The 57,671-nt window shown below is 38.9% G+C and carries 50 protein-coding genes (2 of these 50 only partly in view); 38 read left to right on the forward strand and 12 right to left on the reverse strand.

Features of this window, described 5'->3' with window-relative positions; translation table 11 throughout:
* Positions 1-954, reverse strand: the 5' portion of a protein-coding gene (locus R2Q84_RS13220) for an HAD-IB family phosphatase (protein ID WP_316817023.1). The gene continues 345 nt to the left of window position 1, outside the view; 954 of the gene's 1,299 nt are visible here — the first part of the coding sequence; it begins with the start codon at positions 952-954; its stop codon lies off the left edge, out of view.
* Positions 955-1,109: 155 nt separating this feature from the next.
* On the reverse strand, positions 1,110-2,072 hold the full coding sequence (locus tag R2Q84_RS13225; protein WP_316817024.1) for an NAD-dependent epimerase/dehydratase family protein: 963 nt from the start codon (positions 2,070-2,072) through the stop codon (positions 1,110-1,112).
* Positions 2,073-2,146: 74 nt separating this feature from the next.
* On the opposite strand from R2Q84_RS13225, the gene R2Q84_RS13230 reads away from it, so the two are divergent.
* From R2Q84_RS13230 to R2Q84_RS13240, 3 genes are all read left to right on the forward strand, one after another.
* Positions 2,147-3,328 (forward strand): formimidoylglutamase, encoded by a 1,182-nt coding sequence (locus tag R2Q84_RS13230; RefSeq protein ID WP_316817025.1) that lies wholly within the window; start codon positions 2,147-2,149, stop codon positions 3,326-3,328.
* A gap of 90 nt (positions 3,329-3,418) precedes the next feature.
* A complete protein-coding gene (locus tag R2Q84_RS13235; protein WP_316817026.1) occupies positions 3,419-4,561 on the forward strand; it encodes a TlpA disulfide reductase family protein in 1,143 nt (380 codons plus the stop codon).
* A gap of 257 nt (positions 4,562-4,818) precedes the next feature.
* Positions 4,819-5,265, forward strand: a complete 447-nt coding sequence (locus tag R2Q84_RS13240) for a hypothetical protein (RefSeq protein ID WP_316817027.1) — start codon at positions 4,819-4,821, stop codon at positions 5,263-5,265.
* 140 nt (positions 5,266-5,405) lie between these two features.
* Here R2Q84_RS13240 and R2Q84_RS13245 read toward each other — a convergent pair whose 3' ends face one another.
* The 5 genes from R2Q84_RS13245 to R2Q84_RS13265 form a co-directional block, all read right to left on the reverse strand.
* Positions 5,406-5,684, reverse strand: a complete 279-nt coding sequence (locus R2Q84_RS13245) for a hypothetical protein (protein ID WP_316817028.1) — start codon at positions 5,682-5,684, stop codon at positions 5,406-5,408.
* A 129-nt stretch (positions 5,685-5,813) separates the two neighbouring features.
* Positions 5,814-6,311, reverse strand: coding sequence for a hypothetical protein (locus R2Q84_RS13250; RefSeq protein WP_316817029.1), 498 nt, complete (start codon positions 6,309-6,311; stop codon positions 5,814-5,816).
* Between the two features lie 360 nt (positions 6,312-6,671).
* A complete protein-coding gene (gene purD / locus R2Q84_RS13255; protein WP_316817030.1) occupies positions 6,672-7,943 on the reverse strand; it encodes a phosphoribosylamine--glycine ligase in 1,272 nt (423 codons plus the stop codon).
* 488 nt (positions 7,944-8,431) lie between these two features.
* On the reverse strand, positions 8,432-9,376 hold the full coding sequence (locus tag R2Q84_RS13260; RefSeq protein ID WP_316817031.1) for a YeiH family protein: 945 nt from the start codon (positions 9,374-9,376) through the stop codon (positions 8,432-8,434).
* Positions 9,377-9,449: 73 nt separating this feature from the next.
* The gene (locus tag R2Q84_RS13265) at positions 9,450-10,346 is read right to left on the reverse strand and encodes a LysR family transcriptional regulator (RefSeq protein WP_316817032.1); all 897 of its coding nucleotides are present in this window, start codon (positions 10,344-10,346) and stop codon (positions 9,450-9,452) included.
* A gap of 165 nt (positions 10,347-10,511) precedes the next feature.
* Here R2Q84_RS13265 and R2Q84_RS13270 point away from each other — a divergent pair, with 165 nt between their 5' ends.
* From R2Q84_RS13270 to R2Q84_RS13305, 8 genes are all read left to right on the forward strand, one after another.
* The gene (locus R2Q84_RS13270) at positions 10,512-10,811 is read left to right on the forward strand and encodes a hypothetical protein (RefSeq protein WP_316817033.1); all 300 of its coding nucleotides are present in this window, start codon (positions 10,512-10,514) and stop codon (positions 10,809-10,811) included.
* Positions 10,812-10,969: 158 nt separating this feature from the next.
* Positions 10,970-14,278 carry a preprotein translocase subunit SecA gene (gene secA / locus R2Q84_RS13275; RefSeq protein WP_316817034.1) on the forward strand — a complete coding sequence of 1,103 codons (3,309 nt, stop codon included), beginning with the start codon at positions 10,970-10,972 and terminating at the stop codon, positions 14,276-14,278.
* Between the two features lie 153 nt (positions 14,279-14,431).
* Positions 14,432-14,884, forward strand: coding sequence for an SPOR domain-containing protein (locus R2Q84_RS13280; RefSeq protein ID WP_316817035.1), 453 nt, complete (start codon positions 14,432-14,434; stop codon positions 14,882-14,884).
* Positions 14,877-16,061 (forward strand): M20 family metallopeptidase, encoded by a 1,185-nt coding sequence (locus R2Q84_RS13285; protein ID WP_316817036.1) that lies wholly within the window; start codon positions 14,877-14,879, stop codon positions 16,059-16,061. Before R2Q84_RS13280 ends, R2Q84_RS13285 begins: the two co-directional genes overlap by 8 nt.
* Positions 16,062-16,090: 29 nt before the next feature.
* Positions 16,091-16,993 (forward strand): hypothetical protein, encoded by a 903-nt coding sequence (locus tag R2Q84_RS13290; protein ID WP_316817037.1) that lies wholly within the window; start codon positions 16,091-16,093, stop codon positions 16,991-16,993.
* Positions 16,994-17,049: 56 nt separating this feature from the next.
* Positions 17,050-19,035 (forward strand): DNA primase, encoded by a 1,986-nt coding sequence (gene dnaG / locus R2Q84_RS13295; protein ID WP_316817038.1) that lies wholly within the window; start codon positions 17,050-17,052, stop codon positions 19,033-19,035.
* Positions 19,036-19,038: 3 nt separating this feature from the next.
* The gene (locus R2Q84_RS13300) at positions 19,039-19,401 is read left to right on the forward strand and encodes a YraN family protein (protein ID WP_316817039.1); all 363 of its coding nucleotides are present in this window, start codon (positions 19,039-19,041) and stop codon (positions 19,399-19,401) included.
* Positions 19,382-20,473: a glutaminyl-peptide cyclotransferase gene (locus tag R2Q84_RS13305; RefSeq protein ID WP_316817040.1), complete on the forward strand. Its 1,092-nt coding sequence runs from the start codon at positions 19,382-19,384 to the stop codon at positions 20,471-20,473. Before R2Q84_RS13300 ends, R2Q84_RS13305 begins: the two co-directional genes overlap by 20 nt.
* A gap of 85 nt (positions 20,474-20,558) precedes the next feature.
* Here the strand turns inward: R2Q84_RS13305 and R2Q84_RS13310 are convergent, their stop codons facing one another.
* The 3 genes from R2Q84_RS13310 to pgi form a co-directional block, all read right to left on the reverse strand.
* Positions 20,559-21,095, reverse strand: a complete 537-nt coding sequence (locus R2Q84_RS13310) for a CHRD domain-containing protein (protein WP_316817041.1) — start codon at positions 21,093-21,095, stop codon at positions 20,559-20,561.
* A 235-nt stretch (positions 21,096-21,330) separates the two neighbouring features.
* Positions 21,331-21,864: a DUF4251 domain-containing protein gene (locus R2Q84_RS13315; RefSeq protein WP_316817042.1), complete on the reverse strand. Its 534-nt coding sequence runs from the start codon at positions 21,862-21,864 to the stop codon at positions 21,331-21,333.
* Positions 21,865-22,058: 194 nt separating this feature from the next.
* Positions 22,059-23,705, reverse strand: a complete 1,647-nt coding sequence (pgi, locus tag R2Q84_RS13320) for a glucose-6-phosphate isomerase (RefSeq protein WP_316817043.1) — start codon at positions 23,703-23,705, stop codon at positions 22,059-22,061.
* A 61-nt stretch (positions 23,706-23,766) separates the two neighbouring features.
* Here pgi and R2Q84_RS13325 point away from each other — a divergent pair, with 61 nt between their 5' ends.
* The 3 genes from R2Q84_RS13325 to R2Q84_RS13335 all read left to right on the forward strand — a co-directional run bounded on the left by R2Q84_RS13325 (position 23,767) and on the right by R2Q84_RS13335 (position 26,350).
* Positions 23,767-24,270, forward strand: coding sequence for a DUF937 domain-containing protein (locus tag R2Q84_RS13325; RefSeq protein ID WP_316817044.1), 504 nt, complete (start codon positions 23,767-23,769; stop codon positions 24,268-24,270).
* Between the two features lie 82 nt (positions 24,271-24,352).
* Positions 24,353-25,427 (forward strand): peptide chain release factor 2 gene (gene prfB, locus R2Q84_RS13330; protein WP_316817045.1). Its coding sequence is split into 2 segments (ribosomal slippage): positions 24,353-24,412 and positions 24,414-25,427, totalling 1,074 coding nucleotides; the frame shifts between segments, so codons are not numbered across the junction.
* A gap of 29 nt (positions 25,428-25,456) precedes the next feature.
* Complete coding sequence (locus tag R2Q84_RS13335; RefSeq protein WP_316817046.1) at positions 25,457-26,350, forward strand: alpha/beta hydrolase; 894 nt, start codon at positions 25,457-25,459, stop codon at positions 26,348-26,350.
* A gap of 1 nt (position 26,351) precedes the next feature.
* Here the strand turns inward: R2Q84_RS13335 and R2Q84_RS13340 are convergent, their stop codons facing one another.
* Positions 26,352-27,221 carry a transglutaminase-like domain-containing protein gene (locus R2Q84_RS13340; protein ID WP_316817047.1) on the reverse strand — a complete coding sequence of 290 codons (870 nt, stop codon included), beginning with the start codon at positions 27,219-27,221 and terminating at the stop codon, positions 26,352-26,354.
* Positions 27,222-27,238: 17 nt separating this feature from the next.
* Here R2Q84_RS13340 and R2Q84_RS13345 point away from each other — a divergent pair, with 17 nt between their 5' ends.
* From R2Q84_RS13345 to R2Q84_RS13360, 4 genes are all read left to right on the forward strand, one after another.
* Entirely contained in the window at positions 27,239-28,039 is an 801-nt protein-coding gene (locus R2Q84_RS13345) for an O-methyltransferase (RefSeq protein ID WP_316817048.1), read from the forward strand.
* Positions 28,040-28,146: 107 nt separating this feature from the next.
* Positions 28,147-28,512 (forward strand): BlaI/MecI/CopY family transcriptional regulator, encoded by a 366-nt coding sequence (locus R2Q84_RS13350; RefSeq protein WP_316817049.1) that lies wholly within the window; start codon positions 28,147-28,149, stop codon positions 28,510-28,512.
* Complete coding sequence (locus R2Q84_RS13355) at positions 28,512-30,965, forward strand: M56 family metallopeptidase (protein WP_316817050.1); 2,454 nt, start codon at positions 28,512-28,514, stop codon at positions 30,963-30,965. The genes R2Q84_RS13350 and R2Q84_RS13355 overlap by 1 nt, the downstream gene beginning before the upstream one ends.
* On the forward strand, positions 30,965-32,845 hold the full coding sequence (locus R2Q84_RS13360) for a M56 family metallopeptidase (RefSeq protein WP_316817051.1): 1,881 nt from the start codon (positions 30,965-30,967) through the stop codon (positions 32,843-32,845). The genes R2Q84_RS13355 and R2Q84_RS13360 overlap by 1 nt, the downstream gene beginning before the upstream one ends.
* Here the strand turns inward: R2Q84_RS13360 and R2Q84_RS13365 are convergent.
* Entirely contained in the window at positions 32,842-33,972 is a 1,131-nt protein-coding gene (locus tag R2Q84_RS13365; protein ID WP_316817052.1) for a BamA/TamA family outer membrane protein, read from the reverse strand. The two genes, R2Q84_RS13360 and R2Q84_RS13365, sit on opposite strands and share 4 nt — an antisense overlap.
* Positions 33,973-34,187: 215 nt before the next feature.
* On the opposite strand from R2Q84_RS13365, the gene R2Q84_RS13370 reads away from it, so the two are divergent.
* From R2Q84_RS13370 to R2Q84_RS13465, 20 genes are all read left to right on the forward strand, one after another.
* Positions 34,188-35,168, forward strand: coding sequence for a deoxyhypusine synthase family protein (locus tag R2Q84_RS13370; protein WP_316817053.1), 981 nt, complete (start codon positions 34,188-34,190; stop codon positions 35,166-35,168).
* A 253-nt stretch (positions 35,169-35,421) separates the two neighbouring features.
* Positions 35,422-36,720 (forward strand): c-type cytochrome, encoded by a 1,299-nt coding sequence (locus R2Q84_RS13375; RefSeq protein WP_316817054.1) that lies wholly within the window; start codon positions 35,422-35,424, stop codon positions 36,718-36,720.
* Positions 36,721-36,766: 46 nt separating this feature from the next.
* On the forward strand, positions 36,767-39,847 hold the full coding sequence (locus R2Q84_RS13380; RefSeq protein ID WP_316817055.1) for a TAT-variant-translocated molybdopterin oxidoreductase: 3,081 nt from the start codon (positions 36,767-36,769) through the stop codon (positions 39,845-39,847).
* A gap of 32 nt (positions 39,848-39,879) precedes the next feature.
* The gene (gene nrfD, locus R2Q84_RS13385) at positions 39,880-41,352 is read left to right on the forward strand and encodes an NrfD/PsrC family molybdoenzyme membrane anchor subunit (RefSeq protein ID WP_316817056.1); all 1,473 of its coding nucleotides are present in this window, start codon (positions 39,880-39,882) and stop codon (positions 41,350-41,352) included.
* 2 nt (positions 41,353-41,354) lie between these two features.
* Complete coding sequence (locus tag R2Q84_RS13390; protein WP_316817057.1) at positions 41,355-41,891, forward strand: DUF3341 domain-containing protein; 537 nt, start codon at positions 41,355-41,357, stop codon at positions 41,889-41,891.
* Positions 41,884-42,483, forward strand: a complete 600-nt coding sequence (locus tag R2Q84_RS13395; protein ID WP_316817058.1) for a cytochrome c — start codon at positions 41,884-41,886, stop codon at positions 42,481-42,483. The genes R2Q84_RS13390 and R2Q84_RS13395 overlap by 8 nt, the downstream gene beginning before the upstream one ends.
* A gap of 15 nt (positions 42,484-42,498) precedes the next feature.
* Positions 42,499-43,713, forward strand: coding sequence for a quinol:cytochrome C oxidoreductase (locus R2Q84_RS13400; protein WP_316817059.1), 1,215 nt, complete (start codon positions 42,499-42,501; stop codon positions 43,711-43,713).
* A 69-nt stretch (positions 43,714-43,782) separates the two neighbouring features.
* Positions 43,783-45,012 carry a cytochrome c oxidase subunit II gene (locus R2Q84_RS13405; protein ID WP_316817060.1) on the forward strand — a complete coding sequence of 410 codons (1,230 nt, stop codon included), beginning with the start codon at positions 43,783-43,785 and terminating at the stop codon, positions 45,010-45,012.
* A 20-nt stretch (positions 45,013-45,032) separates the two neighbouring features.
* Positions 45,033-46,922 (forward strand): cbb3-type cytochrome c oxidase subunit I, encoded by a 1,890-nt coding sequence (locus R2Q84_RS13410; protein WP_316817061.1) that lies wholly within the window; start codon positions 45,033-45,035, stop codon positions 46,920-46,922.
* Between the two features lie 85 nt (positions 46,923-47,007).
* Positions 47,008-48,072, forward strand: coding sequence for a COX15/CtaA family protein (locus R2Q84_RS13415; RefSeq protein WP_316817062.1), 1,065 nt, complete (start codon positions 47,008-47,010; stop codon positions 48,070-48,072).
* 11 nt (positions 48,073-48,083) lie between these two features.
* The gene (gene cyoE, locus R2Q84_RS13420) at positions 48,084-48,986 is read left to right on the forward strand and encodes a heme o synthase (RefSeq protein ID WP_316817063.1); all 903 of its coding nucleotides are present in this window, start codon (positions 48,084-48,086) and stop codon (positions 48,984-48,986) included.
* 7 nt (positions 48,987-48,993) lie between these two features.
* Entirely contained in the window at positions 48,994-49,584 is a 591-nt protein-coding gene (locus R2Q84_RS13425) for a cytochrome c oxidase subunit 3 (RefSeq protein WP_316817064.1), read from the forward strand.
* A gap of 30 nt (positions 49,585-49,614) precedes the next feature.
* The gene (locus R2Q84_RS13430; protein ID WP_316817065.1) at positions 49,615-50,322 is read left to right on the forward strand and encodes a cytochrome c oxidase subunit 3; all 708 of its coding nucleotides are present in this window, start codon (positions 49,615-49,617) and stop codon (positions 50,320-50,322) included.
* Between the two features lie 19 nt (positions 50,323-50,341).
* Positions 50,342-50,701 (forward strand): cytochrome C oxidase subunit IV family protein, encoded by a 360-nt coding sequence (locus tag R2Q84_RS13435; RefSeq protein ID WP_316817066.1) that lies wholly within the window; start codon positions 50,342-50,344, stop codon positions 50,699-50,701.
* A complete protein-coding gene (locus R2Q84_RS13440; RefSeq protein ID WP_316817067.1) occupies positions 50,701-51,408 on the forward strand; it encodes an SCO family protein in 708 nt (235 codons plus the stop codon). Before R2Q84_RS13435 ends, R2Q84_RS13440 begins: the two co-directional genes overlap by 1 nt.
* Before the next feature lie 12 nt (positions 51,409-51,420).
* Positions 51,421-51,957 (forward strand): DUF420 domain-containing protein, encoded by a 537-nt coding sequence (locus tag R2Q84_RS13445; protein ID WP_316817068.1) that lies wholly within the window; start codon positions 51,421-51,423, stop codon positions 51,955-51,957.
* Positions 51,958-52,093: 136 nt separating this feature from the next.
* On the forward strand, positions 52,094-52,729 hold the full coding sequence (locus R2Q84_RS13450; protein WP_316817069.1) for an RNA polymerase sigma-70 factor: 636 nt from the start codon (positions 52,094-52,096) through the stop codon (positions 52,727-52,729).
* Between the two features lie 103 nt (positions 52,730-52,832).
* Positions 52,833-53,798 (forward strand): FecR family protein, encoded by a 966-nt coding sequence (locus R2Q84_RS13455; protein WP_316817070.1) that lies wholly within the window; start codon positions 52,833-52,835, stop codon positions 53,796-53,798.
* A gap of 43 nt (positions 53,799-53,841) precedes the next feature.
* Positions 53,842-57,462: a SusC/RagA family TonB-linked outer membrane protein gene (locus R2Q84_RS13460; protein ID WP_316817071.1), complete on the forward strand. Its 3,621-nt coding sequence runs from the start codon at positions 53,842-53,844 to the stop codon at positions 57,460-57,462.
* A gap of 11 nt (positions 57,463-57,473) precedes the next feature.
* On the forward strand, positions 57,474-57,671 hold the 5' portion of the coding sequence (locus R2Q84_RS13465) for a RagB/SusD family nutrient uptake outer membrane protein (RefSeq protein WP_316817072.1). Its footprint extends 1,296 nt past the window's final position; 198 of the gene's 1,494 nt are visible here — the first part of the coding sequence; its start codon is at positions 57,474-57,476; the stop codon falls past the right edge of the window.

Below are 57,671 nucleotides of genomic sequence, written 5' to 3' on the forward strand. Positions count from 1 at the left end.
AAAAACTACAATTCCCTGTTCAGTACATTTCTGCAGATCGATCTTGTTTTTTGCGTTTCCAAGGTAGCCGATCGTCTTTAAGGTGATTGCCCTTTGTAACTGATTGTCTGTTATTTTCTCTCCATCGGCAAGCAGCATCATGTGTACATCTGCCACATATTTTTCCTCGAAACTGGTTTTATGGCGTATAGAAAAACCATCTTTCTTTAACATCTCTATACTTTTAGGGTCCACCTCACCAATAATAAGGCATAAGATCCTGTTTTTAGGATAAGATATTGCCCTTGGCAGATTGTTCACATAGAGGAACTCATCAAAACTAGGGGTGACGTGGTCTGCTTTTTTGACAATGCTTTCTCTGGAGATATTCTCGGTAAAAGCATAGAATTTTTTGATCAGGCCACTTTCGCGAAGCTGAAAGTCGGAATATCCATCACCAATGCCATATAAATCACCTTCCAGGTTCATTTGTTGCATCAGTTTCACTTTCCCGCCTTCTTCACTTAAAGGGTTGGAATGATCGTAATCTATAATCTTGCCATCACCGGTGGTTACAAAGGTGTTGGCATAAATATTTTCTTTCTTGATATGATATTGGCTCACTACAGGAGTGATGAACTCCTTAAAGCCACCGGAAACGATCAACACTTCATCAGCATGCTTTTTGAAAAATGCTGCATTTCGTGAAAAAGAAGCAGATACTTTTTTCTTCAATACTTTGATCAACTTCTTCAAATGGTCTTCAGTAGCTTCGAGTAGTCTTACTCTTTGGGCCAGACTCTCACTAAACGACAACTTTCCTTCCATGGCAAGGTTGGTATAGTCTTCAATTTTTTGGAAGATGGCTTCCTTTTCAGGATGCTTTTCAAGAGAAATCCGTGCCAGCTCATCTAGCGCTTCAACTTGCGTGAAGGTACTGTCAAAATCAATGATGTAAAAGTTCTTTTGCTTCATCCTTTCAGGAGTAATGATATTTAGGTGGTTACAAGGTTGTTAATAAACGATTCAAAGATAGGAAACGATTATGATTTTTTGCCAAAATTGAAAGAAAATGAATAAACTAATGATAGTTTCGTAAAGATAACTAAGAAATGTGATTCAGATGGCAATTAGGCCTGCGCCTTGCAAATCTCGTCAATACTTTGTTTTAAGGGTTTAAAAGTTATTCCAATGGTTCTTTTTATCTTTTCATTGCTGTATAAACTTTCATTTAAACTGCTCCTGGCTGCATCACTGGTTAGTGCGGCTGGTTTTCCGGTAAATAAGGAAGCTAGCTTAGCTGCTCTCCATGCAATACCCAGCATCCAGGGTTTGGCTTCTTTAGCTGGTGCTTTAATGCCATAACCAGCTGCAATTTCTCCAAAAAACTGTTTGTAATGGTAATTCTCTGAGGAGATGGTAAAGCGTTCAGCAGTTTCCTTGCTGTCCATTAGTGCAATCATGCATTTCGCAACATCGCTTACATCAACAATTCCAGTTGCTCCTTTTGTATAATAAGAAAGTCCATCTTTTACCAGTTTAAAGATAGCGCCACTACCTTCAAATCCGGCTCCTGCACCAATAATTACACTTGGGTTTACAATTACAGCATCCAGCCCCTCCGATATTCCCCTCCACACTTCCATTTCTCCTTCGTATTTAGAAATCGCGTATGCATGAGCCTTAATATCATATTCCCAAAAATCCTTCTCCGTAATCAATGCTCCTTTTTTAGCATTGCCTAATGCGGCAACAGAGCTCACATGTACCAATCTTGCGCCGAGTTCCTGGCATAAGTTTACGATGTTGCTGGTCCCTTCAATATTGATCCTTAAAAGTTTTGTTTTGTCTTTAGGGTCAAAAGATACCAGGGCAGCACAATGATATACTTTGTTTACGCCATCAAAAGCATCTTCCAGATCTGAAAGGTCGTTTATGTCCGCAATTACCCATTCAACCAGTTTGTTGTGCTTAATTAAATCGGGGATAATAGAGTGTGTACGCTTCAATGCCCTAAGCTTTATGCCCAGGCTGGTTAACTGATGGATGAGCTCAGCTCCTAAAAAACCAGTGGCACCGGTAACCAATATCATTTCATTTTTTTTAGGATGTTCATTAATATATGGGCTCAAAAATAGATATTTGATGCCATACATTATATTATAATATGTCTTTATCAGATTTTTTTTCTCCGGTAAACCCAGATAAATTTACGCCAAAACAGGGTTTTTATACTAGTCAGCTAGGTTTAAAGGCCGGGTTTTTTACCGATAAATTCCCGGCGCTGGATGAAAAACAGTATGATATAGCCATTTTTGGTGTGCTTGACGATCGTGCTGCGGTAAATAATGAAGGTTGTGCGCTGGGGCCTGACTATTTCAGGGCACAGTTTTATTGCTTAAATGAAGGTGCCTTTGCAACCAGGATTATTGATCTTGGTAATATTAAAGCGGGAGCATCAATTTCAGATACTTATGTTGCAGTAAAAACAGTAGTTTCTGAATTGGTTAAGCTGGATATTGTTCCTGTTATTATTGGCGGCGGGCAAGACCTTACCTATGCACAATACCTGGCTTATGAAAGTCTGGAGCAAAAGGTAGATCTTGTAGTGGTCGACAGTAAGTTTGACCTTGATGAAGAAGATCAGGAGGGACTTGCGGCAAAGTCTGATACTTATCTCAATAAAATACTTTTACATCAGCCAAATTACCTTTTTAACTTTAGTAATGTGGGCTACCAGACTTACTTTGTGAACCAGGATAGTTTGAAGGTGATGAGTAAACTTTATTTTGATGCACATCGTTTGGGTGAATTTATGGATGATATCACTTTAACGGAGCCTATTATCCGCAATGCGAGCATGATTAGTTTCGATATTGGTGCCATACGTTCATCAGATGCGGGAGCAAATGCCAATGCAAGTCCTAATGGTTTTTACGGAGAACATGCCTGTGCCATTACCCGGTATGCCGGAATGAGCGATAAGCTTACTTCCATTGGTTTTTATGAATTCAATCCTGCTTTTGATCAGAACGGACAGACAGCGATGCTACTTGCGCAAATGGTATGGTATTTCGTAGATGGTTATTATAACCGGAAAAAAGATTTTCCTTTGACACCAAAATCGCACTATATCATTTACAGGGCCAGTTTAAATGACGGGTCGGCAGAGATGCTTTTTGTAAAAAGTAAGAAGTCGGACCGCTGGTGGATGCAGGTGCCATACCCAACAGGGATTTCCAAAAATGAACGTTATCATCTGGTGCCTTGTCGTTACGATGATTATACGACGGCTGTAAACGGTGAAATGCCCGATTTGTGGTGGCGTACCTTCCAAAAGCTACTATAATATTACATTAAACCTTGCGTTATATTTTTGGTCTATTACTTACATTTGGATCTCGATAACCAAACTTATTATCAAAAAAAACAGAAAATTATGAAGAAGATCACATTGATCGCTGCTTGTTTGTTACCTGCTGCTGTTATGGCACAAGGACAAGGTAAATTTACCGTTAGCGGTAAAGTGGGCAATTTAGGTTCACCAGCAAAAGCTTATTTGTATTATGGCCCAAGGGCTAAACAAGTGGTAGACTCGGTAAATATTGTTGGCGGTAAATTCGCTTTCACAGGGCCGATAACAGAAATAACCCAGGCTTCTCTTAGAGTTAAACATGCGGAACCAACAAAACAAGGTACTGCTCCTGACGCAATTGTATTTTATCTTGAGCCTGCGGCTATACAAGTGGTATCAACAACTGATTCCTTAGCAAATGCAGCTATTAAAGGTTCTAAAGTGAATGATGACGATGCTAAATACAAAGCGGCAACTAAAGCAGTTAGTGCAAAAAATGCAGCTTTAATGGCTGAATACCGTAGCAAATCTCCTGAAGAACGCAAAGATGAGGCTTACATGAAAACGGTTTATGCACGTGATGAAGCCAACAGAAAAGAAATGGATGTAATAAACAAAGCGTTTTATGTAGCTAATCTTAATTCTTACGTAGGTTTAGTAGCGTTTAAAGAAACGATGGATGTTGATGCAGATCTTAAAGGTGCTGAATCTGAATTTAACAAGTTCTCAGCAGCTGTAAAAGGATCGAACCTTGGTAAAAGCATTACTCAGGAGATTGAATCAGCTAAGAAAACTGGTATAGGTCAAATCGCTATGGATTTCACTCAGAATGATGTGAACGATAAGCCGGTTAAATTATCTGACTTCCGTGGAAAATATGTATTGCTTGATTTCTGGGCTTCATGGTGTGGTCCTTGTCGTGCTGAAAACCCTAACGTGGTAAAAGCATACAATGCATTCAAAGACAAAAACTTTACTGTTCTTGGTGTTTCTTTGGATAACCCAGGTAAAAAAGATGCCTGGTTAGCAGCAATCGAAAAAGATGGTTTAACGTGGACTCAATTGTCAGATTTGAAAGGCTGGGAAAATGCAGCTTCAAAAATGTACGGTGTACGTGGTATTCCTGCTAACTTCCTGATTGATCCTTCTGGTAAAATCATCGCTAAAAATGTTAGAGGTGAGGAGTTGCAAACTAAACTTGCTGAAGTTTTAGGTAAAGGAAAATAAAAGGGAAAATAACCGTTCTCTTCTGCGACTGGCATCTTTTTCTGAAGGGAAAAAGCGCCTGAGGTCGCTTCAGAGAAGGTGATTTTCCTGGTCATAGAGGAATAAGGAAGAGAGTTTTCTTGCTCTTGATCGGAGTATTAAAAAGGGCAAATAGACAGGTTAAGCCGGTTTATTTGCCCTTTTTGCATTGGGGGTATTTAATGCGTTTGGGATTCAGTGGTATAATATCTAAATTGCAACCTCAGAATATTAATGTTATGAAACAGTATATTTTACTTGCTTTTTTATTATTGGGCTTAAGCTCAATGACAAACGCACAACAAAAAATGCCTACAGCGCAGGAGATGACAGTTAAAAACGTGGATGAACTGGAGAAAAGATTGAAGCTGACTCCAACGCAGAAAAGCGTGATCTATAACTACGTATTTGATATGTCAAAGCTACAGCTGGATTTGATTAAAAGACAGCAGGCAGGTACTACTAAAGAGGATGATGTAACTAAGTTCTATAAAGTTCAGAACGATACGAATGATAAGATCAGAACGATTTTAAAAGGCGATCAGTTACCGGAGTTCGAAAAGGTATTGGAAGACCGTTTGAACGGAAATACGAAGAAAAAGAAGAAAAATAAAAAGGGTAAAGATAAAGAAGAGGAAGAAATCGTTACAGGGATTTCAGGACTGAAATTACAACCTCAACCTTAGTAACAGAAGGGGAATTAAACGAACGGGCTGTATCATGGTTTAATGATACAGCCCGTTTTTGTATGATATAAATTGGATTTTAATTACACTCAACAGGAGCTTAAAGGTATCTGTTTCTACCTTGGTTATCTATTGATCGTTTAGTGGCTTATTTCTATTTCTTTAAGTATACCATATCCAATTATTTTACCAGGATGTCCAAATAGGAATTTTCTATTTAGATATTTTTTAGATAAAAAGTTATCTGGATCTAATGCTTCAACCTTTATGCTATAAAAATCACTTTCTTTCAAAACCTCTTCAAGTTGACACGGCATTAGGTATTTGTCATTTTCTTCTAACCAAGTTGAAACTCTAATATTTTTGTTTATATCGACCTGATCAAGTGTTTTAAAAAAGAGAAAATATAATATTACCATACTATAAAATTATTTGTATTGTATTCATTCTACCTTCATATTTTGATTAAAAATATATAGAGCCTTTTAGTTAATTTTTGAGCTTCTCAATAAAGTAAACAGATAAGCTTTCCTATAAACAATTTTATATTATCGTTTGCCTAATACTTGTTTTGCGTTATGTGCAATCAGATATTCTTTGTGATTTTTATATCCATTAATCACACTATTGATTCTGTCGTTTTGAAACTTAATTAGATGATAGAAAGCAGTTATAAGTTTATAAGTATAATAAGCATCCTCAAAATTGTCTATTTTTTTAACTGAATCAATAGCAATATCAATCATATTAATATCGCCATTAATTTCAAAAATTGAGGTCGCTATTATTAGTATTGCCATTTCATCAGTATTTTTTGATAGCAAATCGTAGAGTGAAGGAAGTGATTTCTCTGATTTAATATATGCCAGCGTTTCCACGACTAACATATCTTTCGTTTGACTTATTAGTTTATTTATTAATTCATCTTCCAGGAGTTTTTTTTCGTACTCATTAAGGTGGTCTATTATATGAGTATTACTGAATCCATTTCGGTGCTGATAATCAGTAGCAGGAATAATTTTATTTATGAGCTTTTCTATATCCATATCAAATTCATTTAAAAATTATATTAATCTCTATTAATACTACGTTAAAAAAACGATTGAACTTTTTCTTCGAAAAGAAAGCATTAAGAGATTTAGAGAACATCAAAGAGCTTATTTAATATTTGAAATTATAAAATGTTTTCGGTTCTCCAAGAAAAAAAACTTTTAAATGCTTTAGTTCTGCGACTTTTAGATTCTGGGAAAGTCATTTCAAATTTTCCAGTGTTATCGCAATTTGCAAAAAATAACTTGAGTTTAGAATCTGATCGATCTGCTTAAGTCGCTTCTTGTTCTCGTTAAAACAAAAAAGGAGGCTTCGTATAACGAAACCCCCTTTTTGAGTATTAAAATATCGATAAATTAAACCAGGTCAAACCCGATATCTTCTCTGAAATATTTGCCGTCGAAGTAAATACGGGCAGCATCAGCAGTTGCTGATTGTAAAGCTTCAAACTGGTTGTCCTGCAAGCTTGATACTGCTAATACGCGTCCACCATTGGTTTTTACTACACCACTTTCAAGTGCTGTTCCTGCATGGAATACCAGCGACTGGCGTACATTCTCGATTCCGCTAATGGCTTTACCTTTTTCGTATTCGCCAGGATATCCACCTGCAACAACCATTACAGTAGCAGCGTTTTTAGGACTTATGTTTAATTTGTAGTCTTTCAGCTTTTTCCTGGCTGTTGCAAGGAAAAGTTCTACCAGATCATTTTCTATTCTAAGCATTACACTCTCCGTTTCCGGATCGCCCATGCGGCAATTGTATTCAATGATCATTGGTTTGTCGCCAACTTTGAACAAACCAAAGAAGATAAAACCGGTATAATCGATTTTGTCTTTCTTTAAGCCGTTTATGGTTGGCTTAATGATAGTTTCCTCTACAGTGTCAAGGAACTTTTTGTCGGCAAAAGGAACAGGGGATACAGATCCCATACCTCCGGTGTTTAATCCGGTGTCGGCCTGACCAATCTTTTTATAGTCTTTGGCTTCTGGTAAAATCACATAATTATCACCGTCGGTCAGTACAAACACTGAAAGTTCAATGCCCGTAAGGTATTCTTCAATGACAACAAGAGATCCTGCTGTACCAAATTTTCCACCAAGCATTAACTGTAACTCTTCTTTTGCTTCGTCAACAGTCTGACAAATGACTACCCCTTTACCTGCCGCCAGTCCATCTGCTTTTAATACGATAGGTAAGCTATGGTTTTCAAGGTAAGCCAGTCCCTGTTGTAAAGTTTCGTTGGTAAAGGATTCTGAACCAGGAGTTGGAATGCCATGGCGGGCCATAAACTGTTTAGAGAAATCTTTACTTCCTTCCAGGATTGCACCTTCTTTTTTAGGCCCTATAACCGGTATTTTAGATAATTGATCATCATTGATGAAAAAATCGTGGATGCCATTTACAAGAGGCTCTTCAGGGCCAACTACTACCAGAGAAATATTTTCTTTAAGTACTAGCGCTTTTACAGCCTCGAAGTCGTTGGGGTTAATGTTTACGTTTTTGCCGTAAGCATTTGTACCGCCATTACCCGGTGCGATAAACAGTTGTGAGCATTGCGAAGATTGGCTGATCTTCCAGGCAAAAGCACTTTCTCTGCCGCCGGAACCTAATAATAAGATATTCATCTATGTCTGATTTGTAGTTTTAACTGTACGATAGAACGTTTATCGCTCAGCAAATATACCGCTTTAGCTAAATTATCACAGCTTAAGTTTAAAATGGTATGAGATAGGTTTGCGAATACCCGGATGCTCTGACAGTATAAAAAAAGGCTTTTGATGATACTTGTCGTCGCTGATACGGTATTCAGACCTGTTTTCGAGGTGCTGATACCTGGAAAATAGGTACTTACTACCTATGAAGTACCTGTGAACTACCTGTTAACCTAAAACCAATCCCGAGAAGTTCCCGAACTTTATGCTCTACAGCGCTTAACTTTAAATAATGATCTGTATTTCGAAGTAACTGCTGTTCGGATAATAGAGGGCTTAGTGTAGGTTAGTTAAGGTTTTCTTCGGAAAAAGGGTACTTTTTTCCGAAGAAAGGTGCAGGGAATGTGCACCAAATCTTTATGTAAGGTGTAACCTAACCAAAGATTAGACATGATGATTTTTTATGTACTTGTTAATGCCAGAATTGCACAAAGACTGGCAATGGATATCAAAATCCATAAAGTAGTGCCTTGAATGAGTGGGGTAATACCAACACTTTTAAGCGTTTTAAATGATAGACCGGAGCCAATGAGGAATAAGGTCAGGCTTAAGCCTGCTTTTGCAAACTCAACCAAATATGGTGCAGCTTTAGCCGCAAAAGGGATATAGGTATTGGCTAGAATAGCTAAGATGAACAGAAGGATAAAATAAGGAGCTTGTATTTTAGTTTTATCCGTTTTAAAGAAATAAGACGCTGCAAGAGAAACGGGGATGATCCATAATGCTCTTGCCAGTTTAACGGTAGTGGCTATTTGCAGAGCTTGCTCACCGTATTTACTGGCGGCTCCGACTACTGAGCTGGTATCATGTATGGAAATCGCACACCATAGGCCAAATTGCGATTGTGACAACTGTAACAGATGACCAATGGCAGGGAATACAAGAAGGGCAATAGAGTTTAATATGAATACAGTTCCCAGCGCTACTGAAATTTGCTTTTCATTGGCCTTCATTACTGGAGAGAGTGCAGCAATGGCGCTTCCTCCGCATATAGCCGTACCAGCGGAAATTAGAGAAGAGGTTTTAAAGTCTATTTTTAACGATTTTCCGATAAGGTAGCCTAATGTTAATACACCAAAAATAGAGATAACGGTAAATACTATGCCTTCCTTGCCTGCTTCAATGGTGCTAAAAATATTCATTCCAAAGCCCAGTCCGATCACCGAGATTTTTAATAAAAGGTGTGTAGCTTTTTGACTTGCAGCGGCATACGGGTGTTGGATCAGCTGTGCCAGTATCAGTCCCATTGATAAAGCAATTGCAGGAGAAATAAATGGAAGTAAAGAAAGTAGAGCGGCTGTTATAAAGATGATTTTTGGAGTCAGATTTCTTAATAGAGGTTTCATTCGTATTGCAGATTTAGACTGCAAAAATACCCCGGCGGGCTTGGGTATTGTTATTCCGAATGTTTATGTGGCATTACTTCAGGTTATAATGAAGTTTGGCAAAACGCATCATTTTCTCTGCAATTGGGGCTGGTTTTCCTTTAAGGTGAATGAAATAGAAGTTTCTGGTTATACTGATGTCCTTAATCTCAATAATCCTTAGCTCTCCGCTCAATAGTTCCCTGTTGATCGCATGTACAGAAAGAAATGCTACTGCAGTAGAGTGCAATAGGTATGCTTTAATACTTTCTGTGTTACCGAGCTGGATTTCGACAGGTAAGTCTGACAAGTTTAGCCCCTGGGTTTTTAAAGCGTGGTCAATTACCTGACGGGTCCCGGATCCTTGTTCACGCACAATAAAATTATAGGAAGGAAGTGCGGAAACAGTAATTTCAGTGGTTTTTGCCAGAGGGTGATCTTTATGACAGACCAATACAATTTCATCTTTAATGAAATCCGAATAACTAATCTCCTGGTTTTTTGACTGGCCTTCTACAATCCCCAGTTCAATATCTTTGTCGATTAATGCTTTTTCTATTTGTTCGGTATTACCCGTAATCAGCCTTAATTCTATTTCAGCGAATTTCTTTTTAAAGCCGGCCAGAATTGGCGCAATGATGTATTGTGATATGGTTGTGCTTGCGCCAAGGTATAACAGCCCTTTATCTTTTTGTTGTAATGCACTCATGTCAAAATCAATAGCCCTGTATATGGCAAATATTGATTCTGCATGTTTCAAGAGTAAATCACCGGCGAAGGTCAGTTTGATCGTATTCCCATTACGGTCAAATAATTTGCTGTCGTATTCTTGTTCCAGTTCACGAATATGCTTTGTAACTGCAGGCTGACTAATAAATAGTTCCTCAGCAGCTTTGGTAAAGCTAAGTCTTTTGGCAACGGAATAAAAAACAGCTAAACGGAAATCGGACATGGTTTTTATTGTAAAATAGCTAACAGGTCGGCAATATCTATAATATTTATGCTAATCTATGCAGTTGATTCGACATTTTAACCGGCCGGAATTTCATTATGTAAAAGATTAAAATTAGATTTGGCGACTGAAACATTGCATTTTAACTGAAAATCAGTCACATTTATGAAGCATATTGTTACTTTATCGTTAGTCTTTTTTAGTCTGACCCACCTTGCAAAGGCGGAGCGGATTGAAGGATTGCGTCTGGTGACTAAGTTTTGCAATAGTCAGCAGGTAAACAAAGATGCATCATCGGTAAGACTGAAACAGGTTGATGATGAGCATCATCCTTTCTTCTTGTCTTATAGCGCACTTACTTTAATCGGTCTGTTGCCAGAAAAAAAGATTGAAAAACACCTGATCAACAATTACCTGATCGTTGACCTTACTATAAAGGAACAGACTAAGAACAATAGTCCTTAATTTTCCTTCTTATTCCCCTGAGAACATTCGCTAACTTTTGAAGTACGGCTTATTTTGTACTTTTAGCACCCGGCAACTGACATTGTGGCTCATTTAGTTACATGGCTTGGTTGTTGTAATTTGATCATTTTAAAAGAAAAACAAACACAAAACATACTATGTTAGGATTTTTAACCAAAGTATTTGGAAGCAAATCAGAAAGAGATATAAAGGCACTACAGCCTATTGTCGTAAAAATAAACGAGGAGTACGCAAAATTATCATCATTAAGCAATGATGAACTACGTAACAAAACGGTATACTTTAAAGATGTTATCGCGAAAGCTTTAGCGGATATTGACGGTAAGGTTGCAGGCTTAAAGGCTGATGCTGAAGGTAAAGGTTTATCATTGCCTGAAAAAACAGCTTTATACGAGCAGATTGATGCATTGATCAAAGATCGTGATAAAGAACTGGAGGTTGTTTTACAACAGATATTACCAGAAGCTTTTGCCGTTGTTAAAGAAACCTCAAGACGTTTCTCTGAAAATGAGACACTGGAAGTTACAGCAATGCAGTTTGACCGCGATTATGCTGCACGTAAAAAGAATGTAGTGATACAAGGGGATAAAGCCCTTTGGGCCAACAAATGGGAAGCTGCAGGTGTGGAAGTAAACTGGAACATGGTGCATTATGATGTGCAGTTAATTGGTGGTATGGTGTTGCATAGCGGTAAAATTGCTGAGATGGCAACTGGTGAGGGAAAAACCCTTGTGAGTACGCTGCCTGCATACCTGAATGCATTAGCCGGACAAGGTGTACACATCGTAACCGTGAATGATTACCTTGCTCGTCGTGACTCGGAGTGGAACGGACCTTTATTCGAGTTCCATGGTATTTCAGTTGACTGTATTGATAAGCATGAACCTAACTCACAGGAACGCAGAGATGCTTACCTGGCTGATATCACTTATGGTACGAATAATGAGTTCGGTTTTGATTACCTGCGTGACAACATGTCGCAGACACCAGATCAATTGGTACAACGCAAATTGCATTTTGCCATGGTGGATGAGGTCGATTCAGTATTAATTGATGATGCCCGTACACCCTTGATCATTTCCGGTCCGGTCCCTTTTGGTGATCAGCATGAGTTTCATGAACTGAAACCAAGGATTGAGCGTTTGGTAGCAGCACAAAGAGAATATGTAACAAGAGCTTTAAACGAAGCTAAGAAATTGATTAATGATGGTAAAGCCGGAACCGAAGAAGGTGAAGGTGGTTTAGCTTTGTTACGCGCACACCGTGGTTTACCTAAAAATAAAGCATTGATTAAGTTTTTAAGTGAAGGAAGTGTAAAGCAGACTTTGTTAAAAACTGAAAACCATTATATGGCTGATCAGTCGAAAAACATGCCTAAGGTAGATGCTGAATTGTTCTTCTATATTGATGAGAAAAATAATCAGGTTGAATTGACTGAAAAAGGTATTGAGCTGATTACTAAATCTGGTGAAGATCCTCACTTCTTCGTGTTGCCTGATGTGGGTACTGAGATTGCTGAGATCGAAAAGTCAGCATTGAGCAGTGAAGAGAAAATTGCACAGAAAGATGCATTGATGCGTGATTATTCAATCAAAGCTGAACGTATTCACTCTGTAAACCAGTTGTTGAAAGCCTATACTTTATTTGAGATTGATGTTGAATACATCATCGATGAAGGTAAGATCAAGATTGTTGATGAGCAGACTGGTCGTATCATGGATGGCCGTCGTTATTCAGATGGTTTGCACCAGGCGATTGAAGCTAAAGAGAATGTGAAAGTTGAAGATGCTTCACAGACATATGCAACGGTTACTTTGCAGAACTTCTTTAGAATGTACCACAAACTTTGTGGTATGACAGGTACTGCAACTACGGAAGCAGGTGAGTTCTGGTCTATCTATAAACTGGATGTAGTGGAAATCCCAACCAACAGGGTCATTTCAAGAAAAGATCATCAGGATTATGTGTACCGTACGGTACGTGAAAAATATAACGCCGTAGCGGAAGAGATTGTAAAATTAACACAGGCAGGCCGCCCGGTATTGGTGGGTACTACATCTGTTGAGATCTCTGAATTACTGAGCAGGATGTTGAAATTGCGCGGTATTAAACACAATGTACTGAATGCGAAAATGCACCAGAAAGAGGCTGATATTGTTGCTGAAGCTGGTCAGGCTGGTCAGGTAACAATCGCAACCAACATGGCTGGTCGTGGTACGGATATTAAATTAGGCCCAGGCGTTAAAGAAGCCGGAGGTTTGGCTATTGTAGGTACGGAACGTCATGAGTCCCGTCGTGTAGACAGACAGTTGCGCGGTCGTGCCGGTCGTCAGGGGGATCCAGGTTCATCTCAGTTCTTTGTATCTCTTGAAGATAACTTAATGAGGTTATTTGGTTCTGAAAGGATCTCTAATATCATGGTGAAAATGGGTATCGAAGAGGGAGAAGTGATTCAACACTCTATGATCACCAAGTCTATCGAGCGTGCGCAGAAGAAAGTTGAAGAGAATAACTTTGGTATCCGTAAACGTTTATTAGAGTATGATGATGTAATGAACTCACAACGTTCTGTGATTTACGCTAAACGTAGAAACGCCTTGTTTGGCGATCGTTTGGATGTAGACATGAGCAATATGGTGTTTGATGTTGCTGAAGATATCGTTACTGAATACAAAGAAGAAGGAAACTTTGAAGGCTTTAAGCTGGAAGTGATTAAAAACTTCTCAGCCGATACAAGTATCGATGAAGCTGAATTCAGCTCAAAAGGAATTCATCATTTAACTGATAAGTTGTTTGAAGAGGTGACTGCCTTCTACGCAAGGAAATCAGACGCGATCATTGCTCAGGCAATGCCTGTGCTAAACCAGGTGTTTGAAGAGCGTGGTGAGCAGATTGAGCAGATCGTTGTGCCATTTACGGATGGATTGCGTAGCATACAGGTTCCTGTTAGTCTTAAAAAAGCAATTGATAACGATGGTCGTGAGATTACAAAATCATTCGAAAAAACAATTGTACTTGCCCTGATCGATGAATCATGGAAAGAGCATTTGCGTGAAATGGATGAATTGAAACAGTCTGTGCAGAATGCGGTATACGAACAAAAAGATCCTTTGATCATTTATAAGATGGAAGCCTTTAACTTGTTCAAAAACATGCTTAACGCAGTAAATAAAGAAGTAGTAAGTTTCTTATACAAAGGCGGGATTCCAATCCAAACAGATCCTAATGATGTACGTGAAGCACAGGCACCAAGACCTGCACCGAGCAGATTGACGATGTCTAAACCGGAATTCGGACAGTCTAGCAGCAGCGCCGATGTGATGGAAGATACACGGGAGCTGGCCCCTCAGCAGCCGATTCGCAAAGAAGTGACTGTAGGCAGAAACGAACCATGCCCTTGTGGAAGTGGTAAGAAATTCAAAAACTGCCACGGAGCAGGATTGTAATTTGTAATAAACATATAGAATGCCGAGTTTTGTAAAAGATTCGGCATTCTTTTTTTATATCCTTTCATGAAACCATCATGAGTTTACACGCACAAAACGCAATGAATAAAACTCATGATAGCTTCATAACCGATAAAAAACAAATATATACTAATGAAAAATTTATTTACTGGTTTATTGTGTTGTTTTTCTGCTGTTGCTTTTGCCCAGACAAAAGGTGTGGTGTCGGTGGTAAAGGATCCTATGATAGACAGTTTAATTGCCAAACGGATTGAGTTGAGCCTTAAGCCTGGCTCTGCTCCCGCGGAAGTAAGTACTGGCAAACCCGGAACAACAATTGTTTCACAAATGGGCTATCGCGTGCAAATTTTTTACGGATCGGATAGGCGTGAGGTATTTAATGAACAAAGTAAATTCAACAATAGCTTTCCTGAGTTAAATACTTATATCACTTACAAACAGCCAAACTATTATTTACGGGTAGGCGATTTCAGAACGCGGTTGGAAGCACAGCGACTAATGAATGAGCTAAGACCACTTTTTCCTACATTGTTTATTTTCAGGGAAAAGATTAATGCACCTAATTTAAACTACAGCAATGATTAAAGACAAGATACAGGAACTATCTGGTAATATATTTGAAAAAGTGGTAGGTTATCGCCAGCATTTACATGCAAATCCAGAGCTTTCTTTTAAAGAGTTTCAGACCTCAGCATTTATTAAAGGTATTCTAACTGAATGGGGCATTCCTTTTACTGAAATGGCTGAGACCGGAGTTGTTGGGTTAATTAAAGGTGATCTTCCGTCTGATAAAATCATTGCCTTACGTGCAGATATGGATGCGTTGCCGATATTGGAAGCTAATGATAAACCCTATACTTCTAAAAATCCAGGCATAATGCATGCCTGCGGACACGATGTACACAGCTCTTCTTTATTGGGTACGGCTTATATTTTAAATAGTCTGAAAGCAGAATTTGGTGGTACCATAAAATTGATATTTCAACCTGGTGAAGAGATGTTACCAGGTGGGGCAAGCATCATGATCAAAGAAGGTGTACTGGAAAATCCAAAGCCTCAGCATATCATGGGACAGCATGTAATGCCTTTAATTGAGTCGGGTAAAGTTGGTTTCCGCTCTGGCATTTATATGGCTTCTACGGATGAAATTTATGTAACAGTGCGTGGTAAAGGCGGACATGGTGCCCAGCCTCATCAGAATATTGATCCTGTACTGATTACTTCCCATATTATTGTGGCTTTACAGCAAATTGTAAGCAGAAATGCTGATCCGCGTTTGCCATCTGTACTGTCATTTGGAAAGGTGATTGCCAATGGCGCAACCAATATTATTCCTAATGAGGTAAAACTGGAGGGTACTTTCAGAACGCTGAACGAGGAATGGCGTAAGGAAGCCAAACGTCTGATGAAAAAAATGGCGGAAGGTATTGCCGAGAGTATGGGCGGAAGTTGTGAATTCAATATCATGGACGGTTATCCTTATCTGATTAATGAAGAGAAACTTACAGCCAATGCCCGAGCTTTTGCTGAAGACTACCTGGGTAAGGAGAATGTGATTGATCTGGATATCTGGATGGCAGCAGAAGATTTTGCTTATTATTCGCAAATTACAGATGCCTGCTTTTACAGATTGGGTACTGGAAATAAAGCGAAAGATACCTGTTACTCGGTGCATACCCCTAATTTTGATATAGATGAGGATGCATTGAAGAATTCGACAGGTTTAATGGCTTACATGGCGGTTAAGCAATTGGGTAATTAGTGAAGGGAATATGCATATTGGCAGTGCTGATGGCACTGTTCATAAAGGGCTATACACAGGTTATTCCACGTTTTAACCCGGATACGCTGCAAACCATTCAGCTGGATTCTACGGTGAATATTACGGCCGAACGTTTAAGTGCGGAGACTTTTATTCGGGCGGTAACGACAGATACCAGCTTTTACCAGGCTTTCCGGAATATGAAGAAGTATGCTTTTACAGCAGAAAACAGTATTTATACCTACGATAAAAAGAATAAGGTAAACGGTAAACTGTACCGGAAAATCAAAAGGAACGCCCGGGCTCCCTGGATTACTTATCTTTCAAAACAGGATACTGGTCACGTTTTTAAGAAAAATGGCAAGTATGAACTGTATACCGCTGAGATGTTTGATTATATCTTTATGAATGCTTACCAGTCGGCTTATACATCCGGCTCTGCAATGGGTAAAGCTGCGGATAAAAATGCCGGTTATAAGGATAAATTGAAGACTTTGATCTTTTCTCCCGGACGCCCTGTGAAAGGTCTGCCTTTTATCGGAGATAAAACGGAGATCTTTACAGCCAATATGCGCCAATATTACGACTATACCTTCTATAGTGCTACCTACATGGATTCTATTCCTGTATATCGCTTTAAAGTGGTTGTAAAACCCGACTTAAGTCAATGGACCAAGGATGGCCTGATGATAAAAGAGCTGACCACTATTTTTGATAAGCGTAATTTCGAAATTCTGGGCAGGTATGTGGATATGAAATACAGCAATATGTTGTTTGATTTTAATGTACAGATGAATATTGAAATGCAGTATTTTGGTGAAGAAAAGCTGCCTGCTAAGATCAGTTATCAGGGGAATTGGAATGTGCCGCTAAAGAAGCCTGAACGGGCCAGTGTGCTGGTGCTGCAGCGCGACTACCATTCTGGCAGGTAGCATGCTGCAATAGTTTTTTGTTAACTTTGTCACATCAGTAAATATTAAGAGGAGATATGATTAATCAGGATACCATTAACAAAATTATGGACACCGCCCGTATAGAGGAGGTGGTAGGTGATTTTGTTTCGCTAAAAAAGCGAGGTTCCAGTTTAATAGGTAACTGCCCTTTTCACAATGAAAAAACACCTTCATTTAACGTTTCTGTAACTAAAGGGATTTATAAGTGCTTTGGTTGTGGTAAAGGGGGCGACTCGGTCCATTTTATTATGGACCACGAGAAATACTCTTATCCTGAGGCGTTAAAATACCTGGCCAACAAGTATAATATTGAAGTGGAAGAGACGGTACAGTCGCCACAAAATATTGAAGCCCAAAATGCGAGGGAAAGCTTATATATTGTTTCTGAATATGCTGCCAGCTATTTCTCTAACGAGTTGTGGACCGGAAATGATGGTCGCGCTATTGGTTTAAGCTATTTTAAGGAACGGGGTTTCAGAGAAGATGTTCTAAAGAAATTTCAGGTCGGTTATTCTCCTGATATATGGGATGCACTGATTTTAAGTGCTGCGGGGGCTGGCCATAAAGAGGAATACCTGGAAAAAACAGGCCTTGCTATTAGAAACGATAAAGGTAAGTTGTACGATAGGTTTAGGGGTAGGGTAATGTTCCCTATTCACAACTTTACAGGCCGGGTTATTGGTTTTGGCGGGCGTACACTGAAAACTGATAAGAACGTTCCTAAATACGTGAACTCACCCGAGAGTGATATTTATCATAAGTCCAACGTACTTTATGGCTTATATCATGCTAAAAAGGCGATCAGGGAGTTCGATAACTGTTACCTGGTTGAAGGTTATGCCGATGTACTGGCTGTTCATCAGGCAGGTATTGAAAATGTTGTTGCTTCATCAGGAACTTCATTAACTACGGAACAGATCAGGCTGATTGGAAGGTTTACCCAAAACGTAACCATTCTTTATGATGGTGATGCTGCGGGTATAAAAGCTTCTTTGCGTGGATTGGATATGATCCTGGAAGAGGGGCTGAATGTTAAGGTTGTCTCGTTCCCTGATGGACACGATCCAGATTCCTATATGCATCATGTAGGAGCAGGAGCGTTTAAAAAATACATTGAAGAGAATAGAAGGGATTTTATTCTTTATAAAGCTACGATTCTCCTTAAAGAGGCTGGTACCGACCCGATCAAAAGAGCGGGCATCATCAGGGACATCATTGAAAGTATTGCGAAGATTCCAGATGAGATCAAAGCTGCTGTTTTTATAAGGGAATGTAGCAGCTTATTGCAGGTTGAGGAAAGGACATTGCTTTCTGAGCTCAGCAAAATGAGGGTTGCCAAGTTTAAAAAGGCTGCAGGAAATACACCTAGTCCGCAATCACAATCCTTTCAGCAACATCAGAATAACTATCAGCCTTATGAGGATGGTCCTCCTGATAACCTTTTTGAAAGTTCAGGGCCTTATGAAGCGCCGGAACCTGCTGCACCTGCAAATAGTGACCTGATACAGGAACGTGAAATTGTACGTTTATTACTTGCCTTTGGACACGAACTGGTGAACTGGGATGGGATCGATAACATGTACATCGGATCGTTTATTATACAAAACTTAACGGACGTTGTTTTTACTGATAAGCTTTGCAACAGCATTATAGAAACTTACCGGGACGAGATTGAAAATGGACATCTGCCGGTCGCAAGTCAGTTTATAAAAAGCCAGGACAGGCAGATTGCCGATCTGGCGATTGACCTATCTACTTCACCCCACATATTGAGTGAAAACTGGGAGAATAAGCATAATATTTACGTGAAAGATGAAACCGTAAATCTTAAATCGACCATTCTTGGCGGACTCTTTCATCTTAAGAAGACCAAGATTGCGGGTATACTTAATGATATTGCTAATGAAATTAAAACAGAAGCAGATCCGGTAAATGTGGAAATCCTGCTCCAAAGGTTTATGACTATGAAAGGTGTGGAAAAAGAAATCTCTAAGCATTTAGGCATTACAATCTTAAAGTAAAAGATGGCAACGCATAATGATTTGGGAAAACGGGGTGAAGAAATAGCAGCAGCTTATCTGGAAAATGCCGGATACCGGATTCTCAATGCCAATTGGAGGTGTGCAAGAGCAGAAATTGACCTGATTGCGGAGCAGCAGGGCACAATCGTATTTGTAGAAGTGAAAACGCGTAGTTCTGTTGATTATGGGCATCCGGAAGACTTTGTAAGTTATAAAAAGGAAAAACAGCTGGAGTTTGCCTCCTCAGTTTATATAGATATGAAAAATCATCAGGGAGAGATTCGTTTTGATATTATTGCAATTGTTTTCGAAAATAAAGACCTTTATAAAATTAACCATATTGAAGATGCATTCTGGCCAAGTTAAAAATACCTTTAAAGCAATGCCTGTAATTTGCTTGTTGTTTAGTTTATTATTCGCAGTTTCCTGTAAAGAGAAATCATCAGCTCCAACTTTTTCTTTTAAAATGCCTGAACAGGGGCAAGCTTTTAGCCTGGGTGAAGAGGTAAAGATTGCACTTGATGTGGCGGAAGGGACAAATGTCGCTTCGGCTACCTATCTGCTTGATGGAAAAGAGATTGGTTCAAAAAAAGGTGCAGAAGGCATTACGCTGAATACTAAAGAGCTAACGTTGGGTTATAAATTGATTACCGCTGTTGTTGATAACGGTACCGCTAAGGATACACTGACGATCAATGTTGAACTTAAATCGTCGCTTAAGCCCGGGTTGTATGGCTATCAGATCGTCAATAAATTCGCTCACGATACATCAGCTTATACGCAGGGACTGGAATATCATAATGGTAGGTTCCTGGAAAGTACAGGACAAGAGGGGCATTCAACGCTGCGCTGGGTGGACGTAACATCAGGAAAGATATTACAGCAGATAAAACTGGAGGATCAGTATTTTGGTGAAGGATCTAGTCTGGTTGGCGATAAGGTGGTGATGTTGACCTGGAGATCCCGCTTAGGATTAGTATTTGATGCCAAATCATTTAAACAATTGTCGACGTTCCCTTATCAGGCAAGTATGGAAGGTTGGGGATTATGCTTTGATGGGAATAGGCTGATTAAATCGGACGGAACTAATAAAATCTGGTTTCTGAATAAGGATAACTATGCAGAAGAAGGTTCAATAGTGGTGTATGATAACAACGGCCCTGTTGACGCGTTAAATGAGCTGGAATACATTGATGGGAAAATATATGCTAACGTGTATACACAGGATATTATAGTGGTTATAGATCCTAAAACCGGCATAGTAGAAAAGAAAATTGATTTCTCCGGATTGTTGCCGGCAGGCTATTTTAAGGATGACGAATCGAGATCAAATAATGTGTTAAACGGAATTGCCTGGGATAAGGCAGGAAAGCGTTTATTTGTAACAGGAAAGAAGTGGCCTCATATGTTTGAGGTGAAATTGCAGCCAAAAAAATAAACCTTGAAATAAGACTGGAGACAGATATAAAAAAACGAGGCCGTCTCATAGACTGTCTCGTTTTTTTCTTTCATAGCATGTTATTTTAATATCCTCCGCCTCCATTATTTCCTCCGCCGGTGCTGGAAGCAACGAGAACGATATTGCCCCTGATTTCGCCACTGGTAAAGTTTGAACTATGGATATTGATATACCATTTTCCTGATAAAAGCTGATTTACCTCTGCATCATTTAATGCTCTCGTGGTTCCGGAAAGTGTTCCTGAACTGGCTGGAGTAAAACCTGTGATCTCAATTACTATTGGAGAGCTAACAGTATTTGATCCATTTTCTGCACCATGAAAGTGCATGCCGGTTGTTGTTGCAGCAGCAGAACCCAGTTGCCAGATAATTGTATAGGTAATCATCTTAGACTGCTCACTATAAGTGATGTTTGCTGTACCTGTTCCAGTTGTTGTAACCACTGGAACCTCGTTTGCACCATTTAACTGCACGGTTGCAGTATAAGTTTTGTAAGTAATTTCCGGCCGGTTGTTTTTCTTTTTACAACCTGAAAAAAGAAAAAATAAGATGCTGGCCATCGTCAGAATGGCCGATAAGGATTTGACTGAATACGTTTTCATAGCAAGTAAATTAAATTATATAGTATTTACTCCGATTGACAGTACCTGATTTGCGATAACTTTGATGGATTTTAGAACTGTCCTGTCATCATCGCTTCACTATTTAGTACGTATTTTTCTTATAAAAGGTTGCCTGTCATTAACAATAGAATTGTTAAAATAGGTTTAAAAGAGAAGAGGCCATCTCATACTAGTATGAGATGGCCTCTTATTTGCGTCTTGTTATTCCGAGACTTTATTTCTTTTTCTCTTTTGGCTCGCTCAAATACCCGTTAAAGGATATAGGCTGCTTGTTATTGCTGTTTACATTTAGGCTTGCGTAACCATTCTCTGAAACATTTAAAGTCATAGACTGAACGTCTTTGGCGTCTTTAAACTTCAAGTTGATTACCCAGGAACCTTTTTTCTTTTTATCAGCTTTGTACGTAAAGTCTTTAGATTTGAATTTAATACCAGAATCATCAGGGTTCATGGTTGCTGTGTATGCACGTCCGTAGTATGGTAAATATGCAATTACACTATCTTTAGTAACAATAAGCTCATATTGCGACCCCGAAAGCTGGATAACTCCAGATCCGCCACCACCAGGCAATCTGCTAAGTACTTTATTAACCTCATAGTTTGCCATTGGCATTGCGCTGGTCGCATTGAACACAAAGTTCTGATTGTTAATTACTTTTACAGTTGTTTCCTTGTCTGTCTGTGCATTTACCTGCATTGCAATAAACAATGAGGCAAGGGCTAAAATATTTCTTATCGTTTTCATCATTTTTAATTATTTATAGTTTGTCCATTATTTAGACACTCAACATTGAGCTTCTTTTTTAAAGATGCCTGCACAAGTTATTTTCCATAAATCATGCAGGTGTCTTTTGCTAATCTATTGTATTAGAACAATGTATGGTTAATAAGGTTTAATTAAGTGATGAAAGGTATTGTAACATTTTGTTTACTTAAAGGCGCTTACCTCCAGCTTTTATATTGATTGATTAAGCCGTTGGTAGATCCATCATGTGAGGTTACCGCTGCATCACCATCAAGTTCAGGCAAAATACTTTTGGCAAGTTGTTTACCAAGCTCTACACCCCATTGATCAAAACTGAATATATTCCAGATAATACCCTGTACAAATATTTTATGCTCATAGATAGCGATCAGGTTTCCAAGACTATATGGGGTTACTTTTTTAAGGAGGATAGAGTTGGTTGGCCTATTCCCTTCAAATACTTTAAAAGGGGCAAGCTTTTCTATTTCTTCATCAGATTTGCCTTCTTTTTTGAGTTCAGCAACAACCTGTTCTTTTGTTTTTCCGTTCATCAATGCCTCTGTTTGTGCAAAGAAGTTCGACAAAAGGATAGGGTGATGATTACCAATCGGGTTTAAACTTTGAGCCGGGGCAATAAAATCGCAAGGGATAATACGCGTTCCCTGGTGAATAAGCTGGTAGAAGGCATGTTGTCCGTTTGTGCCTGGTTCGCCCCAGATGATCGGCCCTGTTTCATAGGCTACATCATTTCCGTTGCGGTCTACATGTTTACCATTACTTTCCATATCGCCTTGCTGGAAATAAGCTGCAAAACGGTGCATGTATTGATCATAAGGAAGGATGGCCTGTGTTTCAGCATCAAAAAAATTGATATACCATACGCCTATTAAAGCCAATATTACAGGCACATTGATTTCAAATTCAGCGGTTTCAAAATGCTGATCTGCAGCATGTGCACCCGCTAGCAGTTGTTTAAAGTTGTCATAGCCAACACTAAGTGCTATAGGCAAACCAATGGCACTCCATAAAGAGTAGCGACCACCTACCCAATCCCAAAACTCGAACATGTTGTCTGTATCAATACCAAAAGCAGAAACATCCTTCGCATTGGTTGATAGCGCAGCAAAGTGTTTTGCGATATCTTCTTGTTTTGCCCCATTTTCAAGAAACCAGTCGCGCGCGCTATTGGCATTGGTCATTGTTTCCTGAGTGGTAAAGGTTTTGGATGCAATGAGGAACAAAGTGGTTTCAGGATTAACGTTTTTTAAGGTTTCTGCAATATGAGTTCCATCGATATTCGATACAAAGTGCATATTGAGGTGGTTTTTGTATGCTTTTAGGGCTTCGGTAACCATTACAGGACCAAGATCCGAACCGCCAATACCGATGTTTACAACATCTGTAATTGCTTTACCGGTGTAACCTTTCCAGCTGCCAGATATAATCTGTTTGCTGAATTTCTCCATTTTATCTAAAACCCGGTTTACTTCAGGCATTACATCCTTACCTTCTACAAGGATTTCCTCGTTACTTTGGTTACGTAAAGCAACATGAAGCACCTCCCTGCCTTCAGTTTGATTGATCTTCTCTCCGCTAAACATCGCCTTAATCGCTTCGTCAAGTTTACACTCTCTGGCCAGCTGTATCAGCAATGCGATTGTAGTGTCATCTATTCTGTTTTTTGAATAGTCAACCAGAATGTCTTCAAACAGAAGAGAGAATTTTTCAAATCTGCCTTCATCTTCTGTAAAAAGTTCTTTCAAACTTTTCTTATTGATGTCAATAAAATGATCGGCAAGGTATTTATACGCAGAGGTTTCTGTAAAATTTATTGTAGGAAGCATAGTAAAAAAATGTTATATTTAATCAACGATACAAGATAGTAAAACCTTTAAAAAAACACCTATGTTAGAGAATTTAAATCAATTGGTAAAAGAAAATGTTCAGGACGCTATTGTGAACAATAGTGATGTGCCGAACGAAAAAAATGAGGAAGCGATTTCTGCAGCTTCAGGCTCAATTGTTGATGCGCTGAAACAGCAATTGTCTTCCGGAAATATTGGCAATCTATTAGATGCTTTCAAAGGTGGTAACGCCGAAGGTAGTATTGTTGCACAACAAGCCGCATCAGGCTTTACCGACAAGTTGGCGGCAATGGGGATTAATATGGATGCCGCAAAAAATATAGCTGCTTCGGTTATTCCTTCGATTGTAGGGAAATTTGTAAATAAGACGAACGACCCTAATGATAGTTCGTTTAATATTCAGGATGTTATTGCAAAGGTTTCGGGGCCCGATGGTAAATTTGATCTTTCTGATGTAACCAGAATGTTTACGGAAAAGACCGATGTGAATGGTGATGGTAAGGATGATGGTTTAATGGATAAATTAAAAGGACTTTTTAACTAGGGTAACCATATAATTTCATAAACAGCCTATATCAAAGTAATTTGGTATAGGCTGTTTTATTTTATATCCTATATTTGTGATTATGACAAAAGAACAAATTCAGGATTTAAGGGACAGAGTAGCGTCGCTGAGGAGGTATCTTTGACGTCGATAACCGACTAGAGGATATCCGTATTGAGCAGGAGCTCACAACACAGCCTAATTTTTGGGACGATCCAAAGAAAGCAGAAAAACATATCGCGGAAATCAATGCTAAAAAAGTGTGGACTGATGGCTGGCAAAAGGCTAATAGTTTGCTCGAAGATACGCTTGTGTTTTTTGATTTTCTACAGAGCGGTGACGCTACTGAGGAAGAGATGCAGGAGCAATACGACCTTTGTTTAAAAGCTATTGAAGATCTGGAGCTAAAAAATATGCTCAAGAATAAGGAGGACCAGCTCCCGGCAGTTATGCAGATTACAGCTGGTGCCGGAGGAACAGAAAGTTGTGACTGGGCCTATATGTTAATGCGTATGTATATGATGTGGGGTGATAAGAATGGATACAAAATAACAGAGCAGGATTACCAGGAGGGAGATATTGCCGGAGTAAAAACTGTTACACTTCAGTTCGCCGGTGAATTTGCATACGGCTATCTGAAAGGGGAGAACGGTGTGCATCGCCTGGTTAGAATTTCTCCATTTGATTCCAATGCCCGCAGGCATACTTCTTTTGCTTCCGTATATGTTTATCCTTTGGTAGATGATACCATTGAAATTGAGGTAAAGGATTCAGAAATTGAATTTGAAACTTTTCGTGCAGGAGGTGCAGGTGGACAGAATGTAAATAAAGTGGAGACCGCTGTACGTTTGTATCATAAGCCTTCAGGCATAATTATCAAAAACCAGGAGTCGCGTTCGCAGCTACAAAATAAAGAAAATGCAATTCGTTTATTAAAATCTCAGCTGTATGAAGTGGAGATGCGTAAACGGATGGAGGCTACAGCATTGGTTGAAGGAAATAAAAAGAAAATTGAATGGGGCTCGCAGATCAGAAGTTATGTGCTTGATGACAGACGCGTGAAAGATCACCGGACAAATTTCCAGTCCTCTAATCCTCAGGCTGTATTGGACGGAGAAATAAATGACTTCCTGAAAGCATATCTAATGGAATTTTAATAATGAGAAACCTTGCAATACGATCATTTATGGCTTTACTATTGTTTTGTCCTGCATTAAAAGCCCAGGAAATAGTTAATTTATATCCTGGTGCTATACCAGGTGCTAAAGTAACTCCTGAAACTTATGTCGAAAATGCGGAAACCGGGACTGATGGGATCACCCGTGTAAGCAAGGTTTCTCAGCCTACGCTGACTGTTTTTCTGCCACCAAAAGAGAAAGCCACAGGGGCCGCCGTGATCATTTGTCCGGGTGGCGGCTATGGCATCTTGGCCATTAGTCATGAAGGGTATGATGTGGCTAAAAGGTTTAATGATATTGGGGTGGCAGCATTTGTTTTAAAGTATCGTTTGCCCTCGGCCGAGATTATGAAAGATCCTTCATTTGGGCCATTACAGGATGCGCAACAAGCCATTTATATGGTTCGTCTAAATGCAAAACAATGGAACATCATGCCTTCGAAGATAGGAATTATGGGTTTTTCTGCAGGAGGACATCTAGCGGCTTCACTTACCGTACATTATGATGATGTGAAGATTCAGAATGAGAAACAGCTGAGCTTGCGCCCTGACTTTTCTATCCTTATTTATCCGGTGGTGACCTTTGGGGCAGCTACTCATATGGGATCCAGAAAAAATCTGTTGGGGGAAGCTGCGACTGAAGCGCAATTGAAGTATTTTTCGAATGAAACGGGGGTGAACAGCCAAAGCCCTCCAACATTTATGGTTCATGCTAACGACGATAAGGCTGTGCCTTCAGAGAATAGCATTTTATTTAACCAGGCACTTGTCAAAGCTGGGGTAAAAGCTGAAATGCATCTTTATCAGGCCGGTGGGCATGGCTTCGGATTAAAAAACAAAACTACGACCGCCGACTGGTTTAAATTGCTGGAAAGCTGGATGAAAGACAGTAAGTTCTTATAACCTAAATATTATCTGTACTTAGTATTTCCTGTAATTGCTTTAACTCATCAACCTTTTCTTTTGAACCCAGATTTTCGTAGGCAGAAATCAGGTTACGAATAATTCTTCTGATGATCTCTACATTGCTGCACGGTGCATAAAATCCTGGTAGTGGGTCGAGGTTCAGCTGGCGAAGAAACTGATCAACGTCGTGTTTGCCAAAAATGGCTCCTTTGTTAAAGGCATTGATGTAAAATAAGACCCCAAATTCATGTTCTTCGCGCTTGCTCTCATCAATATAGCCAAGTATAAAGTGTTGAGGGAGGTTGACGCCATATACCGGGATATCAAGCTTTTGAGCAAGGGTAGCGTAGATAATAGCCAGTGATATCTGGTTCCCCTTTTTGCTTTCCATCACCTGACTGATGTAAGAATTTTGCGGATCGTGATGGTTTTTAGTGTTTCCGCTAAAGCCATAAACATTATAAAACACATGGTTAATGAGCTTTATTTTTTCAATTGAGCTCATTTCGTATTGTAGTCCCAGCCAGATTTCTCTTTTAATTTCTTCAATCTGAAGGATGATTTTCTGGTCGTCGAGGTCTGGATATTGGTAACGGTTAATGGCAAGTGCACCCTGTAGCAGGTCAAATGCACCGCTTTGGTACCATAGATTTAAGTCTTCTTTTACACTGCTGAACTGAATTTTATGAACGATATTCTCAATGCGTTCCTGAAGCAAAGTATTGAGCGAGTGTTCCCATTCGTTCTCTAAATAATCTACCACCTGGGGGCCATATTCGAGTAGACGTTTCTCAACGTGTTCATAAATCTCCAGATCCGGATCATCCAGGAGTTTTATCAATGCATTTATTTCTTTACTATTTTCCATTAAACATGCAAATTTGAATGCCTATTTTTGCGGCTATGGTTTTTAATTTTATCGGTGACTTTTTGAAACATCGTTTGACTGCTAAAAGCAGACACGGTACACATTCTCCCTTTGTATATAAACTTACCGATGAGGTAATTTACGATTTTAAGTCCAGACCAGACTACAAAACTATTGAGTCGCAGCGAAAAAAACTTTTCAATGACGATTCAATAATTACGGTTACAGACCTGGGAGCGGGCTCACACCTTAATAAAAACAATACAAAGAAGGTTAAAGAGATTGCTAAAAATGCATTAAAAAGTCCGGCACTTGCGCAATTGATTTATCGTCTGGCTAAATATGTTCAGCCATCCAGCGTGATAGAACTGGGAACTTGTTTAGGAATTACTACGGCTTATTTAAGTAAAGCCTGTCCAGAGGCAGAGGTGATTACCGTTGAGGGCTGTCCTGAGACTGCTAAAGTCGCTTATCGGAATTTTTGCGAGCTGGAACTGGATAATGTAGAATTGCAGGTCGGTAATTTTGATGTGCTGCTTCCTGATATAATTGCTGCAAAAGAGAAGCTGGATTTTGTTTATATTGATGGAAACCACAGAAAAGACGCTACTTTAAATTATTTTAACTGGTGCCTGCCAAAGGTGCATGAAGGAACCTTATTGATATTTGACGATATCTATTGGAGCAAGGGAATGAAAGAAGCCTGGGAGGAAATAAAGAATCATCCGGAGGTAACGGTTACTGTTGATCTGTTCTGGATAGGGCTGGTTTATTTTAGAAAAGGCCAGGTTAAAGAACATTTTAAAATTAAGTTTTAAATTTAACTTGCTGATTTATATTGTTTTATTAGTTTAAAAACTGATAGTTCAGTTTTTAAACTTATTTTTCAGTTGTATAACTGAAAAATAAGTTATAGCTTTATGTTATGGAAGAATTAACTAAAGCAGAAGAACGTATTATGCAAATCATCTGGAAGCTTCAGAAAGGATTTGTTAAAGATATCATCGAAGAAATGGATGAGGAACCTAAGCCTCCATATAATACCATTTCATCTATAGTCAGACTTTTGGAGAAAAAGGGGTACTTAAGTTATAAAGCTTACGGTAAAACCTATGAGTATTATCCGGCGATCACTAAAGAGGATTATGCTAAGACCTCCTTCTCGAAATTGTTTTCTGGCTATTTCGATAACTCACCGGTTTCTTTATTGTCTTTTATGGTTAAGGAGCAAAGTCTCAGTGAGGCAGATATTGCCGAACTGAAGGCACTCATTAACAAAAACGAGCAATAATGGAGTGGCTGCTCTATCTGCTTAAAGTGAGTGCCTGCATGGCCTTGTTTTATACGTTGTATTATTTGTTTCTACAAAGGCTTACTTTTTTTAGTTTGAATAGGATTTATTTATTGTTAGCCCTGGTTATTAGTTTTCTTATTCCGGCTTTACAGTTGGAAATAGAAAGGCAGGTAAAGGTACAGCAGGAGGTTTTGATGCAGGAGGTATTAACTCCCGGGGTGGTATCAACAGCTGATCCACTCAATACACAGATTTCTGTTGCGCAGAATCCGCTTCCTGTTTCAGGCTTTGGTTTTTCTGAATACAGCTGGCAGGAAACTATGTACGCAGCTTACTGGCTGATTGTTGCTGTTATGCTGATGGTGTTTGTTTACCAGATGGTTCAAGTCTTAAAACACATCACTAATGAAAATAGAAAAGTCGGGCGGCTAAAAGTTGTCTATAAACCCAATGGTTTTACCAATTGTTCTTTTCTGAATTATGTTTTTGTTGATCAGCAGGACTTAACGGAAGAAGAAATAGCTGTGATCCTTCAGCATGAAGCAGTTCATGCTAGCCGATTTCATTCACTGGACAAGCTATTTGTGAATATCTGTAGAGTTTTTTTATGGTTTAATCCATTGATTTATTTGTATGAACAAGCACTGGAGCAGGTACATGAATATGAAGCAGATGAGGAAGTTTCGTCAATTGTAGGAAATGTCTCTTATGCTAATTTATTACTGGCCATAGCCGTTCGTAAGAACAACTCTTCTTTGGTGCACAGTTTTGTTAAAAATCCGATTAAGGCGCGTATTAATATGTTATTCACTAATCAATCAAAAAAGATGAAAAAGTTAACCTATCTAGCAGTATTGCCATTGGTGTCAATATTGCTTTGGAGCTTCTCAGTAGCTTATGTCGATAAGCCATCGACGAAAGCATATTCAGAAGAACTTATTAGTAAAAATCCAGCTTCAAAGCTGGAAGACAGTGTAAGATATAGGCAGAAAATAAAATGGACGCCTGAAATGGAAAAAGCAAGATTGGAAGACGACGCATGGCTTAAAACCGAAGACTTTAAGAACAAGGTGAAATTAGGCAGAAGCTTGATAGGGAAAAAAATTGAGGTTTTGGTGAAAGGTGAGGAGGAGGAGCCTTTCGGCACCAGAATGATATCCAAACTACTTGTGGAGTATCAGAACAAGGATTATTACCTGACCTGCGATTTGCCTACAGGAGCTGCAAAAATTAAAGGCTTGGTAGAAGTTGGAGATAAATTGGATGTATTGGTATATGGCGGTAGCTATTCTAAGAAGTCAATTGTAGGTTTAGAAGCAGAGAAAATCATAAAAGATGGCCGTTTGATTTATGAAATGGAAAGGCCGAAGATAGACCCTAGTAAAAAGCCAGCTCCATTTCTGTTTGAAATGAATAAGGTGAGGTTTAACGATGGTGTCATTACAAAAGCTGGCAGTGTAGTCGCCGGAAAAAGAACTATTGAGGTTTCTGCTAATGGTTGTAAATTTATCCTTCATATCAATTCAAACCAGGTTGAGCTTTCCGAATTGGCATCCTTTAAGGACGGAGATAAAGTTAGGTTACGGTTTGTTCACGAAGTGAAAACCGGGGCTTCAACCTATACCATTGCAGACTGGGTGTCAATTTCCAAAGACCTGAAGTCGTACGGGCCGAAAAACAAACAAATGTTCTATCGCTTTTATGAGGAATGGCCGACTGATAAAAAGGCTGTAAGAACAAATTCAAACTTTCCGCAAGAACCTTTTATAAAGAGCTCGACTAAGGAGTACAATGGTACTGTTTACTACAACTATGAAGCAAAAGCTCCTAAAGGTCAAAAGATGACTATGAGCACCGCTTCGGATAAACTAAAGCCAAAATTTATTGTCGATGGTAAAGTATATTCATTTGAAGAAGCTCAAAAGTTTGATCAGGTATTTTTAAACAAGTTAAGTGCTAATCAAGGTGGTGGCCCGGCTACTCTTTATGATCAGGAAGGATTGTATAAAGGAGATTGGGTATTCTGGTTTGGTACAGAGCCAAAGCTCAGTACAAGTGAACAAATGAATAGGGATACTTATAAGAAGTACCAAGGGAAAACGCTTAAAGCAAGAGTGGCCAGCTATTCTTATAGTACACCACAGAAAAAACTAATGGATGGATTTTATATCAAAACAGATGATGGAGTAGATATGAAGGTGTTTATAGAAGTAAAGTATGCAAAGCAAATTAATGAGAAACTAAAAGCAGGAGATCTGCTGACCATTGTCGCTAAGCACGTTGGTTATTGGCAAAACGAAAATTCCATTGTAATCCAAAGCAGTAAGCTCATCAAAGGTGGAGTTGTTTTGTTCGATCGTAATAGACCTGTAATAGACGAAAGAACTGGATTTGTGAGTAAAGCAGGTATTGCAGAACGGAAGACGCATATTAACAAAAACGGGAACTAATGGAATGGCTGTTGTATTTGCTTAAAGTGAGCGCCTGTACGGGATTGTTTTATGTCTTGTATTATGGTTTTTTTAAGCATCTGACTTTTTTCAGTGTCAATAGGTTTTATCTTTTGATTACCTTGTTGTTGAGTTTTATAATACCGGCTGCAGAGTTGCAAGTTGAACGGACCAGGCCTGTAGCACAAGTTCAGATGATGCATTCTGAAGTTCTTTTTGATGATGAAACAACAGTACCGGAGGTTGCAAAAGAAACTTCATTAAAGACTCATGCTACAATGCCTGTTTCTTTGCCTGTATACGAATGGAAACACTTATTCTTTTGGGGATATGTAATGGTTGCAGTTATTGCGGTGCTTATCTTTCTTGTTCAGCTTGGTTATTTACTTACCTGCATACGGAAAGTATATAGACGGGTTGGGAATATAAAAGTTATTCATAAACCAGAGGGATTTACCAACTGTTCTTTTTTCAACTATGTATTTATTTCAGATCGCAATTTAACAGATCAGAAGATTGCTGTGTTGTTACAGCATGAAAGTTTGCACGCCTTAAAATATCATTCGATAGATAAGCTCTTTTTAGGAGGTTGTAAGGCGCTGCTTTGGTTTAATCCATTTATTTATTTATATGATAAAGCTTTGGAAGCTGTGCATGAATATGACGTGGATCGGGAGACGTCATCAATTATTGGTAATAAGTTCTATGCAAATTTGTTGCTCGAAATGGCGGTGAATAAAAATAATGGAGCGTCCTTAGTACACAGCTTTGTTAAAAATCCAGTAAAAGAGAGAATCAAAATTTTATTTACTAATCCATCAAACAACATGAAAAAAATATTCTATTTGTTGAGCCTTCCTGTTTGTTTAATCCTATTTTGGGTATTTTCTGTGCAGGTTGTATATGCGGAAATTAAGCAGGATGTTTCTGATCTTAAAGTAAGGACTGTTAACCCTTCGGGCAAGTTTATAGAGATTGTTAAGGGACAGGCAGCAGGGCCATCTGGAGTGGAGGAGGTGGATGTTGTTGTTGTGAAGTCTCCTCGTGGTAAAGTATTGAAAATGGTATTGTCCAACGACTACGAAATAAAGTTTGTAGTGAATGGAGTGGTTTACACTTTTGAGCAAGCGCTTAATTTCGATAAAACTTTTATCAGTACCTTAAGTGAAAATCGGGCTGTCGGATCGGGAAGGTATTATAGCATACCTGGCGTAAAGAAAAATGATCGGATATTTTGGTTTGGAAAAGAACCAGCGTTAAGTGACGAGACACTGAAAACCAGGATCGCAATTAAGAAATATGAAGGGAAGACCGTATTTGGAAAAGTATCAGGTTACACATATACGTCTGATGGGAAAAGAATGAGTGGCTTTACAATAAAACGAGAATCGGGGGATGTGCTGAAAGCCTATGTTAATCCGCTGTTTGCTGTGCAGGTGAATAAACAGCTTAAAATAGGTGATGATATTAAAATTAATGCATTTAATGCTTTTTTCTCAAGCGAATGCAATTGCGAAGTGATTGGATCTGGTACGTATGTAAAAAATGGCAAGGTCATATTCGATAGAGACAGGTTTGTTGTAGATGATAGGGGCGAGGGGGTTAAAACCAATTATCGGACTTTAGCTAAAATTGAATATCAGGCAAGTGATTCGGTTAAATATTCGAAAGATAGAAAGATCGTTGATCTTTATGGATCGGCAAAGTTAAATCTTGACTCGCTGACGTTGGAGGCAGATCACGTTCGGATCAATAATTATACAAAGATTGTAACTGCATTTAATGGTAAGATGACTTCCCGTTACAGTTCCTGGAAATTGAATGCTGATACTATTCGTTACGATTTGAAAACGAAGCAGATTCAGAGTCGAAATAACTAAAATGCTTCCGCCAGACTGATGTAAAATCCGGTCTGACGTTTTTCATTGGCACGTTTCTCACCAATACCGTAATCCAGGCGGACGCTCAGTCCTTTTTCCGGATCGAAGAAATACCTGCCACCGGCACCATAAGAGGGTTTGAAGTTCTTAGCTGCAAAGCCTCCGTTTTCAAAAACCTGTCCTGTGCCTCCAAAAACTACCGCTCCAAAACGATTGTTATATCGGTATCTAAGTTCTGCCTGGGCTGCCAGTAGATTTTTATCGCGATAACGGCCGGTATAGTAGCCCCTCATCATTTCGTCGTTACCCATTTGAGGTAATAAGTAGAACGGAGCGTTTTTGCCTTGCAGTGTATGAAAGAGTCCGTTTACACCCAGCACAAATTTAGAAGAGAGTGACCAGAAATTACGGACATTAGCTTTGATCAGCGCTCCGGTAAAGTTTTCACCGCCCCATAAATCAGGAGCGTATTGAAGGGTGACCTTAGCCATTAAACCTTTAGTTGTGTAGTTATTGGAGTTTCGTGTATCGTAGGTTTGGGAAAAACCTGCATAGGCAACTGAGCCGCCAAACTTATGAAGGATGGATTGATCTTTTGTAAAGATCCCGCCAATTTCATTATCGGTAAAGTGATAATTTTCAAAACCGACTAAAAAACCTGTATACATATTCGGCCATAATCTTTTTTCTGCTTCAAGGACAACCTTTACAGATCCCTGTACCAAACGGTCTTTATCTGCTTCCAGTGTTTCATTGCCGATGCCATAAAAATCAAATGGCATTCTTTTAAAACGGACTTCGGTAATGTAATGGTGTTTGTTTGCTTTTGTCCAGATGTCGCTTTTCAAAGAAACATTATATTGCCCTTTGGTGGATACAGAGGCTAATCCAGAGAAATTTGAGCTCCTGTTGCTGAGGTCTTTTTTGTCTAAATACGTAGAATAAAGTAGCCCGGCGCCAAATTCAAGGCCGATTTCCTGAGAATAGCGTAATATCGGTACGGGCATAAAGCTTGGCCTGCGTGAGGAGTCTGTTTTATTCGATAAGTATCGTTCTATAAGTTTCTTTTGCCCTAATGCGTTTACTGCAATTAAAACGAATATGGTGCAAATCGAAAATTTCTTCATCAGCCTAAAGTAGTATAAAGTTTTATTTTTTTGGTTACCTAAGCAAGTTTAAGGCCACATATTGTAAAGACTTTATTTCTGTTTAAAACTCATCATGCGTTGGTTTTATAGTAACGTTGTTGTAACACTATATGTTATCGGGCTGAATGATGGGGCGTCGTGGCTTTAATTTACATAAATTATACTATTTTTGCGGCAACAAATAATAGATCAAGATGAGTACAACAAGAGGACCGATATCTCAGTTTATGGAGCGGAATTATCTCCATTTTAATGCGGCAGCGATGATGGATGCCGCAAAAGGATATGAAACACATTTAGATGAAGGAGGTAAGATGATGATCACACTCGCAGGTGCGATGAGTACCGCTGAGTTGGGTATTTCATTAGCAGAGATGATTCGTCAGGATAAAGTTTCCATTATTTCATGTACCGGAGCGAATCTTGAAGAGGATATTATGAACCTTGTTGCGCACTCTCACTATAAACGTGTTCCTAATTATCGCGATTTGAGTCCGCAGGACGAGTGGGATTTATTAGAGAACCACTACAACAGGGTAACTGATACGTGTATTCCAGAAGAGGAAGCTTTTAGAAGATTACAAAAACACATTAACAAAATTTGGAAAGACGCAGAGCAGGCTGGTGAGCGTTATTTTCCACATGAGTTTATGTACAAGATGTTGTTAAGCGGAGATTTGGAACAATATTACGAGATTGATCCGAAGAACTCATGGATGCTTGCAGCAGCGGAAAAGAACCTTCCAATTGTAGTACCAGGATGGGAAGACTCAACAATGGGTAATATCTTCGCCTCTTATGTGATGAAAGGTGAAGTGACAGCAACTACTGTAAAAGGTGGTATAGAGTATATGGGGTACCTGGCCGACTGGTATATTAAGAACAGTGAAGGTAAAGGAATTGGATTTTTCCAGATTGGTGGTGGTATTGCGGGTGATTTCCCGATTTGCGTTGTGCCAATGCTTTACCAGGATATGGAAATGCCTAATATTCCGTTCTGGAGTTATTTCTGTCAGATTTCTGATTCTACTACTTCATATGGATCTTATTCAGGTGCTGTGCCTAATGAGAAGATCACCTGGGGTAAATTAGATATTGATACACCAAAGTTCATTGTAGAGTCTGATGCAACAATAGTGGCGCCGCTCATATTTGCATGGATATTAAAAATGTAATTTAAAATTGCAAATCCGGTATTCGGATGATGCGTTTAGAAGGTCACCAATTTTTTAAAAGAATTGGTGATTTTCTTTGTTTAAAGCATCAAAATGGCACTATTTAGATTGATTATAAATTGTATTTACTGTCATTTCTTTGTCATTGGTACGTTAATAAATTTTACTTTTGTGGACGTTTTGGTGGAGACCTTGAGTTTAAACATCAATTACGGTTATAAAGTTTTTTAAAAAATAGCATAAAATACTCATTATGAGGGACATCTCATTGATCATTAGAAGAGTTTGGAAGTCGGCATTCATGTTTACGGCTCTATCTGTTTTAATCGTTTCTGCATCACAAGCGCAAGATTTAGTGGAGGGAAGAAAGTTATTTAAGGATAAATGTGCTTCTTGTCACCAATTAGACCGTAACAGTACTGGTCCGGCATTAACACCAAAGCTGACCGAGTTGGACGAGGCCTTTTCCATTAAATGGATTAGAAACTGGAAGTCATTAGTTGACGCTGGCGATCCAACTGCAATCGAGGCAGCTAAGTTTTCTCCTGCTGAGATGACTACGTTTCCAACCTTAACTGACGATCAGATTAAGAACATCATTGCTTATGCAAAAGCAGGTGAGCCAAAGAAAGAAGCTGTAGCGGGTGCTGCGGTAGCTGGAGCTGGTTCTGATGAAGTTTCAAGCTTCTCTATTGCTGGTATTGCCTTGATTATATTAATCTCAATCGCTGTATTGGTGGTATTAGGTCGCGCAGTTAAAATGCTGGAGCGTTTGATCTTAAAGAAACAAGGTGTTGAAGTTGTTGAAGAGGAAAATCTTTCTTTCGCAGCGGGAACACGTAAATTATTCAAAAACAAGAAGTTTGTATTCTTCTTTATCCTGTGCTTAATTATCAGCTTAGGTTCATTCGGTTGGAAGGGAATGTGGAATACAGGTGTACATACCGGCTATCAGCCAGTACAGCCAATCAAGTTCTCTCACGAACTGCACGCAGGTGTAAACAAGATCGACTGTCAGTATTGTCACTCTGGTGCATTTAAATCTAAAAATGCTTCTATACCTTCAGTTAACGTTTGTATGAACTGTCACAAATCTGTACAGGCTACTGAAAAATATAACGGTGAGATTTCTCCTGAGATTCAGAAAATCTATACTGCTATAGGTTACGATCCAAACACACTTACTTACGATAAATCGAAAGAAAAGCCGGTTGAGTGGGTTCGTGTACACAACTTACCTGACTTTGCTTACTTCAATCACTCGCAACACGTTGTGGTTGGTGAGGAAGCCATCAGAAAAGAGAGAGGTTTAAAACCTAACGAGCCAGTATGTTTTGCATGTCACGGTCCGGTAGATACAATGGAAGAGATTTATCAGTACTCTCCGTTAACCATGAAATGGTGTATCAATTGCCATAAGGATGCTGAGATTTCAGGTAAAGACAATGCATTCTATGCTAAAGTGATTGAAGCGCATGAGAAAATCAAAAAAGGCGAGAAAATCACTCCTGCATTGCTAGGTGGTTTAGAGTGTGGCAAGTGTCACTATTAATAGAGTTTAATAACAAAGAACGTTCGATAACAGTAATATAGCTTAAATGGAAAGCAATAAAAAATACTGGAAAGGCTTAGAAGAGTATAACAACACTCCGGATTTTGTTGAAAACAACAAAAACGAATTTGCTGAGCCCCTTCCAATAGAAGATGTTTTAAATGAAGCAGGATTAAGTACCGTAACTCCACGCCGCGACTTTTTAAAGGCTTTAGGTTTTGGATTAGGTGCGGTAACACTTGCGGCTTGTCAGACTGCCCCTGTACATAAGGCAATCCCTTATGTAATTAAACCTGAAGAGGTTGTACCGGGTATCCCTAACTACTATGTTTCAAGTTTTAATGGCCAGCCGGTATTGGTTAAAACCAGAGAAGGCAGACCGATTAAGATTGAGGCTAACACCAATGCAGGTGTGTTTAACTGCGGTACTGATGCTCAGGCACAGGCTTCAGTTTTAGATCTGTATGATGTATCTAAACTTAGATCTCCATTGTTCAAGGATGCTGATGCAACCTGGACTAAGGTTGATGAGTTTGTAAAAGGAGAGCTAAATAAAGCTCAGGCTTCAGGAAAGAAAATCCGTATTGTTTCTTCTTCAGTAAACAGTCCTTCCACTAAAGCAGTTATAGCTGATTTTGCAACAGCTTACCCTAATACTAAACACGTACAGTATGATGCGGTTTCTTATACAGGTATTATTAAAGCTAACGAAAACAGCTTTGGTAAAGCAGTTGTTCCTAAGTACAAATTTGATAAGGCAGACCTGATCGTAAGTTTCGGTGCTGACTTTTTAGGTACCTGGATCAGTGGTGAAGAGTTTACTGCTCAATATGTATCTAACAGAGATCATAAATCATTAAAACAAGGTAAAATGTCGCGCCACTTCCAATTTGAGGCGGGCATGAGTTTAACAGGTACCAATGCAGATACCCGTATTCCGGTTAAATTATCGGAAGAAGGCCCTGCACTGATTGCCTTATATAATGCAATTACTGGTGCTGGTTTAGCTGGCGGTACTTTGCCAAATAATGTTACTGCTGATAAAGCGTTGAAATTGGTTGGTAAAGAGCTTTTACAAAATAAAGGTAAAGCCCTTGTAGTTTCAGGATCAAACGATGTATCTACACAAATCCTGGTTAATGCCATTAACTCTGCTATCGGCAGTTATGGTACGACTATCGATTTAGATAATCCTTGTAAACGTTATGCAGGTAACGATGCGGAATTTGCTGAGTTCATTAATGAAATGAACAGAGGTGAAGTTGCTGCTGTTTTCTTCCTGGATAGCAATCCTGCTTATGATGTAGCGAATGTTAAAGTGTTTACTGATGCTTTGGCTAAAGTTGCATTGAAAGTTTCCTTCTCAGACCGTAAGGATGAGACTGCTACTTTATGTGATGTGGTTGCCATTAACCATAACTATTTAGAAGCATGGGGTGATGCAAGTTCATACGAAGGAGTTTACTCTATCGTACAGCCTACCATTAATCCTGTGTTCAACACACGTCAGGCAGAGGAAAGTTTATTGATCTGGTCTGATAATGCAGTTAAAGAATACTACCAGTATGTACGTAACAACTGGGAGAAAAACATATTGCCAGCTGTAGGTTCTAACTGGAAAGAAGTATTACAGAAAGGTGTATTTGCTGCTGCTGAAAAACCAGCTGGTGCTTATACTTTCAGTCTTTCTCTTGCTGCAGTTGTTCCTTCTATTTTAAACAATAGCAAAGCTTTAGCTAAGGATATTGAGTTACAGGTTTACGAAAGCATTCCAATGCGTGACGGTAAACATGCTAACAACGCATTCCTGCAAGAACTTCCTGATCCGGTTTCTAAAGTAACATGGGATAACTATGTTGCAATCGCACCTAAGTATGCAGAGAAATTAGGATTTAAAGAATTCGATATCGTTTCTGTGAAAGCAGATAATGGTTATAGCATTGATTTACCTTTATTGATTCAACCGGGACAAGCGCCAGGTACAGTATCTATTGCATTAGGTTACGGACGTACTAAAGTTGGTAAAGCCGGAGATAATGTAGGTAAAAACGCTTATCCGTTTGTAAGCTTCAGCAATGGTACTTTAAAATATGCTACTACTGTTAAATTAACAGCAACTGGTGGTAGAGAGGAACTTGCTCAAACACAAACGCATTATTCTTTTGAAGGCAGAAATGTAATCCGCGAGGCTACATTTACTGAATACAAAAAGAATCCTGCTGCTGGTTCAGGTAATGACCACGCTAAACATAAAACTTACGATTTATGGGATAAATTCGAGAAACCAGGTAATAACTGGGTTATGGCAATCGATCTGAATGCTTGTACTGGTTGTGGTTCTTGTATTGTTGCCTGTAACGTAGAAAATAACATTCCTGTTGTTGGTAAGGACGAAGTGCGTAAACGTAGAGAGATGCACTGGTTGCGTATCGACCGTTATTACAGCTTTAACCAGGAAAATGATACGCATGCAGAAGCACATGGTGCACATGGCCATAGCAATGGTATCAACTCAGTAACTAAAGAGAAAGAGATCGCTCATTTGAAAGAAGAGCAAATGAACAATGTATCGGTTGTACACCAGCCTATGCTTTGTCAGCATTGTGATCACGCTCCTTGTGAAACAGTTTGTCCGGTATTGGCAACAGTACACTCATCAGACGGCTTAAACCACATGGCTTATAACCGTTGTGTAGGTACTCGTTATTGCGCGAACAACTGTCCATATAAAGTACGTCGTTTCAACTGGTTTAACTACTGGAATGATTCTCGTTTTGACAACTATCTGAACAATGAATTTACTCAGCTGGTACTTAACCCTGATGTAACTACACGTTCAAGAGGTGTTATGGAGAAATGCTCGATGTGTATTCAGCGTATTCAGGCAGGTAAATTACAGGCTAAAATTGAAAAACGTCCGTTGAAAGATGGCGATATCAAGATGGCATGTCAGCAAGCTTGTTCTGCAAATGCAATCATCTTTGGTGATTCCAATGATCCGGAATCGGAAGTTTCTAAAGCATTACGTAGTGAGCGTATTTACTATGTGCTGGAAGAGATCAACGTACAACCGGGTATTGGTTATATGACGAAAATTAGAAATACAGATACAACAGTACAAGCGTAAGCAGATAGCTGATATTAAAAGAAATATAAATTATGTCAGGACATAACGAATCAATATTAAGAGAACCACTAATCACCGGTAAAGATATAACGTACGCAAAGATTACGGACGATATTTTAATGCCGGTAGAGAACAAGCCAAACAAGGCATGGTGGATAGGATTTATCGTCGCACTATGCGGAGCTTTACTATGGGTAGTAGCAGTGAGCTATACCTTCTGGTTCGGTATCGGTGCTTGGGGATTAAATAAAACAGTTGGATGGGCTTGGGACATCACCGGTTTCGTATGGTGGGTAGGTATTGGTCACGCCGGAACGTTGATTTCTGCGGTACTATTACTCTTCCGTCAGAACTGGCGTAACTCGATTAACCGTTCGGCAGAGGCGATGACGATCTTCGCGGTTATTTGTGCGGCTACGTACGTAGTATCACACATGGGTAGACCATGGTTAGCTTACTGGGTGCTTCCGCTACCAAATCAGTTCGGATCATTATGGGTTAACTTTAACTCACCGTTAGTTTGGGATATGTTTGCAATCTCTACTTACTTCTCGGTATCACTATTGTTCTGGTATACAGGTTTATTGCCTGATATCGCGACAATCCGTGACCGTGCAACAGGAGTGAAAAAGAGAGTTTATACTATTCTGTCATTCGGTTGGGCAGGTAACGTAAAAACATGGCAACGTTTTGAGGCTGTGTCGATTATCCTTGCCGGTATCTCAACACCTCTGGTACTTTCGGTACACACGATTGTATCTATGGACTTTGCTACCTCGGTAATTCCGGGATGGCACACAACGATCTTCCCTCCATATTTTGTGGCCGGGGCGATTTTCTCAGGATTTGCGATGGTGTTAACCTTATTATTGGTTGCACGTAAAGTATTAGGTCTTGAAAACTACATCACCATGTTCCACATTGAATCGATGAATAAGATCATCATTTTAACTGGATCTATTGTGGGTGTGGCTTATTTAACGGAGTTCTTTATTGCATGGTATTCAGGTTCTGAGTACGAGCAATATGCTTTCATCAACCGTTCAACTGGTCCATACTGGTGGGCATACTGGATGATGATGACTTGTAACGTGATCTCTCCACAGTTGTTGTGGTTCAAAAAGATCCGTACCAGCATTGCTGCTACCTGGATTCTATCTATCGTAGTAAACATCGGTATGTGGTTTGAGCGTTTCGTAATTATCGTAACTTCATTACACCGTGATTATATTCCTTCAAGTTGGGCGATGTTCTATCCATCGTGGGTTGACGTGAGTGTATTCGTTGGATCGATTGGTTTGTTCTTTACTTTATTCTTATTGTTCTTAAGGGTATTACCTTCAATTGCAATTGCTGAGGTGAAGTTGTTACTTAAGAGTGCAAGTGAGCAAGCTAAAATGGAGCAGATTAAGGAAGGTCATCTTGATCCGACACACGTATCAGAATATGTGGAGTCGTTAGAGAAATTTGATAGTGTTAAACAAGAAGATTACGCAAAAATATAACAATGAATAATATCAAATATATTTTAGGCAGTTTTGGTGATCCTGATGAGATGATGCATGGCATCGATAAGTTGCAGGAGAATAACATTAAGATACATGATGTTTATACACCAATGCCTATTCACGGCATAGAAGCTAAATTAGGAGTTAAGCGTTCAAGGTTAGATATCGCGGCTTTCTTCTTTGGAATAACAGGAACATGTACCATGCTTACATTTGTATATTTTGCGGCTGCGTATGACTGGCCAATTAATATCGGTGGTAAGCCTCACTTTGCATTACCGGATTTTATTCCAATTACGTTTGAGTTAACCATTTTGTTTTGTGCTTTTGGTTTAGTGGGTTCTTACTATGCTTCCAGTCATTTATTCCCTGGAAGAGCACCTAGAGTGATGGACTTAAGAGCGACAGATGACAGGTTTATCATTGCAATTGATGCAAAAGAAAACACTGATCACAATAAGATTGATGATTTATTAAAGGAAGCTGGTGCTTTGGAAGTGAAGCATAATGAAAGGAAGTATATTAGCTATGAATAAGAGTAAAGTAGTTTTAGCCTCGTTTTGTATTCTTGCTGGTGCTGTTATATTTTCAGCCTGCAAGGATAAAAGAAGTACAGGCCTGGAGTACGCAAGGAATATGTATGATCCACTAGGTCCTAACCCAGATCAGCCGCTTTCCACTACAAACGAAGATTTAAAGAGTTTTAAAGGTCAGACTGCTCAAACACCTCCGGCACATACTGTTCCGGTTGGATTTGATAAGTATGAGTATCCAAATACCAAGGAAGGTTATGAAGCGGCAAGTGCTTTAGTTAACCCACTTGCTTTAACTGAGCAAAACCTGGTTTCAGGTAAGCATTATTTCACTGTATTTTGTGCTCCATGTCATGGAGAAAAAGGCGATGGACAAGGTCACCTGGTGAAAATCGAAAAGGTTAGCGGAATTCCTTCTTATCATGGTGATGCAGCTTCTTCGCGTGGTGGTCTGATGAAAGATTTAACAGCGGGAAAAATTTATCATACAATTATGTATGGTTTAAATAATATGGGATCACATGCCTCTCAGCTATCTCCAGAAGAAAGATGGAAAGTAGTGATGTATGTTCAACAATTACAACAAATACAATAGAAAAGAACAATATAGATGGGAACTCACAATTATAATTTAACTGAGCAGTTTGAGTTTACAGGCAAAGCTAAAACTTTAAGTATAATCGCTATTGTAATAGGTATAGCGGCTATAGGTTATGGTTTTTCTGCTGAGGCGCTTCATGAGCGTACTTTTGCAAACTTGTTGCTGATGGCTTATTACTTCGCTTGTGTTTGTATGTCAGGAGCCTTCTTCCTGGCTGTTCAATTCGTAGCACAGGCTGGTTGGTCTGCGTCAATATTAAGGGTACCTGAAGCTATGGCTAAGGTATTGCCAATAGCAGTAATCATTTTGCTTGTAGTAATGGGCGCAGGTTTATATACTCACAATTTGTATCATCACTGGCATGCTGATGGATTGACAGATCCACTTAGCCCTAACTATGATAAATTAATCGACGGTAAGTCAGCCTTTTTGAATGTGCCTTTTTTCATGGGCCGTCAGATTGTCTTTTTAGCAATCTATAGCTTTTTCGCTATGTACCTTGCTAAATTATCGAACAACGAAGATTTAGAAGGTGGTTTAAACTCTTATAGAAAGAGCTTTAAGTACTCTTGTATCTTCCTTGTAATCTACGGATTTACAACACCAATTTTTGCTTTTGATACGGTAATGTCATTAGAAGCACACTGGTTCTCAACCATGTTTGGTTGGTATAACTTCGCTGCAATGTGGGTATGTAGTCTGGCAATTATTGCCATTATGCTTATCCTGTTGAGAAAAGCGGGTTACATGAGCTGGGTAAATAATAGTCACTTGCACAACTTAGGACAGTTTATCTTCGGATTCTCTATTTTCTGGACTTATGTATGGTTTGCTCAGTTCCTTTTGATCTACTATGCAAACATGCCGGAAGAGACCGTATATTTCTACAAAAGGTTTGAGCATTATGAGTTCTGGTTTTACCTGAATCTTGTATTGAACTTTTTAGCTCCGGTATTGCTGTTAATGGACAGAGATAACAAGAGACAGGAAAACATTTTATTAACGGTGTCAATCGTTGTTTTATGTGGACACTGGGTTGATTACTACCAGATGATTATGCCAGGTACTGTTGAAGAGCACCATGCATTTGGTTTTATTGAGATTGGTATAGCAGTAGGTTTTGTAGGTTTGTTTACCTTTACCGTTTTAAATGCGTTAAGTAAGAAGCCTTTAATCCCGAAAAATCATCCGTTTTTACAAGAGAGTTTAAATCACCACTTGTAATAGGTGATCTTTATAGCGTATAATAAAATAATAGTATAATAGAAGTACAGCGTTACTACTTTTAAGGAAATGAGTTTAAGAAAATTTATAAGTAACAAATCAATAGCGGCACTGGCAGTAATTTTATCTGCATTTGCAAGTACCAGCGCATTTGCACAAGCTGCAGCCGCTGAGGCCGCTAAAAAGCCCGTAGATATGGGGCCGATTTATAAATCGGCAATATTTTATGCCATGGCGTTTTTACTACTTTGCTTGTTCATAGCAATTATAGGAAAAGCATTAAAGGTATATGAATTGACCCGTGAGGCTCAGGATAAACCTAAAGGTATTAACTGGAATACAGTAAACGGGGTTCTTTTTGCCTTGTTTCTTATCGTAGGTTTATATGGTGTATATTGGGAATATACGGTTCATGGTAAGATGATCCTGCCTGAGGCAGCATCTGAACATGGTAAGAAAATCGATCAGATGTTTAACATCACTTTGATTTTAACAACCATTGTATTTATTGTTACACACATTCTTTTATTCACTTTCTCTTACTTCTACAGATACACTAATAAAAGAAAAGCATATTACTACCCACACAACAATACGATTGAGCGTATCTGGACAATTGTTCCTGCATTGGTTCTGACTGTACTTGTATTGATGGGTTTCTTAACCTGGAGATCTATTTTCTACAAAATTGAAGATCCGAATAATAAACCAATCAGCATTGAGGTTACTTCATCTCAATTCGCATGGGCTATCCGTTATTCAGGACCAGACGGTGTTGTAGGTACTAAAAACTTTAAGTTGATCAACTCGGTAAATGCGCTGGGTATCGATTTTAAAGATAAAAATACATTGGATGACCAATCGGCTGACGAAATGGTGATCCCTGTAAATAAACCAGTACGTTTAATACTGACCAGTAAAGATGTAATCCACAGTTTTTATATGCCGCATTTCAGGGTTCAATTAAACACTGTACCGGGTATGACTTCTTACTTTGAGTTTACGCCTACCATTACTACTGAAGAAATGAAGGCTAAAACAAATGATCCTACATTCAAATATTTGTTCTTATGTAACAAGATCTGTGGTGATGGTCACTATAAAATGCAAAAAGAAGTTAAAGTTGTTTCTATGGCAGAGTATGAGGCTTGGTTAAAAGAACAACCAACTTATTTAACTGATGATTTGAGGAAAGAATTTAATCTACCTGTTACTCCTGCAGCTGTTACTGCTCCTGCAGATACTGCAGCAAAAGATACCTCAGCTGTTAAAACAAAACAATTAGCTTTAAATAATTAATAATACTGGAATAGCACATTATGTCAACTATATCATTACACGATACACATAACCACGATAACCATGATGATCATGGGCATCACAAAGAGAGCTTCCTGACGAAGTATGTCTTTAGTCAGGATCACAAGATGATTGCCAAGCAGTTCCTGATAACAGGTATTATTATGGCTGTTATTGCGATGGGCTTGTCGATATTGTTTCGTCTACAACTAGCATGGCCTGATAAAGACTTTCCTATTTTGGAAACTTTCTTAGGAAAATGGGCTGAAGGTGGTCGTATTAAACCTGATTTTTATCTTGCACTCGTAACCATACATGGTACCATCATGGTATTCTTTGTATTAACTGCAGGCTTAAGTGGTACATTTAGTAACTTGTTGATCCCGCTTCAGATCGGTGCAAGGGATATGGCTTCGCCATTCCTGAACATGCTTTCTTACTGGTTCTTCTTTGCTGCTTGTGTAATCATGATGAGTTCATTCTTTATACAAACAGGACCTGCAAGTGCTGGTTGGACGGTTTATCCTCCTTTATCTGCTTTGCCTACTGCGATTAGCGGTTCTGGTTTAGGTATGACTTTGTGGTTAATCAGTATGGTACTTTTCGTTGCCTCATCTTTAATGGGTGGTATCAACTATGTAAGTACAATCTTAAACATGCGTACAAAAGGTATGGATCTTTGGAAAATGCCTTTGACAATCTGGGCTTTCTTCCTTACTGCTATTTTGGGTGTTTTATCTTTCCCTGTATTGGTAGCTGGTGTGGTGTTGTTGATTTTCGATAGAAGTTTTGGTACCAGTTTTTACCTTTCTGATATTGTTATGGGTACACAGATCCTTCCTAACGAAGGTGGATCTCCAATCTTATGGCAACATTTATTCTGGTTCCTTGGTCACCCGGAGGTATATATTGTAATCATGCCTGCAATGGGTCTGTCTTCAGAGATTATGTCTGTGAATGCAAGAAAACCGATCTTCGGTTACCATGCGATGATTTATTCATTGATCGGTATTACTATCCTTTCGTTTATCGTTTGGGGTCACCACATGTTTGTGACGGGTATGAACCCACTCCTGGGAGGGGTGTTTATGATCACAACTTTGATCATTGCTGTACCTTCAGCTGTTAAGACGTTTAACTGGCTGGCAACACTATGGAGAGGTAACATCAGGTTTACACCTGCAATGTTGTTCTCAATTGGTATGGTTTCCTTCTTTATTTCTGGTGGTTTAACAGGTATTTTCCTGGGTAACGCATCTTTGGATATCAACTTACACGATACTTACTTTGTAGTAGCTCACTTCCACCTTGTAATGGGATCTGCGGCTATATTTGGTATGCTTGCGGGTGTTTATCACTATTTCCCTAAAATGTTCGGAAGATTGATGAGCAGCAAATTAGGATACTTACATTTCTGGATAACTTTTGCTTGTGCTTACCTGGTATTCTTCCCATTACACTTCTTAGGTCTTGATGGTGTACCACGTCGTTACTATGCATTTACTGAGTTTGAATTTATGCAGAAATGGGTTACGGTAAACGTTTTGGTTACCTGGGCTGCAATTGTTGCTGCATTAGCACAAGTTGCGTTCTTGTTCAATTTCTTCTATTCAATCTTCAAAGGAAAAGTATCATCACAAAACCCTTGGGATTCAAATACTTTAGAATGGACAACTCCGGTAGAGCGTATACATGGTAACTGGCCAGGAGAAATCCCTACAGTATACCGTTGGCCATATGATTATAGCAAGCCGGGAGCTGCTGAAGATTTCATTCCTCAGACTGTTCCTTTCTCGCAAACAATGAGTTCAAATATGCCTCATGATTTTGAAGGCAATAGTGAGTCTGAGCGTATCCAAAGAGAATGGGAAGAAAAGAACCCTTCTGCAGATGCGTCAAAATTAGACTAATACGTAATATCTAATACAATGAGGTATCTGCAGTAGGTAAATACTTACAACAGATACCTCATTTTTTTTAAATCTATCACATACCATGGTTCCTAAATCTGAAAAGAGATTTATCAGGCTAAACCTTATCACTTTAGTTGTTACCCTATTGCTCATATTGGCAGGAGGGATTGTACGCAGCACTGGGTCTGGTATGGGATGCCCGGATTGGCCTAAGTGTTTTGATCAATACGTTCCACCTACACATGTTTCTCAACTTCCCGCGGATTATAAGGACAAATATGTCGCAGAGCGTGTTGCTAAGAATGAACGTTTCGCAAAGACACTCGAGAAGATGGGAAAAGCACATTTGGCGGATAGCATCAGACATGACGAGTCAATACTCGAACCCGAAACTTTTAACGTAGCAAAAACCTGGACAGAATACATAAACAGGTTAATGGGTGCCATAACAGGTTTTCTTTTGTTAGGGTTAACCGTATATTCATTTACTTATAAAGGTAAAGCCAACCGGATTATTGTGCTGAGTGTAGCAAATCTTGTTATTGTAGGTTTTCAAGCCTGGCTGGGCTCCATTGTGGTATCTACAAACCTGATGCCCTGGGTGGTTACGGTACACATGCTGCTGGCATTGGTCATATTAGGCATATTGGTGTATACTTATAATTATGCTAATCAGCTTCATAAGGAGGCTACTGTGATCATGGGACAGTTGGTATGGCTTAAAGTATTGGTCTTCCTGTCCATAGTACTGAGCGTTGTGCAAATTGTGCTGGGTACTGAAGTTAGGGAAGCGATTGATGCGATTTCTAAACAGATGATGTACAATCGGCGTCATAGCTGGGTTTCGAAGGTAGGTGATACTTTTAATTATCACAGGGACTTAGCTATTCTGGTATTGATCGTAAATATTATTATTTACAAAATAGTTAAGGATAAATTTAACGGGAAGGAAATTGCACTAAGAGTTGGTAATTCAATCGGGATAGTTTTAATTATTCAGATTGTAACCGGCTTATTATTGTCTAACTTTGCGCTTCCACCGTATGCACAGGCAATGCATATTTTGTTTTCAACGCTTTTGTTTAGTTTACAATATTATCTGTATTTGCTGGTTTACAGAACAAGTACTTATAACCAACAGCATTAATTATAAATAAATTGAAGTATTTTTTCTCAGATTTCTCTAAGCTCATCAAATTCAGGTTAACGTTCCTGGTTGTGTTCTCTGCGTCAATTACATTTTTAATTGGTCAGAAGGCACAAATTTACAGAGGTGATTTAGATGGAATTAACTGGATAAACTGGTTGATATTAGTGGCGGGTGGATTTTTAGTGACAGGGGCAGCCAATTGTTTCAATGAGATTATAGAAAAGGACCTGGACAAATTAATGACCCGTACCAAGGACAGACCAATGCCTGCAGGAAGGATGACAACAGGACAGGGGCTTGTACTGGGGTTAATTATGGGAATGCTGGGTACCTGGTTATTGGGTAAGTTAAACCTGGAAACAGGAATATTATCGGTTTTTTCTATTTTATTGTATGCTTTTGCTTATACGCCATTAAAGCGTAAATCACCGATAGCCGTATTTGTAGGTGCTATACCCGGTGCTTTACCTCCGTTGTTGGGGTATTTAGCTGCTTTCGGTAGCGCGAAACACTTTGTGCCGATGGATTATACCATTGCAGTTATATTGTTTGTTGTACAGTTCGTATGGCAGTTTCCTCATTTTTGGGCAATTGCATGGGTATTGGACGATGATTATAGTAAGGCAGGCTTTAGGCTTCTTCCTACGACAAAAAGAGATAAAGTAAGTGCTTTTATAACTTTTTTAAGTACATTAATTTTGATTCCGGTAAGCTTGTTACCTACCATTTATGGATTTGGCGGCTATTATATCGGAGGTGTTTCATTAGTGGCAAGTCTTGTTTTTGCATGGTTTGGTTTTAAGCTATGGATAGATATGGATTTGAGTAGTGCAAGAAAAGTAATGTTCTGCTCGTTTTTTTACCTGCCATTGGTGCAATTGGTTTTATTATTTGATTTTTTAGCTAAATAATTTTTAGATGGTACAAACATTAAAAGAAGAGGGTTTAAAGATGGATGTGGCTTTTAATGCTAAGCCGAAAAAGTTCGTAGTATGGTTATTTGTAGTATCATCAACGATTATGTTTGGTGGTCTTACAAGTTATTATATTGTTTTTGCAGCATCTAAAGGTAAAGGGCATGGTTTAGTATTGCCTGATGTTTTTATGTACAGCACAGCGATATTGGTGGCCAGCAGTATATGTCTTTTCCTGGCAGCTAAAGCCTTGAAGAATGCAAATATTGGTGCTCAGAAATTACTCCTTTGGTGCACTTTGGCCCTGGGTGTAGTTTTCGGTTACCTGCAGGTTGATGCCTGGTCTACATTATTTCAAACAGGCGCGGCGTTTGTAAACAACAATGCGGCTATTTCTATGATTTATGTGGTATCCGGACTTCACCTTGTACACATTTTTGCCGGTCTATGCTTTATATTAAGTAGCTTAATAGGTGCTTATACAGGGCTTTCGTTAGAGAAAAGCAAATTCCGGATGGATGTTGCTTCTATATTTTGGCATTTTATAGATATATTATGGATATATCTGTATGTTTTTTTACTTTTGAACAGTTAGAATTTTTAACAAACTATTACTATTTACAAAATGAGTTCATTATCACAATTAGATCAGGTAAAAACCACTCCATGGAGCGGAGGCCGCTCGCCGTGGTCAGTAGAGTACGGCAAATTAATGATGTGGTTTTTTCTGGTTTCTGATGCATTCACATTTTCTTCATTACTGGTTTATTACGGTGCACAGCGCTTTAGTAAGTTAACCTGGCCAGATCCGGATCTGGTTTTCCAATCTATCCCAGGTATAGCAGATAGTGGATACCCACTTGTATTTGTTGGTATCATGACTTTTATCCTGATCATGAGCTCGGTAACTATGGTATTAGCTGTTGAGGCAGGACACAGAAGATCTAAGAAAGAAGTAATCTGGTGGATGGTAGCGACCATCATCGGTGGTTTTATGTTCCTAGGCTGTCAGGCTGCAGAATGGACGCACTTGTTCCATGAAGGTTTTGGTTGGGGTAAAATTCCTACAATGGAGACTTTGACCCACTTATTTAACGGTGAGGTTTCTACAGTATCTGCGTTGCAGTTTTCTAACTTGTTCTTTACCATTACCGGATTCCACGGATTCCACGTATTTAGTGGTGTAATCATTAATATCATCATTTTATGTATGACGATTAATGGTACATTCGAGAAACGCGGACATTACCTGATGATTGAAAAAGTTGGTTTATACTGGCACTTTGTTGATCTTGTTTGGGTATTCGTATTTACATTCTTCTATTTAGTTTAATTTTTTTCAATAAGATATTATGTCAGAATTACATACAGATCACGCTCACGGCGAACATGCACATGACGATCATGCAGGGTTAAGCAAAAAGAAGATTTGGCAGGTATTTTTTATCCTGCTTGGTATTACGGTTGTTGAATTTATCATTGCTCTTTGGGCAATTCCTGGTCAGCATATGTCACAAAGTGTCGGAAACTATGTATATATCGCTTTAACTTTATATAAAGCATTTTACATTGTTGCTTACTTTATGCACCTTAAATTTGAGAAGATAGGTTTGCAGGTTACTGTATCCATCGTATTTATATTTATTCTTTACTTTATTGTACTGATGCTGATTGAGGGAGGCTATTTGCATCTTCATATGCCACTAGTTTAATGAAGTCTACTTCAATAAAAAAAGTTTTAATCCTGGTAACCATTTTAGCGTTGCCAGGATTTTTATATAATATTCTACAGGACCAGGGTAAGAACAGGTATAAACCTTTGCCGATTTTTGGTCCGAAACAGGTTGCCGCTACTTTTCATTCTGTAAGAGGTAAACAAGTGCCCGATACGATTTATCATAAGCTTGGCGATTTTAAGCTCGTAAATCAGGTCGGTGATACTGTTACAGGCAAAAACTATGATGGAAAGATTCAGGTGATTAATCTTTTCTATACAAAAGGGAATACCGATGCTGTTCGTATTGCGAATAAGGGAATGAAAGACCTGGAAAAGATTTACAACCGCAATAAGATTGTAAGTTTTATAGGCTTAAGTATTGATCCCACCAATGATACACCCGAAGTATTAAAAGGTTATGCTGAACAACTTCCTGCGGTACCAGGTAAATGGGATCTCCTTACCGGTGATAGCACTACTATCTACAATCTGATCAATAAAAGATTGCTGATAGATGCACATCAGGAAAAGGTAAATGGTGAACAGAAGTTTGTATATAGCAACATGTTCGTTTTGCTTGATTACCAACACCGGATCAGAGGCTATTATGAAGCCACAAGTCAGGAAGACATGTCCAAACTAGATGATGAGATTAAGGTCCTGATTATAGAAGAACTAAGAAACAATAACGACGGACGTTAATCCGAAAATGATATGATGAATAACAACAGCTCAATTGAACAAAAATATAATAAATGGATCATATTGCTCTCTATTGTTATCCCGTTGGTTGTAGCGGTATTGTTTTATGTTAAAATACCTAATGCTACTCCATTACCATTTTTACCCCCAATTTACGCCACTATAAATGGGATAACAGCCATTTTATTGGTTGTTGCCGTGATTGCTGTAAAAAATGGCAAATTGAAATTACATGAGAATTTAATGAAGTGTGCCATTGGTTGTTCTTTATTATTCCTGGTGATGTACATTGCTTATCATATGACCACTCCGTCTACAAAATTTGGTGGAGAAGGAACGATTAGATATATCTATTTCTTCATTTTGCTAACGCATATCCTTTTGTCTATCGCAATTATACCATTGGTATTGATTACTTATGTTCGTGCCCTGGCGCAGCGATTTGACAGGCATAAAAAGATCGCAAAGATCACATTCCCGCTTTGGTTGTACGTTGCCGTTACCGGTGTAGTTGTATACCTGATGATTTCGCCTTATTATATTCACTAGGGCAGTTTCCTTTAAGTTTATTTTAAGCCGGACCGGAGATAATCTTTCAAGTAATTGTTGAGGTTTCTGTTTTTGTTGACTTCGATTGAGATTATACGGCTATAAATCGTATTTTTAGTCGCTAACGACTCAACTATTGCAGTATTTTGATATGGGAATTCCTAAAAGATCAGCATCAATAATTACCGGAAAAGATTTACTGTTACTGATTGAAGGAAAGGATACTGATGCTTTTACAGAGTTTTACGTAGAGAACTTTAGGAAGTTAATTTTAGTGTCCGACAAATACGTCAAAAGCATTCCTGTTGCGGAGGAGATTGTCCAGAATATTTTTCTGAAGATATGGGAAGACAAAGGCTTGCTCACTGAAATAGATTCCATTAAGTCCTATCTTTACAGAAGTACCACCAATGCTTCGATTAATCATATCAACAGAGAGAAAAGTCTTGAGAAGCATCATTTGAAGATTGCGGAAAGCTTAACAGCAGAAGAAATTGATAATCTTGATGAGCAAAATGAAATGATTGTTTTGCTGTACAAGGAAATAGAGCTGCTTCCGGAAAAGTGTCGTGAAGTATTTAAATTAAGCCGCCTGGAAGGAATGAAGTACAAGGCGATTGCTGTACACCTCAATATCTCAGAAAAAACTGTAGAAAATCACATGGGGCACGCTTTAAAGGTTTTGAGGTTCCGGATTTTGAATCATGCCAATGGTTCATCTCCTGTTTATAAAGCACGTTATTTATCTATTTTAATGAGCTTCCTATACTAGTTCTTTAAGCCCGGATAAAATTATTATGAAATAATTCTTTTTTTTCTGAAAATGACTAGGGGTTTTTTGATCGTTATTTGTCTTCTATAAAAAAGAGGAAATATTGGAAGATCGATCAACATTTGAGGATTTAGTTCTGAAGCATTTAAATGACCCTGAAAACCAGGACCTGTTGCATGAGGTTAGCCGCATGCGTGCATTGTCGGCTGCACATGAGCGTGATTTTCAGGACATCAAAAAGCTTTGGGATCTTGCACCTCAGGTAGGGCGTTTACAAGAGGTTGATGAACTGCGTTCATTAAAGAATTTAGAAGCTGCATTGGGGCGACGGGCTTCAGGGAAATCCCGGACAATGTATTTCTGGTCAAGTATCGCCGCTAGTTTGTTCTTTTCTGTATTCGCACTCTGGTCTTATTTTTCACAAACACGCTTGACTTACCTCGTTAAAGAAACTCAGACAGGTGTAATTGATTCTGTAAGACTTGCGGACGGGTCGCAGATCTTTCTGGCGGGGAACACTGCCTTGAGGTATCCTGAAAAGTTTACTGGCGATACAAGACCAGTAGCTTTGTTAAAAGGGAAAGCTTTTTTTAAAATTGCTAAAGATCCTAAGCATGCTTTTGAAGTAACTATTGACAAATCTGTAGTCAAAGTATTGGGAACCTCATTTAATATTAACTATGTGGTGAATAGAATAGACCTGTCTGTAAAAACCGGACGGGTGATGTTTAGCGCCAATAGTAAAAGTGATCCTGCAATTTTAACAGCTGGCGATGCGCTGAGTTACGATCTGGATAAAAATCAGCTGACTAAAGAAAATGGCCTGAATTCAACTGGCTGGCTAACCAGGGAACTTCATTTTGTGGATATGCCATTGGAGGAGGTTTGTCGTCAATTGAGCGATTATTACCAGGTTAAAGTGGTTTTGCAAGCCAGAACAAGTACAGCAAAGAAATTAAATGCGAATTTCTCAAACACCAGCATAGAGGATGTGCTAAAAGTGCTTAAACAAACTTACCCTATTCAGATACATAAAAAAGACAGTATTATATATATAAAGAATTTGTGATCAACTGATCGCCTATTATTAACTAACCTAAATTAACCATTTTATGGAGAAAATCTACAAAAGGACCATGTGGAGATTGAAGTACTGTGTCCAGGGCATGTTCCTGTGTACCTTTCTTTGCGTGTCGTCCGTTCGTGCCGAGCGTGTGCAGCGTGAAGTGTTAAAAGCTGAGCGGCTCGAGAATTATCTTAGGAAAATTGAACTGGCTTACAAAGTCAGTTTCGTGTACGATGCCAGCCAAATTAATAAATCCATGAGCATTGATGCTCCGGAAAAATTGACCTCTATTAGTTCTGATCTTGAACCACTAAAAGCTAAAGGGATTAATTACAACATTATTGGCAAACAGGTTATTTTAAAGAAAGCACCTTTAGAGACTGTTAAAAGAGACTTAATTGTTAAAGGGCTTGTTACTTCAGCTAAAGATAAAGAGCCATTGCCGGGTGTGAGTGTTAGAGAAAAGAACGTTGCGAATGGAGTTTCGACTAATGGCGATGGATCCTACCAGATTAAGGTTAAGGAAAATGCGATCCTTGTTTTTACTGCTATAGGTTTTAAAACCCAGGAAGTTTCAGTGAATGGAAGGACAGTCGTAAACATTGCTATGGAAGAAGACGTTAGCCAGTTAAAGGAAGTTACGATCTCTACAGGTTATCAGGAATTGAATAGAAAGCTTTTTACAGGTTCTGCTACTAAACTCAAGGCCGAGGATGCACAAAGAAGCGGTATCCAGGATGTAAGTAGAATGTTGGAAGGGCAAGTTGCCGGGGTATCTGTACAAAACGTATCAGGAACCTTCGGAGCGGCACCGAAAATCCGTATTCGTGGTGCATCATCTCTGAATGGTGACAATAAACCATTATGGGTGGTTGATGGGATTATGCTGGAAGATTTGGTTAATATTTCTAATGAGCAGCTCTCTAGTGGTGATGCGGCAACTTTAATCGGATCATCTGTGGCGGGACTAAATCCTGATGATATTGAGAGTTTCGAAATTTTAAGAGATGCTGCTGCAACTGCGATGTATGGCGCCAGGGCGATGAATGGTGTAGTGGTTGTGACTACTAAAAAAGGTAAAAATACGGAAGGTAAGCCTTTGATCTCTTACTCAGGAAATTTTACAACATATCTGAAGCCAAATTACGATCAGTTTGATATTATGAACTCAGCTGATCAGATGCAGGTTTATCTGGACATGGAAAACAAAGGTTGGCTGAGACATTCAGATGTATCCAAAGCATTAAATGGTGGAGTATATCGTAAAATGTATGATTCAATGTATGACTATAATCCAGTTACTAATCAGTTTGCATTAAGAAATGATGCGCCTAGTCGTCTGCAATTCTTAAATCGTTATGCTAATGCAAACACCGATTGGTTTAACCAACTTTTTCGTAACTCTCTAATGCAGGATCACTCGTTAAGCATTACTGCAGGTACCCAAAAGTCTAAATTCTATGCATCAACCAGCTTCTTGAATGATAATGGCTGGACCGTTGCAGATGGAGTTAAGCGTTTTACAGGGATGTTAAAAGGTAATTTTGATATTACTGACCGTTTGCAAATAGAAATTCTATCTCAAGGTTCAATTCGTGATCAACGTAGTCCTGGTACAGTGAATAAAGAAGACAATGAAGTGTTGGGACAAGTAGACAGAGATTTTGATATCAACCCATTCAATTATGCTTTAAGGGCAAGCAGAACATTAACGCCATATGATGTGAACGGCAATAAAGAGTACTTTACTCAAAACTTTGCGCCTTTTAATATTTTGCAGGAATTAGAGAATAACAGTATAAAGACCACGCTTATAGATTTAAAAATTCAAGGAGGCTTGAAATATAAAATCATGGACGGGCTTAAGTATTCATTTACCGGTGCTTACAGGTATGTGAAATCTGATCGTGAGCATAGTATTACAGAGTACTCAAATGCAGCGAATGCTTATCGTGCTTACTACAACAGTAACGTCATTGAAAATAATAAGTTCCTATATCAGAATCCTTCTAAACCAGGCTCTTTGCCAAGCATTGTATTGCCAGAAGGAGGTTTTTATAATGTGACGTCGAATGGTTTGGTTAATTACTTTATGCGTCATGATGTTGAATATGATAAGGTATTTAAAGAGGATCACTTTTTAAATATTTTAGGGGTGTTAGAGATGAGGTCGAATGACAGACAAGATCGTTTTAGTAACGGAATTGGTTATCAGTTTGACAATGGTGGTGTGCCATTTATTAATTCTGATTACTACAAGCAAGCAATTGAGGCTAATAGTTATCCATACGGAATGGGGATGAATTATGAACGTTTTCTTTCTTATGCAGTTAAAGCGGCTTATTCTTACAAAGGGCGATATAGTATTAATGCTACTGGTCGCTACGACGGATCTAACTTATTAGGAGAATCTGCAACAGCAAGATGGCTGCCAACCTGGAACGTATCAGGTGCATGGAACCTTCATGAAGAAGATTTCTTCGATAAACAAGATATATTAACCAGGGCAACAATAAGAGCAACATATGGTTTGACTGCCAGTACTGCCAATGCCAAAAATTCAAGTTTAATATTGCGCAATCAAACCAGCAGAAGAACGGACGATGTAGATAAAGAATCTTCCATTTATATTGATGGTCTGGAAAATTCAGAACTTACCTGGGAGAAAACATATGATACAAACCTTGGTTTTGACCTCGGATTTTTTAAAGACAGGTTATCATTATCGATTGACCTCTATAAGCGTAATGGATTTGATTTGATTGGGGAGTTTCCGACTGCGGGTATTGGGGGTGAGGGTTTAAAAAATGCCAATTATGCAGATATGAAATCTAAGGGTATTGAGCTTACTTTAAATGCTAAAGTGATCAGTAGAGATGCCTTTAAATGGAGTACGAACTTGAATTTTGGTTACCATAAAGGAGAGGTTACCCGTTTGGATTATGATCCGACTATTTTCAACTTGATTACACCTACTGGTGGTTCAAGATTAGGCTACCCGCAAAGTGGATTGTTTTCAATTGTATTTGATGGTTTAGATCATGATACAGGTGTGCCAACATTCATAGATGAAAATGGAAAGAGAAAGGCTACAGAGGTTTTCTTTCAAAGTCGTAATTTACAACACCTGAAGTATGAGGGACAGGTCGATCCGAAGTTTACGGGTGGTTTTTCTAATAAATTTAGCTATAAGGACTTTACCTTATCTGCTTTGGTAACTTTTAGTGCGGGAAACAAAGTACGGTTAAATCCAAACTTCAGCGATACTTATAGTGATCTTACTGCAACTTCGAAAGATTTTTTAAGTCGTTGGACAAAGCCAGGGGACGAACAATACACGAATGTCCCTTCTATCGCTGATAAATTTGTTGTAGGTAATTTTGGAAGTACAGAAAGGCCTTATAACGCTTATAATTATTCAACAGTGCGTGTGGCCGACGGAGGTTTTGTGAGATTGAAACAAGTGACGCTATTCTATCAGTTGCCAAAATTATGGTCAACAGTTATTGGTGCTACCAATGCATCTATTGGCCTGGTTGGAAATAATGTTTGGTTGATACATTCTGATAAACGATTAAATGGACAGGATCCTGAATTTTTTGGTTCTGGTGGTGTAGCAATGCCTATTCCGCGGCAATATACCTTATCGTTAAAAGTTGGATTTTAATACTATAGATAATGAAAGCAATAAGATATAAATATTTACTGGTGGCCTTGATCGCTTTTATGGCGTCTGGATGTAAGAAATTTCTGGAGAAAACTCCTGATTTAAGAACTCAGTTAAATTCAAAGGAAAAGGTAGCACAGCTGTTGGTTTCAGCTTATCCCAAAGCGGAGTATTTGTCCTTCACGGAAAACGCTTCGGATAATGCCGAA

Source organism: Pedobacter nyackensis (assembly GCF_032678475.1).
In the GTDB taxonomy this organism is placed as follows: Bacteria; Bacteroidota; Bacteroidia; order Sphingobacteriales; family Sphingobacteriaceae; genus Pedobacter; species Pedobacter nyackensis_A.

What these genes read in the sequence shown, in the direction of transcription:
- R2Q84_RS13425 (WP_316817064.1), top strand. Translation starts at nt 48,994, where the DNA reads ATGGTACAAACATTAAAAGAAGAGGGTTTAAAGATGGATGTGGCTTTT.
- R2Q84_RS13340 (WP_316817047.1), bottom strand. Translation starts at nt 27,221, where the DNA reads ATGGAAAATAGTAAAGAAATAAATGCATTGATAAAACTCCTGGATGAT.
- R2Q84_RS13345 (WP_316817048.1), top strand. Translation starts at nt 27,239, where the DNA reads ATGCCTATTTTTGCGGCTATGGTTTTTAATTTTATCGGTGACTTTTTG.
- R2Q84_RS13290 (WP_316817037.1), top strand. Translation starts at nt 16,091, where the DNA reads ATGGCACTGTTCATAAAGGGCTATACACAGGTTATTCCACGTTTTAAC.
- R2Q84_RS13225 (WP_316817024.1), bottom strand. Translation starts at nt 2,072, where the DNA reads ATGATATTGGTTACCGGTGCCACTGGTTTTTTAGGAGCTGAGCTCATC.
- R2Q84_RS13245 (WP_316817028.1), bottom strand. Translation starts at nt 5,684, where the DNA reads ATGGTAATATTATATTTTCTCTTTTTTAAAACACTTGATCAGGTCGAT.
- R2Q84_RS13405 (WP_316817060.1), top strand. Translation starts at nt 43,783, where the DNA reads ATGAGTTTAAGAAAATTTATAAGTAACAAATCAATAGCGGCACTGGCA.
- R2Q84_RS13410 (WP_316817061.1), top strand. Translation starts at nt 45,033, where the DNA reads ATGTCAACTATATCATTACACGATACACATAACCACGATAACCATGAT.
- R2Q84_RS13260 (WP_316817031.1), bottom strand. Translation starts at nt 9,376, where the DNA reads ATGAAACCTCTATTAAGAAATCTGACTCCAAAAATCATCTTTATAACA.
- nrfD (WP_316817056.1), top strand. Translation starts at nt 39,880, where the DNA reads ATGTCAGGACATAACGAATCAATATTAAGAGAACCACTAATCACCGGT.
- R2Q84_RS13440 (WP_316817067.1), top strand. Translation starts at nt 50,701, where the DNA reads ATGAAGTCTACTTCAATAAAAAAAGTTTTAATCCTGGTAACCATTTTA.
- R2Q84_RS13370 (WP_316817053.1), top strand. Translation starts at nt 34,188, where the DNA reads ATGAGTACAACAAGAGGACCGATATCTCAGTTTATGGAGCGGAATTAT.
- R2Q84_RS13355 (WP_316817050.1), top strand. Translation starts at nt 28,512, where the DNA reads ATGGAGTGGCTGCTCTATCTGCTTAAAGTGAGTGCCTGCATGGCCTTG.
- R2Q84_RS13305 (WP_316817040.1), top strand. Translation starts at nt 19,382, where the DNA reads ATGCATTCTGGCCAAGTTAAAAATACCTTTAAAGCAATGCCTGTAATT.
- R2Q84_RS13375 (WP_316817054.1), top strand. Translation starts at nt 35,422, where the DNA reads ATGAGGGACATCTCATTGATCATTAGAAGAGTTTGGAAGTCGGCATTC.
- dnaG (WP_316817038.1), top strand. Translation starts at nt 17,050, where the DNA reads ATGATTAATCAGGATACCATTAACAAAATTATGGACACCGCCCGTATA.
- R2Q84_RS13300 (WP_316817039.1), top strand. Translation starts at nt 19,039, where the DNA reads ATGGCAACGCATAATGATTTGGGAAAACGGGGTGAAGAAATAGCAGCA.
- R2Q84_RS13445 (WP_316817068.1), top strand. Translation starts at nt 51,421, where the DNA reads ATGATGAATAACAACAGCTCAATTGAACAAAAATATAATAAATGGATC.
- R2Q84_RS13250 (WP_316817029.1), bottom strand. Translation starts at nt 6,311, where the DNA reads ATGGATATAGAAAAGCTCATAAATAAAATTATTCCTGCTACTGATTAT.
- R2Q84_RS13435 (WP_316817066.1), top strand. Translation starts at nt 50,342, where the DNA reads ATGTCAGAATTACATACAGATCACGCTCACGGCGAACATGCACATGAC.
- R2Q84_RS13390 (WP_316817057.1), top strand. Translation starts at nt 41,355, where the DNA reads ATGAATAATATCAAATATATTTTAGGCAGTTTTGGTGATCCTGATGAG.
- R2Q84_RS13400 (WP_316817059.1), top strand. Translation starts at nt 42,499, where the DNA reads ATGGGAACTCACAATTATAATTTAACTGAGCAGTTTGAGTTTACAGGC.
- R2Q84_RS13335 (WP_316817046.1), top strand. Translation starts at nt 25,457, where the DNA reads ATGGCTTTACTATTGTTTTGTCCTGCATTAAAAGCCCAGGAAATAGTT.
- R2Q84_RS13460 (WP_316817071.1), top strand. Translation starts at nt 53,842, where the DNA reads ATGGAGAAAATCTACAAAAGGACCATGTGGAGATTGAAGTACTGTGTC.
- R2Q84_RS13365 (WP_316817052.1), bottom strand. Translation starts at nt 33,972, where the DNA reads ATGAAGAAATTTTCGATTTGCACCATATTCGTTTTAATTGCAGTAAAC.
- purD (WP_316817030.1), bottom strand. Translation starts at nt 7,943, where the DNA reads ATGAATATCTTATTATTAGGTTCCGGCGGCAGAGAAAGTGCTTTTGCC.
- R2Q84_RS13325 (WP_316817044.1), top strand. Translation starts at nt 23,767, where the DNA reads ATGTTAGAGAATTTAAATCAATTGGTAAAAGAAAATGTTCAGGACGCT.
- R2Q84_RS13310 (WP_316817041.1), bottom strand. Translation starts at nt 21,095, where the DNA reads ATGAAAACGTATTCAGTCAAATCCTTATCGGCCATTCTGACGATGGCC.
- secA (WP_316817034.1), top strand. Translation starts at nt 10,970, where the DNA reads ATGTTAGGATTTTTAACCAAAGTATTTGGAAGCAAATCAGAAAGAGAT.
- R2Q84_RS13270 (WP_316817033.1), top strand. Translation starts at nt 10,512, where the DNA reads ATGAAGCATATTGTTACTTTATCGTTAGTCTTTTTTAGTCTGACCCAC.
- R2Q84_RS13235 (WP_316817026.1), top strand. Translation starts at nt 3,419, where the DNA reads ATGAAGAAGATCACATTGATCGCTGCTTGTTTGTTACCTGCTGCTGTT.
- R2Q84_RS13350 (WP_316817049.1), top strand. Translation starts at nt 28,147, where the DNA reads ATGGAAGAATTAACTAAAGCAGAAGAACGTATTATGCAAATCATCTGG.
- R2Q84_RS13415 (WP_316817062.1), top strand. Translation starts at nt 47,008, where the DNA reads ATGGTTCCTAAATCTGAAAAGAGATTTATCAGGCTAAACCTTATCACT.
- R2Q84_RS13380 (WP_316817055.1), top strand. Translation starts at nt 36,767, where the DNA reads ATGGAAAGCAATAAAAAATACTGGAAAGGCTTAGAAGAGTATAACAAC.
- R2Q84_RS13240 (WP_316817027.1), top strand. Translation starts at nt 4,819, where the DNA reads ATGAAACAGTATATTTTACTTGCTTTTTTATTATTGGGCTTAAGCTCA.
- R2Q84_RS13230 (WP_316817025.1), top strand. Translation starts at nt 2,147, where the DNA reads ATGTCTTTATCAGATTTTTTTTCTCCGGTAAACCCAGATAAATTTACG.
- R2Q84_RS13315 (WP_316817042.1), bottom strand. Translation starts at nt 21,864, where the DNA reads ATGATGAAAACGATAAGAAATATTTTAGCCCTTGCCTCATTGTTTATT.
- R2Q84_RS13265 (WP_316817032.1), bottom strand. Translation starts at nt 10,346, where the DNA reads ATGTCCGATTTCCGTTTAGCTGTTTTTTATTCCGTTGCCAAAAGACTT.
- R2Q84_RS13280 (WP_316817035.1), top strand. Translation starts at nt 14,432, where the DNA reads ATGAAAAATTTATTTACTGGTTTATTGTGTTGTTTTTCTGCTGTTGCT.
- R2Q84_RS13285 (WP_316817036.1), top strand. Translation starts at nt 14,877, where the DNA reads ATGATTAAAGACAAGATACAGGAACTATCTGGTAATATATTTGAAAAA.
- pgi (WP_316817043.1), bottom strand. Translation starts at nt 23,705, where the DNA reads ATGCTTCCTACAATAAATTTTACAGAAACCTCTGCGTATAAATACCTT.
- R2Q84_RS13430 (WP_316817065.1), top strand. Translation starts at nt 49,615, where the DNA reads ATGAGTTCATTATCACAATTAGATCAGGTAAAAACCACTCCATGGAGC.
- R2Q84_RS13360 (WP_316817051.1), top strand. Translation starts at nt 30,965, where the DNA reads ATGGAATGGCTGTTGTATTTGCTTAAAGTGAGCGCCTGTACGGGATTG.
- R2Q84_RS13395 (WP_316817058.1), top strand. Translation starts at nt 41,884, where the DNA reads ATGAATAAGAGTAAAGTAGTTTTAGCCTCGTTTTGTATTCTTGCTGGT.